Here is a 57,671-nt window from a genome sequence, read left to right as displayed (position 1 = left end):
GGAATTGCTGGAAGAAATTTCCACAAAACCTGATAACCAGTGGCAAATATAAATAAAAAACATCAGTAAACTACCAGTAATAAATCCTGAGATCGTTGTTAAAACATTATTATCTTTAGTAAATCCCAAGGAAGTAAAATCCCTTTTTTGAAAATAGATTAAAAATAGTAAAATACTTGCCAAAATAGGAATAAATAGTAAAAGCGCAATGTATAAATTGAATTTATAATCATCAGGTAGCAATTTTACTACAAGGCGTCTACTTACAATGATGCCGATAACTTGAATTAGAACTGCACCAATAACTGGCACAAACCAGTTAGCAAAAAAGAGTTTATTGGTAATGTATAATGTTTTTTTCATCTCAAATATCCTAAAAATTAATTCCATATTAGTTTATCCTAATATTAAAAAAAAGAACATGACACTAATGTCATGTTCCTCTTTACAACTTAATCTGATTTCATAATACTTCCCCAACTAGACAAATCATCAATAAATTTTTTACTTTTAAGATGAATCCCTACATATTCATCGTAAATCATGTCCAAAAATTGACGAATTTTAAGTTTCATCTCAGGTTTCACAGAAATTGTTTGTAAATCATCAAATTGAATTGACTGAAAACGATTGATTAAGTACAGCATATTAGGATCTAGGTGGTTTCTTCTCTCGTCTTTATAATAATGGTTTGGACATAATAATCCAGAATATTTGTGTGAAAAATCAAAAGGTAATCCTGCCCTATGACAAAAAACACAATCATAAAAATTTAAAGCAACACCGAACCTCTCTAGTAGTTGTACTTCAAAAATATTCGTTAGAATCTCATAATCTAAACCGTCCTCAATCAATTCTAACGTTTTCTTTAGGAAAATAAATAATTGAGCATCCGCTACATTATCACTAATAGCCACATCAGCCAAAGAAGTAATATAACTCGCATATGACAACTTAAACAAGTCTGAATTGGTTTCTTGAAATGCTAAAACTTCTTTATAATCATCAATATAAGAAAGACCATTATCATTAATTTTTAAAATAAAATGAGCAATAGTCAAAGGTTGGAGCACAGCATTGAATTTTGACTTTGAAGCATGCTTTACAAAAAACATTCTTTTCCCCTCAGTCTCCGTAAAGATTTTAACTAATTTATCGTCTTCACGATAATTACGATTATACAAAACGAGACCGTATGTTTGACTAACCCTCATATGATTCCATAAAAACTTTCAATCTAGCCATTGCTGTTTCAATAACTTCCATACTAGCAGCATAAGAAAGACGTATATACCCTTCACCATATTTACCAAAAGCCACCCCTGGAATAATAGCTACAGCTTGTTGATAAGCAAAATCCTGACAAAACTTGAAAGAATCCTGTGGATAACTATCAGGTATTTTAGCAAAGATATAAAAAGCGCCGCTCGGTTTAATTATTTTGAAACCAAGTTTAGACATTTTATCAATGATATAATCTCTACGTTTAATATATCCTTGACGCATAGGTAACGTATCATTTTTACCCACAGATAAGGCTTCTACCCCAGCAAATTGCGAAATAGTACTAGCAGCTGTCACCATGTATTGATGACTTTTAATGATTTGAGCAGTAGATGCTTCAGGAGCATACACCAATCCAACTCTCCAACCAGTCATAGCATGTGATTTTGATAAGCCATTAATTAAGATAGTTTGGTTAGGTAAATATTCTGCAATTGAAACATGTTGCTGACCAGTGTAAGTTAACTCAGAGTAAACTTCATCACTAATAACAAAAATATCATATTTTTTAAGGACTTCAGCTAATGCAGCAATTTCTTGCCTTGAATAGGTAATACCTGTAGGATTAGTAGGATAATTAAGTAAAACAGCCTTTAATTTTTCACCTTGTTGGATAATAGCCGTTTCTAACATTTCAGGGGTTAGTCTAAAGTCATTTTCTCTAGTATCAATTTCTACGATATCAGCTCCTACAAGGTTAACTATTGGCTCATAGCCTGGATAAGCGGGGGCAGGTAATAGAACAACATCACCAGCTTCTAAAATAGCTATAAGAGATGCAGACAGAGCTTCTGTGGCACCTATCGTAACCAAGATCTCACTATCAGGGTTATAAGTAAGATTATATTTATCCTTTGCAAAATCTGCAGCAGCTTGCCTTAGAGCTAATAAACCGCTCATACCAGTATAATACGATTGATTCGCATCAATAGCTGATTTAGCTGCTTCTTTAACATGATCAGGAGTGGTAAAATCTGGTTCTCCAAGAGTTAATTTTACCATTCCAGGTATATCTGAAATAGATTGATCAAACTGACGAATTAAGGAGACCTCTATTCTATCTAAGTACTTATTAAATCGTTTCTCTAATGTCATCATAACCTCCTGATAAGAAATAATATATTTAATTATACAAGAAAAATAATTTGTGTCCAGTTTTCCGTCATTAAATGATAAAAAACCTGTTAATAACAGGTTTTTTATCATTTTAGTTTATTCATTTCAAATAATGGTGATAAAGGACGTTTCTCGTGAATACGGATAATAGCTTCACCAATCAATTCCGCAATTGAAATTTGTTCAATCTTATCAATCAAACGTTCTTCAGGGAGGTAAATCGTATCTAACACAATTAATTTTTCAATAGCTGAATTTTGAATATTATCCAAAGCCGGCCCTGATAAAACAGGGTGAGTACATGAAGCATAAACAGCTGTTGCCCCTGCTTCAGCTAAAGCGTCTGCAGCATGGCAAATAGTACCTGCAGTATCAATCATATCATCAATTAAAATACATTTTTTACCTTTGATATTACCAATAATATTCATTACTTCAGATGTATTCATTTTAGTAACACTACGGCGCTTATCAATGATAGCAATCGGTGTCTTTAAACACTGTGCCAGCTTACGTGCACGTGTTACGCCACCATGATCAGGACTAACGACAACAACATCATCACCAACTAATCCCTGACGATCAAAGTAATCTGCAATAAGGGGAGCCCCCATAAGGTGATCAACGGGAATATCAAAGAATCCCTGAATTTGAGCTGCATGTAAATCAACTGTTAAAAGACGATCAACACCAGCAACTTCTAGCATGTTCGCAACGAGTTTCGAAGTAATAGGTTCACGAGAACGTGCCTTGCGATCTTGACGAGCATACCCATAGTAAGGCATTACCACACTAACAGACTCCGCACTAGCACGCTTTAAAGCATCAACCATAATTAAAATTTCCATCAAATTATCATTAACTGGTGAGCTTGTTGATTGTAAAATAAAAACATGATGGCCACGAATAGACTCTTCAATATTAACTTGAATCTCACCATCAGAAAATTGGCGAACTGTCGATTGACCTAGCGGAATTCCAATCGTCTGAGACACTTTTTTCGCTAGTTCTTTGTTTGATGACAGTGCAAACAATTTTAAATTAGAATAAGACATGATTTCCTCCAAAACTTTAGTCCTATACCATTTTAACGCTTTTTACACAATTTTTCAATCCAAAATAAACCATACCTAATTAATAAACAAAAAGGAGACCACGAAAGATCTCCTTAGTATTCATTAATTTGGGTAAATATAGTAAACAGAGCCAGAAGCACTAGGGTTAAATGAACCACGGTAATTGCCAATGCTCATATTTCCAGCATAGTTTGATTCCATAACTTGGATAGATGAATTGTTAGCCACTGACGTTACTACTGCAACGTGCCCGTAACCACCACCATCATATGGCCAAACAGCTACTGCACCAACACGAGGGGTAGTTCCTACAGAATAACCAGCTGCACGTGCACTAGCACCCCACTGATTAGCATTTCCCCAATAGTTACCAACCCAAGAAGCCATTGACTTAGCTCCCCAAGTACATTGTCCCATTGGGTATGTGTTACTTGAATCATAACTTCTGACAACAGGTTTTGATACCGCTCTAGGTGTTGAAGAAACAACTGCTTTAGGTGCTTCAACTGCTTTAGTTACTACAGAAGGTTGAGTAACTTTTGGCTCATTAGTAGCTGTAGCTGTAGTTTTAGCAACAGTAGTTGCCGAAGAAGTAGCCGTAAGATTAGAAGGCTTTATTTCAGTTCTCGGTTGTGTTTGAACTGTTTCAGTAGGAGCTGTGGCAGACTCAACTTGTGCTGCTGCCTGTGCTTTTGCTACAGACTCAGCTTGTGCTTTCGCTTCAGCTACTGCTTGTGCTTCAGCTGCCTTACGCGCAGCTTCCTCAGCTTGTGCTTTTGCCTGAATTAAAGATGCTTTTTCATTTTGGACTGTAGTCAATTGAGCAGATAACTCTAATTGAGCTGCTTCTAATTGTGCTCTTTGTGTTGCTAAGGCTGCTTTATTATTTTCGATAGCTTGCTTGTTAGCTGCTACAGTATTTATAGCATTTTGATTTTCAATTTGTTTAGCTTCTAAGGCTGCTTTGTCAGCCTCTTGTTGTGCTAACATCTTTTCATTAGCTGAAACAACCTCACGAATAGCAACAACACGATTAACAGCATCAGATACTGATTTCGAATTTAAAATAGTATTAATATAGTTAGTCAAGTTACCCTTTTGAGCACTACGAACTTGCTTTTTCAAAGATTCGTTACGTGCAACAATTTTATTAGAAAGAGTTTGAATCTCTTGACCTAACTGCTGAGATACTGCCTCAAGTTGAGCATTTTGCGCTTCTAATTCTGATTGTTGAGACTCTAAAGCACCAACTTGTCCTTTAATAGCAGTCACCTGGTTTTGTGCTGCTGCTTGTTGCCCTGATAAAGTATTGATTACTGAATCAGTAGCAGCAATTTTCGAGTCAAAGTCATCAGCGTTTACTGTTACGGCAGCAGTTCCAAGAGTTACTCCACTCACAAGGACTGCTGATAATATTCTTTTTTTCATTTTTATTAAACTACTCCTTTACGATAAGACATTAAATATTTTACCAAAAAATTCACGAAATTATATTACGTCATTGTTACATTTATATTTGAAATCAACTATTTCTAAATGAACCATAATCAAATCTAGAAAACGATAACCTTCTTCTATTCACTCTATCAATATAATTACTCCATAGTGAAACTAAAAGAGAAATAAAAAAAGAGTATAATTACTCTTAAAATTATAATATTTACGGAGAATAAGGGATTCGAACCCTTGCGCCAGTTACCCGACCTAACGATTTAGCAAACCGTCCTCTTCAGCCTCTTGAGTAATTCTCCAAATTAATATTAATGGGCACGAGTGGACTCGAACCACCGACCTCACGCTTATCAGGCGTGCGCTCTAACCACCTGAGCTACGCGCCCAAGCAAATGCTTGGTTTTACTTTTATGTAAAGTAAGCGGGTGACGAGAATCGAACTCGCGACAACAGCTTGGAAGGCTGTAGTTTTACCACTAAACTACACCCGCTAAAAACTTATATAATAAATGGCGCGAGACGGAATCGAACCGCCGACACATGGAGCTTCAATCCATTGCTCTACCAACTGAGCTACCGAGCCTATTGCGGGAGCAGGATTTGAACCTACGACCTTCGGGTTATGAGCCCGACGAGCTACCTAGCTGCTCCATCCCGCGATATCTTTAAAGGAGGATGTGGGATTCGAACCCACGCACGCTTTTACACGCCTGACGGTTTTCAAGACCGTTCCCTTCAGCCGGACTTGGGTAATCCTCCATATAACAAAAAATATGGACCTTGTAGGACTCGAACCTACGACCGCTCGGTTATGAGCCGAGTGCTCTAACCAGTTGAGCTAAAGGTCCAAAGTCTCAATAAAATAAATAGCGGCGGAGGGGATCGAACCCCCGACCTCCCGGGTATGAACCGGACGCTCTAGCCAGCTGAGCTACACCGCCATAAAAATATATCCATCGGGAAGACAGGATTCGAACCTGCGACACCTTGGTCCCAAACCAAGTACTCTACCAAGCTGAGCTACTTCCCGAAAAATATGCACCCTAGAGGAGTCGAACCTCTAACCGCCTGATTCGTAGTCAGGTACTCTATCCAGTTGAGCTAAGGGTGCTAAATATTATATGCCGAGGACCGGAATCGAACCGGTACGATGTTTACCATCGCAGGATTTTAAGTCCTGTGCGTCTGCCAGTTCCGCCACCCCGGCCTCTAACAAGCGAACGACGGGGTTCGAACCCGCGACCCTCACCTTGGCAAGGTGATGTTCTACCACTGAACTACGTTCGCACTAAAGACACTATTTATCCTATAAAATTGTAATGCCGGCTACATGACTTGAACACGCGACCCTCTGATTACAAATCAGATGCTCTACCAACTGAGCTAAGCCGGCAATCTACTAATGCGGGTGAAGGGACTTGAACCCCCACGCCGTTAAGCGCCAGATCCTAAATCTGGTGCGTCTGCCAATTCCGCCACACCCGCATTTCTAAATGACCCGTACTGGGCTCGAACCAGTGACCCATTGATTAAAAGTCAATTGCTCTACCAACTGAGCTAACGAGTCTACGGTCCCGACGGGAATCGAACCCGCGATCTTCGCCGTGACAGGGCGACGTGATAACCGCTACACTACGGGACCTATGGGAGTTAACGGGATCGAACCGCTGACCCTCTGCTTGTAAGGCAGATGCTCTCCCAGCTGAGCTAAACTCCCTTTGCTAAGCGACTACCTTATCTCACAGGGGGCAACCCCCAACTACTTCCGGCGTTCTAGGGCTTAACTTCTGTGTTCGGCATGAGAACAGGTGTATCTCCTAGGCAATTATCACTTAACTATTGAGTCTTATTCACTCAAAATTGAATATCTATAGTCTAACAAGAAACCGTAACGTTGTCAATATCTCTTTTTGGATAAGTCCTCGAGCTATTAGTATTAGTCCGCTAAATGTGTCACCACAATTACACTCCTAACCTATCTACCTGATCATCTCTCAGGGCTCTTACTGATATAAAATCATGGGAAATCTCATCTTGAGGTGGGCTTCGCACTTAGATGCTTTCAGCGCTTATCCCTTCCCTACATAGCTACCCAGCGATGCCTTTGGCAAGACAACTGGTACACCAGCGGTAAGTCCACTCTGGTCCTCTCGTACTAGGAGCAGATCCTCTCAAATTTCCTACGCCCGCGACGGATAGGGACCGAACTGTCTCACGACGTTCTGAACCCAGCTCGCGTGCCGCTTTAATGGGCGAACAGCCCAACCCTTGGGACCGACTACAGCCCCAGGATGCGACGAGCCGACATCGAGGTGCCAAACCTCCCCGTCGATGTGAACTCTTGGGGGAGATAAGCCTGTTATCCCCAGGGTAGCTTTTATCCGTTGAGCGATGGCCCTTCCATACGGAACCACCGGATCACTAAGCCCGACTTTCGTCCCTGCTCGAGTTGTAGCTCTCGCAGTCAAGCTCCCTTATACCTTTACACTCTACGACTGATTTCCAACCAGTCTGAGGGAACCTTTGGGCGCCTCCGTTACCTTTTAGGAGGCGACCGCCCCAGTCAAACTGCCCGTCAGACACTGTCTCCGATAGGGATTGCCTATCTGGGTTAGAGTAGCCATAACACAAGGGTAGTATCCCAACAACGCCTCAAACGAAACTGGCGTCCCGTTATCATAGGCTCCTACCTATCCTGTACATGTGGTACAGATACTCAATATCAAACTGCAGTAAAGCTCCATGGGGTCTTTCCGTCCTGTCGCGGGTAACCTGCATCTTCACAGGTACTAAAATTTCACCGAGTCTCTCGTTGAGACAGTGCCCAAATCATTACGCCTTTCGTGCGGGTCGGAACTTACCCGACAAGGAATTTCGCTACCTTAGGACCGTTATAGTTACGGCCGCCGTTTACTGGGGCTTCAATTCATACCTTCGCTTACGCTAAGCACTCCTCTTAACCTTCCAGCACCGGGCAGGCGTCACCCCCTATACATCATCTTACGATTTAGCAGAGAGCTGTGTTTTTGATAAACAGTTGCTTGGGCCTATTCACTGCGGCTGATCTAAAATCAGCGCCCCTTCTCCCGAAGTTACGGGGCCATTTTGCCGAGTTCCTTAACGAGAGTTCTCTCGCTCACCTGAGGCTACTCGCCTCGACTACCTGTGTCGGTTTGCGGTACGGGTAGAGTATATGTATCGCTAGAAGCTTTTCTTGGCAGTGTGACATCACTAACTTCGCTACTAAACTTCGCTCCTCGTCACAGCTCAATGTTAAAGATATAAGCATTTGACTCATATCACACCTCACTGTTTGACCAGACACTTCCAATCGTCTGGTTTAGTTAGCCTACTGCGTCCCTCCATCACTATATACTCTAGTACAGGAATATCAACCTGTTGTCCATCGGATACACCTTTCGGTCTCTCCTTAGGTCCCGACTAACCCAGGGCGGACGAGCCTTCCCCTGGAAACCTTAGTCTTACGGTGGACAGGATTCTCACCTGTCTTGCGCTACTCATACCGGCATTCTCACTTCTATGCGTTCCAGCGCTCCTCACGGTACACCTTCTTCACACATAGAACGCTCTCCTACCATGACACTTTTGTGTCATCCACAGCTTCGGTAATATGTTTTAGCCCCGGTACATTTTCGGCGCAGGGTCACTCGACTAGTGAGCTATTACGCACTCTTTGAATGAATAGCTGCTTCTAAGCTAACATCCTAGTTGTCTGTGCAACCCCACATCCTTTTCCACTTAACATATATTTTGGGACCTTAGCTGGTGGTCTGGGCTGTTTCCCTTTCGACTACGGATCTTAGCACTCGCAGTCTGACTGCCGATTATATCTCGTTGGCATTCGGAGTTTATCTGAGATTGGTAATCCGGGATGGACCCCTCACCCAAACAGTGCTCTACCTCCAAGAGACTTAACATCGACGCTAGCCCTAAAGCTATTTCGGAGAGAACCAGCTATCTCCAAGTTCGTTTGGAATTTCTCCGCTACCCACAAGTCATCCAAGCACTTTTCAACGTGCCCTGGTTCGGTCCTCCAGTGAGTTTTACCTCACCTTCAACCTGCTCATGGGTAGGTCACATGGTTTCGGGTCTACAACATGATACTATGGCGCCCTATTAAGACTCGGTTTCCCTACGGCTCCGTCTCTTCAACTTAACCTCGCATCATATCGTAACTCGCCGGTTCATTCTACAAAAGGCACGCTCTCACCCATTAACGGGCTCGAACTTGTTGTAGGCACACGGTTTCAGGTTCTATTTCACTCCCCTCCCGGGGTGCTTTTCACCTTTCCCTCACGGTACTGGTTCACTATCGGTCACTAGAGAGTATTTAGGGTTGGGAGATGGTCCTCCCAGATTCCGACGAGATTTCGCGTGTCTCGCCGTACTCAGGATACTGCTAAGGTTAATCTATCATTTTAAATACGAGGCTGTTACTCTCTTTGGCTTACCTTCCCAGGTAATTCTTCTATAATGATTAATCCTATATCGCAGTCCTACAACCCCGAAGTGTAAACACTTCGGTTTGCCCTCCTGCCGTTTCGCTCGCCGCTACTAAGGCAATCGCTTTTGCTTTCTCTTCCTGCAGCTACTTAGATGTTTCAGTTCACTGCGTCTTCCTTCTCATATCCTTAACAGATATGGATACTAGTCATTAACTAGTGGGTTCCCCCATTCGGACATCTCTGGATCAGCGCTTACTTACAGCTCCCCAAAGCATTTCGTCGTTAGTCACGTCCTTCTTCGGCTTCTAGTGCCAAGGCATCCACCGTGCGCCCTTATTAACTTAACCTTATTAAACTAGTTTCTTTAAAACTAGAAAACTCATTAAATATTCACAGCGTTTTCGGTTTATTTTCTTGTTACTTTCTACAATCTATTTCTAGATCGTGGAATTTGATATAGATATTCAATTTTCAATGAACAATTTGAACCTTTCGATTCAATGGAGCCTAGCGGGATCGAACCGCTGACCTCCTGCGTGCAAAGCAGGCGCTCTCCCAGCTGAGCTAAGGCCCCACAAGACCTCTCAAAACTAAACAAGACGCAAATGGCAGGTTTCCTTATCCTTAGAAAGGAGGTGATCCAGCCGCACCTTCCGATACGGCTACCTTGTTACGACTTCACCCCAATCATCTATCCCACCTTAGGCGGCTGGCTCCTAAAAGGTTACCTCACCGACTTCGGGTGTTACAAACTCTCGTGGTGTGACGGGCGGTGTGTACAAGGCCCGGGAACGTATTCACCGCGGCGTGCTGATCCGCGATTACTAGCGATTCCGACTTCATGTAGGCGAGTTGCAGCCTACAATCCGAACTGAGATTGGCTTTAAGAGATTAGCTTGCCGTCACCGGCTTGCGACTCGTTGTACCAACCATTGTAGCACGTGTGTAGCCCAGGTCATAAGGGGCATGATGATTTGACGTCATCCCCACCTTCCTCCGGTTTATTACCGGCAGTCTCGCTAGAGTGCCCAACTTAATGATGGCAACTAACAATAGGGGTTGCGCTCGTTGCGGGACTTAACCCAACATCTCACGACACGAGCTGACGACAACCATGCACCACCTGTCACTTCTGCTCCGAAGAGAAAGCCTATCTCTAGGCCGGTCAGAAGGATGTCAAGACCTGGTAAGGTTCTTCGCGTTGCTTCGAATTAAACCACATGCTCCACCGCTTGTGCGGGCCCCCGTCAATTCCTTTGAGTTTCAACCTTGCGGTCGTACTCCCCAGGCGGAGTGCTTAATGCGTTAGCTGCGGCACTAAGCCCCGGAAAGGGCCTAACACCTAGCACTCATCGTTTACGGCGTGGACTACCAGGGTATCTAATCCTGTTTGCTCCCCACGCTTTCGAGCCTCAGCGTCAGTTACAGACCAGAGAGCCGCTTTCGCCACCGGTGTTCCTCCATATATCTACGCATTTCACCGCTACACATGGAATTCCACTCTCCCCTTCTGCACTCAAGTCCTCCAGTTTCCAAAGCGTACAATGGTTAAGCCACTGCCTTTAACTTCAGACTTAAAGAACCGCCTGCGCTCGCTTTACGCCCAATAAATCCGGACAACGCTCGGGACCTACGTATTACCGCGGCTGCTGGCACGTAGTTAGCCGTCCCTTTCTGGTTAGTTACCGTCACTTGGTAGATTTTCCACTCCTACCAACGTTCTTCTCTAACAACAGAGCTTTACGATCCGAAAACCTTCTTCACTCACGCGGCGTTGCTCGGTCAGACTTCCGTCCATTGCCGAAGATTCCCTACTGCTGCCTCCCGTAGGAGTCTGGGCCGTGTCTCAGTCCCAGTGTGGCCGATCACCCTCTCAGGTCGGCTATGTATCGTCGCCTTGGTGAGCCTTTACCTCACCAACTAGCTAATACAACGCAGGTCCATCTCACAGTGAAGCAATTGCTCCTTTTAAATAACTAACATGTGTTAATTACTCTTATGCGGTATTAGCTATCGTTTCCAATAGTTATCCCCCGCTATGAGGCAGGTTACCTACGCGTTACTCACCCGTTCGCAACTCATCAGTCTAGTGTAAACACCAAACCTCAGCGTTCTACTTGCATGTATTAGGCACGCCGCCAGCGTTCGTCCTGAGCCAGGATCAAACTCTCATTAAAAGTTTGAGCTTTGCTCTTTTCTGTCTCGCTGACAGATTTATTGTTTTTTGTCATTGACGGATTTACAATGTAAATCCACCCTGCACATTCGTTCGTCTTGTTCAGTTTTCAAAGGTCTAATGATATACCATAAAAATATATCCATCGGGAAGACAGGATTCGAACCTGCGACACCTTGGTCCCAAACCAAGTACTCTACCAAGCTGAGCTACTTCCCGAAAAATATGCACCCTAGAGGAGTCGAACCTCTAACCGCCTGATTCGTAGTCAGGTACTCTATCCAGTTGAGCTAAGGGTGCTAAATATTATATGCCGAGGACCGGAATCGAACCGGTACGATGTTTACCATCGCAGGATTTTAAGTCCTGTGCGTCTGCCAGTTCCGCCACCCCGGCCTCTAACAAGCGAACGACGGGGTTCGAACCCGCGACCCTCACCTTGGCAAGGTGATGTTCTACCACTGAACTACGTTCGCACTAAAGACACTATTTATCCTATAAAATTGTAATGCCGGCTACATGACTTGAACACGCGACCCTCTGATTACAAATCAGATGCTCTACCAACTGAGCTAAGCCGGCAATCTACTAATGCGGGTGAAGGGACTTGAACCCCCACGCCGTTAAGCGCCAGATCCTAAATCTGGTGCGTCTGCCAATTCCGCCACACCCGCATTTCTAAATGACCCGTACTGGGCTCGAACCAGTGACCCATTGATTAAAAGTCAATTGCTCTACCAACTGAGCTAACGAGTCTACGGTCCCGACGGGAATCGAACCCGCGATCTTCGCCGTGACAGGGCGACGTGATAACCGCTACACTACGGGACCTATGGGAGTTAACGGGATCGAACCGCTGACCCTCTGCTTGTAAGGCAGATGCTCTCCCAGCTGAGCTAAACTCCCTTTGCTAAGCGACTACCTTATCTCACAGGGGGCAACCCCCAACTACTTCCGGCGTTCTAGGGCTTAACTTCTGTGTTCGGCATGAGAACAGGTGTATCTCCTAGGCAATTATCACTTAACTATTGAGTCTTATTCACTCAAAATTGAATATCTATAGTCTAACAAGAAACCGTAACGTTGTCAATATCTCTTTTTGGATAAGTCCTCGAGCTATTAGTATTAGTCCGCTAAATGTGTCACCACAATTACACTCCTAACCTATCTACCTGATCATCTCTCAGGGCTCTTACTGATATAAAATCATGGGAAATCTCATCTTGAGGTGGGCTTCGCACTTAGATGCTTTCAGCGCTTATCCCTTCCCTACATAGCTACCCAGCGATGCCTTTGGCAAGACAACTGGTACACCAGCGGTAAGTCCACTCTGGTCCTCTCGTACTAGGAGCAGATCCTCTCAAATTTCCTACGCCCGCGACGGATAGGGACCGAACTGTCTCACGACGTTCTGAACCCAGCTCGCGTGCCGCTTTAATGGGCGAACAGCCCAACCCTTGGGACCGACTACAGCCCCAGGATGCGACGAGCCGACATCGAGGTGCCAAACCTCCCCGTCGATGTGAACTCTTGGGGGAGATAAGCCTGTTATCCCCAGGGTAGCTTTTATCCGTTGAGCGATGGCCCTTCCATACGGAACCACCGGATCACTAAGCCCGACTTTCGTCCCTGCTCGAGTTGTAGCTCTCGCAGTCAAGCTCCCTTATACCTTTACACTCTACGACTGATTTCCAACCAGTCTGAGGGAACCTTTGGGCGCCTCCGTTACCTTTTAGGAGGCGACCGCCCCAGTCAAACTGCCCGTCAGACACTGTCTCCGATAGGGATTGCCTATCTGGGTTAGAGTAGCCATAACACAAGGGTAGTATCCCAACAACGCCTCAAACGAAACTGGCGTCCCGTTATCATAGGCTCCTACCTATCCTGTACATGTGGTACAGATACTCAATATCAAACTGCAGTAAAGCTCCATGGGGTCTTTCCGTCCTGTCGCGGGTAACCTGCATCTTCACAGGTACTAAAATTTCACCGAGTCTCTCGTTGAGACAGTGCCCAAATCATTACGCCTTTCGTGCGGGTCGGAACTTACCCGACAAGGAATTTCGCTACCTTAGGACCGTTATAGTTACGGCCGCCGTTTACTGGGGCTTCAATTCATACCTTCGCTTACGCTAAGCACTCCTCTTAACCTTCCAGCACCGGGCAGGCGTCACCCCCTATACATCATCTTACGATTTAGCAGAGAGCTGTGTTTTTGATAAACAGTTGCTTGGGCCTATTCACTGCGGCTGATCTAAAATCAGCGCCCCTTCTCCCGAAGTTACGGGGCCATTTTGCCGAGTTCCTTAACGAGAGTTCTCTCGCTCACCTGAGGCTACTCGCCTCGACTACCTGTGTCGGTTTGCGGTACGGGTAGAGTATATGTATCGCTAGAAGCTTTTCTTGGCAGTGTGACATCACTAACTTCGCTACTAAACTTCGCTCCTCGTCACAGCTCAATGTTAAAGATATAAGCATTTGACTCATATCACACCTCACTGTTTGACCAGACACTTCCAATCGTCTGGTTTAGTTAGCCTACTGCGTCCCTCCATCACTATATACTCTAGTACAGGAATATCAACCTGTTGTCCATCGGATACACCTTTCGGTCTCTCCTTAGGTCCCGACTAACCCAGGGCGGACGAGCCTTCCCCTGGAAACCTTAGTCTTACGGTGGACAGGATTCTCACCTGTCTTGCGCTACTCATACCGGCATTCTCACTTCTATGCGTTCCAGCGCTCCTCACGGTACACCTTCTTCACACATAGAACGCTCTCCTACCATGACACTTTTGTGTCATCCACAGCTTCGGTAATATGTTTTAGCCCCGGTACATTTTCGGCGCAGGGTCACTCGACTAGTGAGCTATTACGCACTCTTTGAATGAATAGCTGCTTCTAAGCTAACATCCTAGTTGTCTGTGCAACCCCACATCCTTTTCCACTTAACATATATTTTGGGACCTTAGCTGGTGGTCTGGGCTGTTTCCCTTTCGACTACGGATCTTAGCACTCGCAGTCTGACTGCCGATTATATCTCGTTGGCATTCGGAGTTTATCTGAGATTGGTAATCCGGGATGGACCCCTCACCCAAACAGTGCTCTACCTCCAAGAGACTTAACATCGACGCTAGCCCTAAAGCTATTTCGGAGAGAACCAGCTATCTCCAAGTTCGTTTGGAATTTCTCCGCTACCCACAAGTCATCCAAGCACTTTTCAACGTGCCCTGGTTCGGTCCTCCAGTGAGTTTTACCTCACCTTCAACCTGCTCATGGGTAGGTCACATGGTTTCGGGTCTACAACATGATACTATGGCGCCCTATTAAGACTCGGTTTCCCTACGGCTCCGTCTCTTCAACTTAACCTCGCATCATATCGTAACTCGCCGGTTCATTCTACAAAAGGCACGCTCTCACCCATTAACGGGCTCGAACTTGTTGTAGGCACACGGTTTCAGGTTCTATTTCACTCCCCTCCCGGGGTGCTTTTCACCTTTCCCTCACGGTACTGGTTCACTATCGGTCACTAGAGAGTATTTAGGGTTGGGAGATGGTCCTCCCAGATTCCGACGAGATTTCGCGTGTCTCGCCGTACTCAGGATACTGCTAAGGTTAATCTATCATTTTAAATACGAGGCTGTTACTCTCTTTGGCTTACCTTCCCAGGTAATTCTTCTATAATGATTAATCCTATATCGCAGTCCTACAACCCCGAAGTGTAAACACTTCGGTTTGCCCTCCTGCCGTTTCGCTCGCCGCTACTAAGGCAATCGCTTTTGCTTTCTCTTCCTGCAGCTACTTAGATGTTTCAGTTCACTGCGTCTTCCTTCTCATATCCTTAACAGATATGGATACTAGTCATTAACTAGTGGGTTCCCCCATTCGGACATCTCTGGATCAGCGCTTACTTACAGCTCCCCAAAGCATTTCGTCGTTAGTCACGTCCTTCTTCGGCTTCTAGTGCCAAGGCATCCACCGTGCGCCCTTATTAACTTAACCTTATTAAACTAGTTTCTTTAAAACTAGAAAACTCATTAAATATTCACAGCGTTTTCGGTTTATTTTCTTGTTACTTTCTACAATCTATTTCTAGATCGTGGAATTTGATATAGATATTCAATTTTCAATGAACAATTTGAACCTTTCGATTCAATGGAGCCTAGCGGGATCGAACCGCTGACCTCCTGCGTGCAAAGCAGGCGCTCTCCCAGCTGAGCTAAGGCCCCACAAGACCTCTCAAAACTAAACAAGACGCAAATGGCAGGTTTCCTTATCCTTAGAAAGGAGGTGATCCAGCCGCACCTTCCGATACGGCTACCTTGTTACGACTTCACCCCAATCATCTATCCCACCTTAGGCGGCTGGCTCCTAAAAGGTTACCTCACCGACTTCGGGTGTTACAAACTCTCGTGGTGTGACGGGCGGTGTGTACAAGGCCCGGGAACGTATTCACCGCGGCGTGCTGATCCGCGATTACTAGCGATTCCGACTTCATGTAGGCGAGTTGCAGCCTACAATCCGAACTGAGATTGGCTTTAAGAGATTAGCTTGCCGTCACCGGCTTGCGACTCGTTGTACCAACCATTGTAGCACGTGTGTAGCCCAGGTCATAAGGGGCATGATGATTTGACGTCATCCCCACCTTCCTCCGGTTTATTACCGGCAGTCTCGCTAGAGTGCCCAACTTAATGATGGCAACTAACAATAGGGGTTGCGCTCGTTGCGGGACTTAACCCAACATCTCACGACACGAGCTGACGACAACCATGCACCACCTGTCACTTCTGCTCCGAAGAGAAAGCCTATCTCTAGGCCGGTCAGAAGGATGTCAAGACCTGGTAAGGTTCTTCGCGTTGCTTCGAATTAAACCACATGCTCCACCGCTTGTGCGGGCCCCCGTCAATTCCTTTGAGTTTCAACCTTGCGGTCGTACTCCCCAGGCGGAGTGCTTAATGCGTTAGCTGCGGCACTAAGCCCCGGAAAGGGCCTAACACCTAGCACTCATCGTTTACGGCGTGGACTACCAGGGTATCTAATCCTGTTTGCTCCCCACGCTTTCGAGCCTCAGCGTCAGTTACAGACCAGAGAGCCGCTTTCGCCACCGGTGTTCCTCCATATATCTACGCATTTCACCGCTACACATGGAATTCCACTCTCCCCTTCTGCACTCAAGTCCTCCAGTTTCCAAAGCGTACAATGGTTAAGCCACTGCCTTTAACTTCAGACTTAAAGAACCGCCTGCGCTCGCTTTACGCCCAATAAATCCGGACAACGCTCGGGACCTACGTATTACCGCGGCTGCTGGCACGTAGTTAGCCGTCCCTTTCTGGTTAGTTACCGTCACTTGGTAGATTTTCCACTCCTACCAACGTTCTTCTCTAACAACAGAGCTTTACGATCCGAAAACCTTCTTCACTCACGCGGCGTTGCTCGGTCAGACTTCCGTCCATTGCCGAAGATTCCCTACTGCTGCCTCCCGTAGGAGTCTGGGCCGTGTCTCAGTCCCAGTGTGGCCGATCACCCTCTCAGGTCGGCTATGTATCGTCGCCTTGGTGAGCCTTTACCTCACCAACTAGCTAATACAACGCAGGTCCATCTCACAGTGAAGCAATTGCTCCTTTTAAATAACTAACATGTGTTAATTACTCTTATGCGGTATTAGCTATCGTTTCCAATAGTTATCCCCCGCTATGAGGCAGGTTACCTACGCGTTACTCACCCGTTCGCAACTCATCAGTCTAGTGTAAACACCAAACCTCAGCGTTCTACTTGCATGTATTAGGCACGCCGCCAGCGTTCGTCCTGAGCCAGGATCAAACTCTCATTAAAAGTTTGAGCTTTGCTCTTTTCTGTCTCGCTGACAGATTTATTGTTTTTTGTCATTGACGGATTTACAATGTAAATCCACCCTGCACATTCGTTCGTCTTGTTCAGTTTTCAAAGGTCTTTGCCTCTCTTGAGACAACTTCTATATTTTAGCAAACTTATTCTGCTTTGTCAACCACTTTTTTTAAGTTGTTAACTACGCGCTACTAGAAACTGCTCTCTCGAGACAACTTATTCATTATACTAAATATTTCTACTTCCTGTCAATACTATTTTTGCATTTTTTCTTTTATTTTTAAAAAGTTAATATTATTTATAGTAACTAACCTTCTATACTTGTTTAATGGATAGCATTTTTACCGTTGTCATGTTCATATTTCATCTTCTTAATTCACAAATTTAAACTTCATCTTCATAAAAAACACCCCTCAAATTTTATCTAAATTTGAAGGGTGTTTGAAATTTATAAAGTTCTTTAAAAATATATGATGACTTATTTTTTATCTTCTTCTTGCATTTTTTCTTTGATTTCATCGTATGATAACGCTCTCGCTTTATCTTCATCATTTTCTGTCTCAGGCATTTTACCTGTCTCGAAAATCGATTTAATCTGAGCAGCATCAAGAGTCTCATATTTTAAGAGGGCTTCTGCAATTAATTTATGAGTATCACGGTTTTCGTTGATAATATCAGCTGCCTTATTACGTGCTTCATTAAGAAGGTGACGAACTTCATCATCAATAAGTTGTGCAGTTTGAGCAGAATATGATTTTTCAGGTGACATTTGGCCAGCCATCATTGCATGGTTACCTTCGTATTGAACTGGGCCAAGTTTCTCACTCATACCATATTCAGTTACCATAGCGCGGGCCATGGCAGTGGCTTGTTCAAAGTCATTTGAGGCACCTGTTGTCTGAGCGTTGAAAATAATTTCTTCCGCTACACGTCCTCCCATAAGACCTGCTAATTGCTCTTTCATATCATCTTTTGAAAGAAGCATTTGATCTTCTTTAGGTAAAGCAATCATATATCCACCTGCACGACCACGTGGTACGATAGTAACTTTATGAACAACTCGCGCATTTGAAAGAATCAAACCGACAATTGTGTGCCCAGCTTCATGGTAAGCAACCATAGCTCTTTCTCTTTCAGAAATAGTACGATCTTTTTTAGAAGGACCAGCAATTACACGGTCTTCTGCTTCATCAATATCTGAAGCATCAATAACTTTTTTATTTCGTCGCGCAGCAACTAAAGCAGCTTCATTGAGAACATTCTCCAAATCAGCACCAACAAATCCTGGGGTTTGTTGAGCTACTACTTTTAAGTCAACATTATCTGCTAATGGTTTATTTTTAGCATGTACTCTCAGAATTGCTTCACGACCTTTTACATCAGGTTGTCCAACTAGAACTTTTCTATCAAAACGTCCTGGACGCAGTAATGCGGGATCTAACACGTCACTACGGTTGGTAGCAGCGATAACGATAATACTTTCGTTTCCTTCAAAACCATCCATTTCAATTAAAAGTTGGTTGAGCGTTTGTTCACGTTCATCGTTTCCGCCACCCATACCAGCTCCACGTCGACGTCCAACAGCATCAATTTCATCAATGAAAATAATAGCACGTTCAGCTTTTTTAGCATCTTCAAACAAAGAGCGTACTCGACTAGCTCCAACACCGACAAACATTTCAACAAAATCTGAACCGGAAATACTAAAGAATGGAACCCCTGCTTCACCGGCAACAGCTTTTGCTAATAGGGTTTTACCTGTCCCTGGAGGTCCTTCTAATAGAACCCCTGCTGGAATTCGGGCACCTAGAGATTTATATCGTTTAGGATCTTTAAGGAAGTCAACGACTTCTATTAATTCTTGCTTTTCTTCCTCTGCTCCAGCAACATCCGAAAATCGAACTTTAACCTCATCTTTACTAGATGATCTTGCTTTATTTTTACCAAAGCTCATGGCACCACGAGCGCCACCGCCACCGCCTTGGTTCATCATCATCATAAAGAAACCAATCATGATAACTAAAGGTAAAAAACTGGCAATATAAGAAATCCATGTCCCACTTGAACTTTCATGTTTGACCTGAATATTAGTGTTATTTTCTTCAGCAGCGCTAACAAGAGATTTTATTGAAGAGTCATTTGGTAGTATAACAGAATTAAATCCTGTAACTTTAGTAGCAACACTACCACCTAAAAAAGTAAAACTATTAGCTGATTTAATTGTTTTGGCTTTCTTATATGTCCCACTAACTTCAACAACACCACCACTTGGCTGGTATGAAATAGACTTAATTTCTCCAGCTTTTAATTGTTTAACAAGTTTTGTATAAGAAATTTGCTGGTTTTGAGAGCTAGTTCCTTTTAAATAGTATTGAAAGGTTGTAATAACCGCAATAATCAATAATATGTAAATAAAGGAATTTTTCAGAAAACCATTATTTTTATTATTTTTCATAGTTTAAGAGAGTACCTTTTTTCTATTTTGAGTAAATTTCTTCTTTTAACACACCGACATAAGGTAGGTTACGATAGTTTTCAGCATAGTCTAAACCGAATCCCACAATAAATTCATTTGGGATATCGTAACAAACGTAATCAGCATCAATATCTACCAATCGCCCTTCTGGCTTATCAAAAAGGGTTGCAACTTTGACAGAGTTAGCTTGACGATACTTAAACATATCTCGAAGGTATTTTAATGTACGTCCAGTATCAATGATGTCTTCAATAAAGATTACATCTCTTCCTTCAATGTTAGTATCAACATCTTTTAAAATTTTAACTTCTCCACTACTAGTTGTACCACCATGATAGCTTGAAACAACCATAAAATCAATTTCAACATGTGTATCAATATGCTTTAATAGTTCAGCCATAAAAGGCACTGACCCCTTTAATACACCTACTAATAATGGATTCTTACCTGCATAATCTGCAGTTAATTTAGCTCCTAATTCTTTCGTTTTCAGAATAATATCTTCTTCTGAATATAAAACTTTTTTTATATCATTTTCAAGCATGATGTCACCTTTTTTCTAAATTTTCAATATAAAGTTTGCCCTTCATTATATCATGTTCAGAAGGTTTTCTCAAATATGTTCTACCTGCAACAATCACAAATATCAACTCTTTATTTTGCTCCCCAATAACAGCTTCTTCTCTGTCTTTTAGAGTTATTTTCTCATCAATAAATAGACGGCGAATTTTTTTAGTGTGATTTCCTAAAAATATCCTATCCCCTTCTTTTCTTCTTCTTAAAATAATCGGAGAAGTATCATAAATAGGAATAGTAATGTCTGCTTGAGAAATGAATTTTCCATAGGAAAATAAATATTGTGAGAATATTTGTATATTATGCAATTCTAATCTTTTTTCAACCTTAAAACTATCCGTCTTAGGATGGATTTTTGTAATATGAAAACTCTCGTAATCCTTATGAAGAAAATAGCCCGATTTAATAGTATAGTCAATATTGGCTTTAGTTCTAATCAATTTTAATATTACTCTGAACTGTTCTTTACTCACTTGTAAATCTGGAAATTTGCTAATGTAATCTTGCAATAAAAATTCTTGGACGGAATGAGTTTGCCTTAAAAAATCATAGCAGTTTGTTACTTCGATGCTCCTTGTTAGGTCTGTTAAAGCCGTGAATAAACACTCTGTTTCCTCAGAGAGAGTTATGAGAGAATCTTTCAATTGATTATTTTCTCTTTCCAAAGTAGGAAAGTAGATGTTTCTTATTCGATTTCTCAAATAATCAGACGAAGCATTGCTAGCATCTTCAAAATGAAAAATATTTGGTAATAACTCCTTTTTATATGGAAGAAATGGTCTAATCAATTGACCATTTGCAAAAGCACTCACTTGCTTAATCCCTGATAAATAGCGTAGCCTGCTTCCTCTTAAAATTCTCATAAATACAGTTTCAGCTTGATCATCAGCATGGTGAGCTGTTACTAAAGCCGTGTAACCTTCTTCACGCATAACTTTTGAAAAAAAATTGTAGCGATGGTTACGTGCTCTATCTTCTGAAAATATTCCTTGAAAATAAGAGATAAAGACAGGGACATCATGTATCTGTCCCCACTGTCTGATATATTCTTCTTCTTTTTCTGATTCTTTTCGCTGTCCATGATTTATGTGTGCAATACCAATACTAATTGATAACTCTTTTTGATACTGGTATAAAAATTGCAACAAATTTATTGAATCAATGCCACCAGAAACAGCAATTAAAACTTTCTGATGAGCGGTAAATAACCCTTTGGATAAGGTATCTTTCAAAATAGTGTTATACATATTACTTTAAAACCTGGTAAACGTCGTCAGCAATCTTAGTGATATCATCGTAAGATGATTTATCTGTAAAAATAATCATAATAAAAGGTTGTTCTGCATAAACAATAGCCGCATCATGTTTGTAGTCATAAGCATCTCCAATTTTATGTGCTACTTTAACTGGTATATTTTTAGGGATTCTTGTATTATCAAAATCAGTCTTTGATAGGTAATTAACAATATCTCCATTTTGATAATAAATTGCTTCCATCATTTTACCCGCAGCTTGTGGAGAAATCTGGCGTTTCTTCATATCCCAGTGCATACCAGAAATTGTGTCTACTTGTGTTTGAAACATTGAATCGTATTGATTATTGACATAATAACCTAGCATATTTGTTGCAACATTATCTGATTCCTTGGCAGTTGCTTCAAGTAACTCCTTAACTGTATATAATTTATGATCAGCTTTTTTCTCTAATTTCCCACTACCACTTGGATCATAGCTATTAGGAAATTGATTAACATTATCTTTGTATTCAAATTTGCTGTCCAATGACAGTTTTCCTAATTTTACTTGCTCTTGGCTAACATAAAGTGTTGCTAATTTTGCAATACTTGCAGAGTACATTGACCTATCAATATTAATACCAGCTACTGTCTGTGTATTTAATTGTTTGATGTATATACCATATTTATCTTTATTATATTTTTCCAATAATACTTCTTGAACCTTAGCCATACGATTATCAGCAACCGATAGATCTTCTACTGATATCCAAAAACCACTGTCCGTTTTATAATAAATACCATGTTCTGTTTCTGCTTGTTCTACTAAATGCACTCTGGAATAAGGTTTTAAATTATTTTTAACTTCACTAACACCATTTGTGTAAGGTGCTTCATAAGTCACAAAAGAAGGTTTTAACCAATAATCCAATGAGACAGATTGCTGCTTAGAAACTAAATCATTAAAAATAGCTTCACGACTAGCCTTTATGAACTGTCCATTGGACAAAGTAAATACTGGAATTCCATTTGAATTAATTGTAAGGGAAATAATCGACAATAAAGTATTTGGAACTAAAGTCTCTCCTGTTATGGTTAAAGCTTCATCTTGAAAACTGCTTATTTCAATTTTTGTAGTTGGTCTCTCTGGAATAGCATCAAAATACATTTCCTTATCCACAACTGTCTGAGTTAAGGCGTATCGTCTATTTTGAGAAAGCGTTAATGGCTCCTCGGTACTTATAGCTGGGATTGATACAAAATATAAGCTACATAATAAGAAGGTTAAAACTTTCTTCATTACTTTTCTCTGCTCTCAATCTTTTCTTTTTCTACAATTGTTTGCCTAAGTTGATAGTTCTTATCAGCTAACTCTTCTAGTTTGTCATCCGAGTAGGCTAGAAAATGTTCTATTGTTTCAATTAAATTATTCATAATTATTTTGGTAAAAGGTCTGGTAATGGGTAAATCATTTCGCCGGTCTTAGAGAAATAATACTTCGCTCGAGCATATTTTTGAACGTAATCTGGATTTTTTAGTTGTTTTGCTAGTAACTTCTGGTTCTCAGTTCTATTAGTTAATGTCTGATAGTCTTTCGTTAATTTTACAACTTCTTGACGACGTTCTTGTAAAGTTCTGTAACTCTTAACTAAATTATAAGTGGGTAAAATAAATAAAAGCATGACAAAAATAAGAACCCAACCCATTAAACGATTTTTTCGGCGTAACTCCTCAGCTTCGTAACGTTTTTTTAGATTCTCATCGTTAATATATTGATTATTTAACTGAACAACATTAGGCTTGCTCATCTGTTTCTATCCTTGTTTCATTAATAATTTCATACATTTTGATAGCATCTTCTTTCTTAGTGCTATCTTTCATTTCTAATACTTTAACGGTCAACAATTTATTACCAAAACGAATTTCAACTTGGTCATTAAGCTTTAGGTCAGTTGATGACTTTGCTAATACGCCATTCACCTTGACACGTCCTTTGTCTGCAACTTCTTTAGCAACGGGACGACGCTTAATGATACGCGACACTTTTAGATACTTGTCTAATCTCACTGATGATCACATCCTTCTATCTAAATTAACTCTACTATTTTAGCATTTTTTTTGAAAAATATCTGAACTGATAATATTTGTCAATATAATGTAACAAAAAGAGAGCTATTAGCTCTCTTAATTCTCTCAAATATCAAGTAAAAAACTTCTATTTTAATAACCTCTAAAAATATTTATGTCTTTCAAAAGTTGAGATGTTTGACGTGAAACATAATGTTTCTCGTACTATTCTTCTTGAACCAAACATTTTCTAAAAGAGTATCCAAATTTCCTTGCAACTTTTCACTTAGTTATTCTTCTACTGGTTTACGTGACTTAATCTCGATAAAACATTCGGCAAATTTTAGAAGTTCTTCAATAATTTCATAATTTTTCTTATGTTTGATATTAAAAACAACTTCCATCTTACCATTTGTTTCGCTAATTCTAGCCTTAAGTTGAGTTTTTGATAGTGCTTCAAAATAATCTTGAGTTAAAAAATATTTCAAAGATGCTTTTTCAAATATGATGCTTATTTCATTACCTTTTCTTTCTACTAATTCAGTAAAGGCAAGATCCAGATAAGCTTTTAAAAGTCCTATTTCTAAAAGGTATGCAACTTGATCAGGATATTCTCCAAAACGATCTATTAACTCATCTTGTAAGGCTTCATAATCAGCCCTAGTTTCTAATTCACGAATACGCTTATATATTTCTATTTTTTGGCGCTCATCTGATATATATTCTGCTGGTAAATAGGCGTCAATTTGTAAGGCTAATTCAACATTACCTTTTTGACGAATTAATGATTTTCCTTGTTTGGTGGCAATCGCTTGCTCTAGAAGCTGTGAATACATCTCGAATCCAACCGAATCAATAAAACCACTTTGTGAAGCTCCTAAAATATTTCCTGCACCACGTATAGATAAATCACGCATCGCTATTTTAAAACCAGATCCCAATTCTGTAAACCCTTTGATTGCATCTAGTCTTTTCTCAGAAATTTCTGTTAAAACTTTATCAGGTCTGTACATAAGGTAAGCATAAGCAATGCGATTACTTCTACCCACACGGCCTCTTAATTGATAAAGGGTTGACAAGCCCATATGATCTGCATTTTCAACAAAGAGGGTATTAACATTTGAAATATCGACTCCTGTCTCAATTATTGTCGTTGCAACTAAAACATCGTAATCTCCATTGATAAAGTCTATTAATGTATTTTCTAATTGAATTTCAGACATTTGACCATGAACAAAACCAATACTAGCTTCTGGTACTAACTCCTGAAGTTCTGAAACTTTCTGTTCAATAGTGTCAACTTTATTGTAAACATAAAAAACCTGTCCTCCTCTGTCTATCTCACGAATAATAGCTTCTCTAACTAAACCAGGATTTGTCTCCAAAACGTAAGTCTGCACAGGATAACGATTAGTTGGAGGTGTTTCAATGACTGATAAGTCTCTAATGCCAAGCATTGACATATGTAATGTTCTAGGTATTGGGGTCGCTGTCAAAGTTAAGACATCAACTTTTGTTTTTAATTCTTTTAACTTTTCTTTATGCTTTACACCAAATCGCTGTTCCTCATCAATAACTATTAACCCTAAATCCGAAAATACAACATCTTGAGAGAGAAGCCGATGTGTTCCAATAATAATATCAACTTGGCCCTTAGATAATCTTTTTAGTGTATCTGTTTGTTCTTTTTTGCTACGAAAACGACTAAGTACATCAACTGTAACAGGATAATTACTAAAACGTTCTTTAAAATTTTCAAAATGCTGCTGAGCTAGAACTGTTGTTGGGACTAAAACAGCAACTTGTTTATGGTCATTGACAGCTTTGAAAGCCGCACGCATAGCAACCTCTGTCTTACCAAAACCAACGTCTCCAACCAATAATCGATCCATCGGACGATTACCTTCCATATCCTGTTTAATTTCTTTTATCGACCGCAATTGATCCTCTGTCTCTACATATGCAAAATCATTATCAAAGTCATTTTGCATATTATCGTCAGGAGAAAATGCAAATCCTTGTAATTGACTACGCTCTGCATAAAGTTTCAACAAATCATCAGCAATATCTTCTACTTGCTTTGCAACTCTCTGTTTTGCTTTTTTGAAGCGACCATCATTTAACGTATTAATTTTAGGCTCTTTGCCATCTGCAGAGACATATTTTGTTAGAAGTTCAATTTGTTCTACGGGGATAGAGATCCGATCAGCATTTTGATATTGAATAGTCAGATAATCACGATGAATACCTTGTATCTCAATTGTTTCAATACCTAAAAATTTTCCTACGCCATGAACATTATGAACAACATAATCGCCAACTGAAAGTTCATTATAATCTTTTAGACGTTCTGCATTACTAATATTACTGCGTCTAATTTTCCTTTTAACACGCCTATGATAAATCTCACGTTCAGTAATCAGAACAATTTTCTCATCTGCAAAATAAAAACCATTTGAAAGATGCCCAACAATAAGTTGTGACTCCTTTGGAACGATATCGTTTTTATCTGAAATGATTAAATCTAACCCATATTCTTTTAAGTTTTCTTGAAGGAGATTTAAACCTTTTTGAGAATCTACTTGCAACAGTACTGTCGCTCCAGATTTCTTATAACGATTGATTTCATCGACCAACAATGGAAATTGATTAAAAAATTCTTGCATTCCATATTGAGTAAAATGATGAAGTTTATCAAATTTCAGATTTCCTAATCCTTTGTGGAAATTTGAAAAGAAGGTTGCTGGTTGGTATTGTCTTAATTGCTTATAAGGATCTGAAAAATAGTTCAAACTAGAATGAGACTTGCCTTGTTGTAAATCTTCCGTCAGAAGGCTAGCTATTTCTAAATCTAACTTAGCATTTCGATCTACAATTTTTTGAAAATCATCAACAAAAAGTGGAGTTCCCTCAGGAATATAGTCTAATATTCCCCATTCTTTTTCATAAAAGATACTTAGAAAACGACGAATATTTGAGTGCTTAAAATGATTCTCGGTTGTAGATAAAACCTCGCTCAAATAGGCGCGTTGTTCCTCACTAGCTGTTACTAGATAGCCCTCAAGTTTTTTCTTTGCACGCTCGAAATCTGCATCTTGTAAAATAATATCATCTGCTGGCGAAATCTGTACTGACTCTAATTGTTTAAGAGACTTTTGAGTGTCAATATCAAACTGCCTGATGCCATCTATTTCATCTCCGAAGAATTCCAAGCGATAAGGATATTCTTGTGTCATCTCAAAAATATCTAAAATATCTCCTCTTTGGCTAAATTCACCAGGACTAAATACTTGAGAAACTTTCTGATAACCTAAATTGACTAAGTTCTTACTCAATTTATCTAAATAACATTCTTGACCGATTTCAAACTTATATTGACTTTTCGAGAAAACTTCCGGATTTGGTAATAGTAACCTTAAACCACTGATACTAGTAATCAAAACACCGTTTTTTTCTGGATCTTTTAGAAACCTCAAGGCACTGAGTCGTGAAATTGATTTGTCTAATGAAGAGAAAATAAACTCTGCTGCAGGAACGTCATCAGCAAAAAATTGATAAACGTTATCTTCTCCAATTAAACTTGATATATCACTTGATAATTTATCAGAATCGTTTTGAGTGGCAGTGACTACCATAATTTTTTTAGATAACTTCTCGTAGGCTGATGCTATAGCAATAGCTTTACTTGCTCCTGAAAACCCCATAACTAATTGGCGACTATTAGTTACTAATCCAGAGTGCCATGTCCGCACCACTTTATTTTGGCTAAATAATTCTATAATATTCATTTTAAACCGTTGTATTTCTGCATTGTTTTTTGAAAATCATTCGTCTGTAAATAATAATTGACAGCATTGTCAACCTTATCAAGAGTATTTGATATCATAATTTCATCATTTTTATCAAACTTCCCTAGAACATGATTAATAACTGTCATACGTCCATTCGGACGTCCTATACCTACTTTAATACGATCAAATTCTTGAGTACCTAAATGAGCAATAATAGACTTGATACCATTATGTCCCCCAGCAGATCCTTTTTGACGAAAACGTATTTTACCGACTTCCATGTCTAAATCATCATATATGATAATCATATCCTTAATAGAAATGTTGTAGTAAGTAAGCAGGGCTTTTACCGCAATACCACTGTTATTCATAAAAGTAGTTGGTTTGATAAAATAAATTTTTTCACCGTTGATAAAATCACTACCTATCTCTGCTTTAAAATTTTTATCTTCTGTAAAGTTGACGTCAAGTTTTTTTACAATTCTGTCAACAGCCATAAATCCAATATTATGTTTTGTATCATTATATTTACTTCCTGGATTTCCTAATCCAACAATCATTTTTACCATTATCTTCTCCATTAAAACGCAAAAATGGTTAAGGATAATAACAATATCCTTAACCTAAAAGTTAACAAATTGATTATTTATTACTAGACATTGAAACGGAATTCCATGATATCGCCATCTTGAACAATATACTCTTTTCCTTCTTCACGTAACCGGCCAGCTTCTTTTACTGCTTTTTCAGATCCATATTGAATAAGGTCATCATATGACATCGTTACTGCACGAATAAAACCTCTTTCAAAATCTGAATGGATAATACCCGCAGCTTGTGGAGCTTTTATACCACGCTTAAATGTCCAAGCGCGAACCTCTTTTTCACCAGCAGTAAAGTAAGTTCCAAGGCCTAAAAGATGATAAGCAGCTCGTGTTAATTTATCAACACCAGATTCTGTTAATCCAATAGCTTCTAAAAATTCTAACTTATCTTCATCATCAAGTTCAGATATTTCTTCTTCAGCTCGAGCAGAAATCACAACTACTTCTGCACTCTCTGTTTCTGCAAATGCACGAATTTGATTAACATAGTCGATATCATCAGGATCAGCTACTTTGTCCTCATCAACATTAGCAACATATAAAACAGGTTTAGTTGTTAATAAAAAGAGACCTTTAACAACTTTTGCTTCCTCTTCTGTAAACTCAATGGTACGAGCTGATTTCCCATCTTCCAAAACAGGTTTAATCTTTTGTAAAACATTGAACTCTGCTACTGATTCTTTATCTTTTTGAGTTCGTGCCATTTTTTCAACACGCGCATAACGTTTATTGATTGACTCTAAATCAGCTAAGATTAATTCAAGATTAATAGTATCAATATCTGCTATAGGATCAACGAAGGCATCCTCACGACCTTGTTCACGCATAACATTTTCATCATCAAAAGCACGTACCACATGAACAATAGCATCCACTTCACGAATATTAGCTAAAAATTTATTTCCTAGACCTTCCCCCTTCGAAGCACCTTTAACAATACCTGCAATATCAGTAAATTCAAAGGTTGTCGGAACTGTTTTTTTAGGCGTAATCAATTCTGTCAATTTTTGCAGACGCTCATCTGGTACCTCTACCATACCAACATTGGGATCAATAGTCGCAAAAGGATAGTTAGCAGCTTCTGCTCCTGCTTTTGTAATTGCGTTAAATAAAGTTGATTTACCAACATTTGGTAAGCCTACAATACCTGCTGTTAAAGCCATTTAGTGAGTCTCCATTCAAATTTCAATCAAGACCATTATATCAAAAAATAGAAGAAAAAGCGGTATGATAAGAAGAAAATTTCAGATTTGCTTATCATTATGCCACTCTTTCACCTTCATTTAAATTATCCACTCCGAAACAAAGGGAAGACCTAGAGCTTATAAGAAAGTTAATATAGCTAAGATAATTAGTAGAGATCGAATAATATTTCGAAAAATAAACCAATAAATTTTATTATATTTTTACAGATCAAGATTTTTTTCATAAATACGTTCAACTTTAACTTCATTTGTTTTAGCTAAAACATGTTCATCTAAGCTCACGTCAAAAATCTCAGCTAACCTGATTAAATTATCCAAATCTGGTGTGGTATCCCCATTTTCCCATTTTGATATGACTTACCGAAAAATAAACAACTGTTCTGCAACTTTCGTCATTGTCAATGGCCACCTTTCTTCTTTCGATAACATTAGAATAGCTAATTTTCCAACGGCATACTAGCAATTATTTAGGAAAGTATTGGTTGCAAATATAGCTATAATTATTTGTTTAAAAGGACTTTCATGGTTGCAGTACTTTTTTTTAATTTTCGCTCAAAATCATAACGACTCATCATAATCACATGCTGACAGTTAGTACACTGAATTTTAATATCAGCTCCTACTCTCAGTACCTTCCATTGATTAGCCTTTTTACCAGTTTCTTTAATTACACAAGCATGAGGTTTTTTCATTTCAATAAGTGATCCAACTTGATACATCTTTTCTCCTTACATATATAAATACCTTTTTTGACATTTTAAACTAATCTGATCTAACTCAACTATTTCGCCATCTATTTCAATCAAACTATTTTTAGGAAAATATACGGTCATAGCTTTGAAAGTCTGGTGTTTTATACTTTTAGAGGTAGTATGCCTTTTAAAAACCAAAGATAATAAAATACTTAATCGTTTTAGAAAAGTATGCCCTTTAGCGTAAACCATATCTAACTCTGCAGTTAAAGCACTTGCTTTAGGCCAAATAGTAATGCCACCTCCAAAATAAGTGTTATTTGCTAATGCGAAAAAATAAAGGTCATTTAGTTTTATCCGCTGTCCTGTCTCTCCTTCCACTAATACTTGTACTTTAGAAGAATGTAATAATGATTTGATAGCTATAACAATGTAAGTTATTTTTCCTAGACGATATCTATTCAAAATATTTTTTATTTTAGAGTTAGATGCTTTCCAAACGACATAGGCTGCAAAACCTAAATCTAAACTATTCAAAATCAGCCCTTTATCATAAATAAAGCAATTAATTTCCTTTAATCTTTCTGTCTGAATAGCGGTAAGGGTTTCTTTGAGGTTAGGAATTTTCAAAGCCCTGGCAAAATCATTTCCTGAACCAACAGGATAATAAGCGCACGGAATATGTTGGGGGAGATAAGTCATTACTTTTGATAAGGTACCATCTCCTCCTATAATCATTAGATGATCACTTTCTTTAAAAGACCTTAGTATATTAATGACTTGTTTTTTTTCATCATCTTTCTGTTCTGTATAGAACACAGAAATATCTTCAGTATGATAAAGCTCCTGAATTTTACCAACAATAGTGGAGGCATTTTTATTACCAGCATGGGGGTTAGCTATTATATATAGAGTCATATTACTCATCATTATAGCATATCTTAGAATAAGAAAACTACCCAAGAATAACTTGGGTAGTTTTCTTATTTAGTTAGTACGAACAGGAGTTATTAATTGGATGAAATCTTCAGTATCTTCACCAGGGGTCAAAGTAAATGGACGTACTGGAGAAATAAATCGAATCGTAACTGTTTCGCTTTTTACTGCTTTTAAAGATTCAATTAGGTAAGTTGGATTAAAACTAATATTTAAACTATCACCTTTAAGGCTAACAGTATCCAATTCCTCATTAACTTTACCAACTTCTGGAGAGTTTACATGAGCTGAGACTGTTTCATTTTGAATTTCTAAACGAACAGTACCGTTCTGAGTTGCATTCGAAATTAAATAAGCACGTTCCATAGCATGGCGTAAAGCATTTGTATTAAAGATAATTTCGGTTTCAAACTGATTAGTTAGGAGGCGATCAGTATCAGGGTAGTTTCCTTCAAGCAAACGTGTATAGAAGCTGATATTTTCACTTCTAAATAACATTTGACTATCTGAGAAGAAAACCTCTACAGTTTCAATATCATCTGTAAAAACAGCCGAAAATTCTCGAAGGGATTTACTTGGAACAACCAAATCAAAATTATTAGCCGATTTCTCTAATTGGAAAGTGCGTTGACTCATACGGTGTGAATCTGTCGCAACAGCCTTAAAGTATTTATTTTGACTGATAACCAAATGAACACCTGTTAAGATTGGACGGCTTTCTTGTTGGCTAGCAGCAAAAGCAGTTTCATTAATAATTGATTTTAACAGTTTAGTTTCTAATGTTAATGGAGTATCTGTTGTCATTTCCTGCAGACGAGGGTATTGATCGACATCCTTACCTTTCAAAGTAATCTCTGATTTTCCACTAGTAAGAACAATTTGATGTTGTTCAATCTCTGTAAATTCTAAAGTTACATCTGGTAAACTTGAAATAATATTAATAAAGAAACCAGCTTCTAACAAAATAGAGCCTGGATTCGTTACTAGTAAACCTGCATTTTCATTTGAAGCAGGAATAGTATTTTCAATTGAAATTTGTCCATTTGACCCCGTTAAAATGATAGCATCTCTAGTCACTTCTATTTTAACAGTTGAAAGGATTGGAATCGCATTTTTATGACTAATAGCTCGTTTGGTTACTGTTAGAGCATGCAAGAAGAAATTTTTATTTATTGAAAAATGAATCATAGTATATCCTTTATATATTAGTATAAATTTAGTAGTAATAGTAGGTCCTGTTAAAGTTGTGAATAAGTATTATAACTTTAGTATTCATAAGGAAAATAACTTGTTCACAACCTGTGGAAAAGTCTCGTGTTTTTCTGATACTTATCCACAAAGCCTACCTGATTTTATTTTTGATAGTTTCTATCTCAATTCGTAAGTTGTCATCTTGAGCAACCATATTTTTTATTTTATTATAAGCGTGGAGAACAGTTGAGTGATCTCGTCCCCCAAATTCTTTACCTATTTTGGGGAGACTGTTATCTGTCATCTCACGAGCTAAGTACATGGCTACCTGTCTTGCAAGGACAATATCTTGTGTTCTTTTAGTTGCTTTTATCTCTTTTACAGTTACGCCATAGAATTTACCAACTTGTATTTGAATTTCTTCTATAGGAATAACAGTAACAATAGGACCGTCATTTTTACGTGCTCTGATAGCTTCTGCAGCTATATCTACTGTAATAGTTTTAGCATGCTTAAAGTCAGCAACTAGACTAATATTTTTCAAGGCTCCTTCTAATTCACGTACGTTGGAATCAAATTCTCCTGCTAAGTATTCAATGGTATCTTGAGGAAAATCATAAGGATATTCTTGAATTTTATTGGTTAAAATAGCAACTCGTGTTTCAAAATCAGGTGGTGTGATATTTACTGGGAGTCCCCAACTAAAGCGCGTGACTAGACGTTCTTCTAGATCATTTAATTGATTTGGATTTCGGTCACTGGTCAATACGATTTGTTTATCGTTTGTATGTAAAGCATTGAAAGTATTGAAGAACTCCTCTTGGGTCCCCCCTAAGGTTTTCTTAGCAAGCGACTGAATATCATCAATCAGGAGTAAGTCCAAGTTGCGAAACTTTTCTTTTAATTCTTCCATCGAATCTAAACGAATATGACTGACAAATTCATTAATAAAATTCTCAGCAGTGATGTATAAAACCCTCGCGTTTGGATTATCTCTTAAAACTTGATTTCCAATAGCATTTAGTAGATGCGTCTTTCCTAGACCAGGTCCCCCCCAGATAAATAGAGGATTATAAGTCGTGCCAGGACTATCAGCTACAGCAATTGATGCTGAAACAGCCCATCTATTTTCATCTCCTTGAACAAAATTAGCAAAAGTATATTTCTCTTTAAGGTTAGAGTCGATTTTTCTAATTGGTAAAGTATTTACTTCGTTGCTAGATTGCTGGTAGTTAGAAAAACTAGTTTCTTGTAAATGTAAATCGTTTGAGACATAGTTAGCTGTAATTTCAGCATTGAAAATTTCAAAACCAGCTGTTAGGATAACAGGCCCCAAATTTTGTTCCCAGAATAGCTTTTTCATTTCAATGTTATCTAAAGTAATAACTGCAGTTTGATGTTCAATTTTGAGGAGTCTAGCCTCTAGAACAAAAAATTCATAAGCTGCTGGTGCTATTTGAGAACGAGATAGCTCTAGTACTCTATTCCAAAATAGTTGTTCGTTTTCCGTCATAGCTTCTTCCTTATTGTCTTGTGGATAATTATTGTTATATTGTACCATAAAAAAATAAAGTTTTCCACAGATGTTGAAGAATAAAATCAACAATGTTAATTAAAGTTTTCCACAGACTGTGGAAATTAGAAAAGCTTAGAGAATCAACAGAAAAATAGCAAAATACCTTGTGGATAAGTTTGATTAAATAAAAAAATAATCAACACCCTTATTTTAGAGTGTTGATAATTCTGTTTAATTCTTCTTGGTTATTGAAAGCAATCTTTATATTGCCAGCACCATCTTTATTAATAGTAAGTTTCACTTTGCTACCTAGAAATTGAGCTAACTCATTTTCTTGATGTTTTAGAAAGACATCTTTATTTTGAAGTGACTTATGATTTGTTTTCTTTTCTTGTTTTAATAACTTCTCTAGTCGTCTTACACTAATATCTTCAGTGAGGATTCTCTGATACCAATCTTTTTGTTGACTAGCATCTGGTAGACTGAGTAGTGCACGCGCATGACCAGAGGAAAGTTTTCCTTCTTCAATAGCTGAAGTAATTAGTGGCGGTAAATTTAGTAGTCGTATCGTATTTGATATATAGGGACGAGATTTTCCCATATATTTTGCTAACTCTTCATGTGTCATACTTTTCTTTTGTAGAAGTTGAGAGTAGGCTTTAGCCTCTTCAATGGGTGACAAATTAGATCGTTGTAAATTTTCGACAATAGCTAATTGCATACTATCATCATTATTATAGGATTTTATAATTGCAGGTATACTTTCCAATTTAGCTAACTTTGCGGCTCTTAACCGTCGTTCTCCGGCTACCAGTTCGTAACCAAAGACTGCTGACGGTCTTACAATAATGGGTTGAATAAGGCCATTAATTTTAATAGAGTCGGCTAATTCTTCTAGTTCTTTTGTATTAAATTCTAGGCGAGGTTGATACGGATTTGGAGCAATATGATTGATGTTGATCGTTTCTAAATATTCCATTTTAGACCTCAGATTCTATAGACTTACTAAAGGGATTGGTCTATCTGACCAACCCCTTTAATTTTACTATATCTTAGTTAAAATAACTAGAATTGATTTAGTTATTTGCTCGTTGTTTAGCTAAATCTTTACTAGTTTTAGTAAGTTTTATAGTGACTGTTTGTTTATTTTCACCACGATAAAAGGTTACTGTTATGGAATCCCCTACCTGGTGGCCATAGAGTAAACTTTGTAAATCACTTGGAGATGCTACTTCTTTATCGTCAACTTTAGTAATGACATCGTATTTCTTTAGTTTGCCTTGAGCTGGCATGCCAGATTGGATAGATGCTACTACAATACCATTAGTAACATTACTTGGGATTTTCAGTTTACTAATAACATCGGATGGTAAATTACTTAATCCAGCCATAGAAATACCTAGAGCAGGTCTCTCTACTTGTCCGTTACTCTCAAGTTGATTGATAATCTTAACAACATCATTTGAAGGAATGGCAAATCCCATACCTTCAACGCTATTTCCTGACGATTGTCCTGAGGTTTGATTTGATGTAGAAGAAATTTTACTAGAATTAATTCCAATAACCTGTCCTTCAATATTGATAAGTGCTCCACCTGAATTACCAGGATTGATAGCAGCATCCGTCTGGATAGCATTTGTAGAAACTGTTTGTCCTTCTTCATTAGTCATTGTTACAGTTCTTTTTAAACTAGATACAATACCTTGAGTTACAGAATTTGCATACTCAGTTCCAAGAGGGCTTCCGATCGCTATAGCAGTTTCACCAATGTTGAGTTTTGATGAATCAGCAAATTCTGCAATATTTGAAACTTTATCTGATGGAATTTTGACGACGGCTAAATCAGAGTAGGTATCTGACCCAACAAGTTTCCCAACTGCTTTTGAGCCATCAGCTAGTTGAATTTCAATTTGTTTAGCCCCATCAATGACGTGGTTATTAGTGACAACATAGGCATTTTTACCATCTTTTTTATAGATGACTCCAGAGCCTTCACCGTAAACTTGTAAGCCCTTATCAGTGTTGCCCCCCTGATTACCAAAAAAATGACTATAGAAGTCTGATAGGTCAGAACGACTCTCTTGTTGTTTATAATTGATAACAGAAACAACACTATTTTGTACCTTTTTAACAGCTTTTGTTGTAGGCGTTATGTTATTATAATTTACTTTACTAGTTTTAGTGACACCACCATTTGGAATATTGTCATTATGATTCATGACAAAACTAGCAAATGCTCCACCAGCAAAGCTAACAATAATGATTAGAGAACACTTTAGAAGTGATGAGACTAATTTTTTTTTCACAAATAGCTACCTCCGTAAATTTTTATACTAATCTTATGACAAGCTTCTTAATTATACCTTAAAAGCTAAAAAAAGGAAATATCCACAAGTTGTGGATAACCTTGATTATAGTTATAGATTGCCTATAAAATAAGGGGATATGTAAGGATAAACATGTGGATAAATTGTGAAAATATTGTGGATTATGTTATAATGTAGCTATGAAATTAAAAATAATTACAGTTGGAAAATTGAAAGAGAAATACCTTAAAGAAGGTGTTGCAGAGTATCAGAAACGTCTGAATCGCTTTTCTAAAATTGAGACAATTGAGCTAGCTGATGAAAAGACACCTGATAAAGCTAGTATATCTGAAAATCAAAGAATTTTAGATATAGAAGGGGAACGTATTTTGAGTAAAATAGGTGAGAGGGATTATGTCATTGGTTTGGCTATAGAAGGGAAACAATTGCCATCTGAATCATTTAGCCATCTAATCGATCAAAAAATGATATCCGGCTACTCTACTATTACTTTTGTTATTGGTGGTAGTTTGGGTTTATCTCAAAAAGTGAAAAAACGTGCTGATTATTTAATGAGTTTTGGACTGTTAACCTTACCTCATCAACTTATGAAATTAGTCTTGATGGAACAAATTTATCGTGCTTTTATGATTCGTCAAGGCACTCCTTACCACAAATAATCGTTCCATTTATGAAACAACCGCTAAAAACAAATAAAAAAGCCTAGATAATCTATCTAGACTTTCATTATCTGATTCCAGCAGGATTCGAACCTGCGACCGTTCGCTTAGAAGGCGAATGCTCTATCCAGCTGAGCTATGGAACCATCAACTCTGTTATTCTACCAAAATATTAGGCAGGCTGTCAAGTTTTCATATGTACTATTTATGAGTTGGAAATATATTTTTTTGCTCATAAGTAGGTTCAATTTTTTTGTAAAAATTATTGAACAAAAGTATAGACAAACCTTTTTTTTCTGATATAATATTAAGAGTACTAAGGAAACACCTAACCTATGGTCCGTTGGTCAAGGGGTTAAGACACCGCCTTTTCACGGCGGTAACACGGGTTCGAATCCCGTACGGACTATTGATAACTGCTTTGCAGTTTTTTATTTATCCGGCATAGCTCAGTTGGTAGTAGCGCATGACTGTTAATCATGATGTCGCAGGTTCGAGTCCTGCTGCCGGAGTGATAAGACACATCTAAACGTTGATTTGTCGGCGTTTTTTTGTTAATAAAATAGGATGAGAGTACTCTCATCCTATTTTATTTTTTCCAAATTTTAAATAATAGACAGTAAATAATACTATTCCAGTAATAGATAGGCCTACCCCAAATTTAAAGCCGTAAGGGATAAAAATTAATGTTACTTTGCCTTTTCCTTTAGGAATATTTATTTTCATAAAACCTTTCTGAGCTTTGAAAATTTTTATTCCTTTATTATTTTGATAAGCTTTCCAACCTCTATCATAGGGAATAGTGAAGAAAAGAGAACTTCTATTAGGACTTGTATAATTAGCAATAACTTTATTGTGATCAGTTCTTACTTTTACTTTTCGTTTATTAATAACAGTCATAGCTTTTTGATAAGCTTCTAACTTGAGCCCATAAAAGTGGGGAATTGGGAAAGAAACTTGATCATTGTGTGGAAATTGAAATTTTACTTTGATACGACTGTTTTCAGCAAAGGAACCAATATTAAAAAATGAATAAGCATTATCAAGAGTATTAGGTACAAATGGTCCATTATTAACGGATATTTGAACAATTTTATTTTCCTCATTATTAAAATTTATAAACGGCATACTAACATATAACTGACTGTTTTTAGGGATAGTTATGTTATAGGTAATTTCAGTATTCCCTTGTTTATTCTTTCTAACAAATACTTGTTTATTAAGAGTAGTTTGCCCAGAAACGCTATTTGGAATAAGATGCTCAAAATACGTCTCTTTCAAACCACTTAATTGATTTAAAAGAGTTGTCTGATTATCCAAAGTATTCACAGTAAATGGTTTATCTTGATATACTTGATTCGTTAGTATAGCTAATTGACTGGCAAACTGATTTTCGTAAAGAATGGTTTGTTTATCTTGAGCTTTTCTGATAAAACCAAATTTATCAAAAGGATATTCTGTAAGGTTGTACTTTACACCAAATAGACTATCTGCGATCAAAGTATTATTTTGATAACGTAAATTTAAATTTGTACCATCTGATTTAAAGCCAAGTCTATCAAGCACTTGACTTGAAGAACGATTTCTAATAGATGAAAATTGTGAAATACCATTATAATTATATTTCATAGAGTCGTTGCCGGTTTGTCCTAACCAGCGCTCTGTACGGAAGAATGTAGAGTTATTTCTCTCAGTCTTTCTGACAAGTTTGCTAATGCTGTGATTATATTTAGCATATCCTTGCCTAGATGGAAATACCCACTCATCGTTAAGACTATTTAGTTGGTAAAAGGTGTTTAATGTCATCTCTAACACAACAAAACCAATAAGAAAGGGATAAAAAACTAATTTAGGGATTTGCTTACTGACAAAACTAATAGTTAGAATAATATAAGCTGAGAGGAATGTTAAGGTTAAAAGAAGTAATTCAAGATTAAGGTAATGATAGTGCTTTTTAAATAAAAACGTGATTATGAAACCACTTATTAAAATTAAATTGACCCCTAAAATCTTTTTCCAAGAAATGTTGTCTAAATACTCAAGGCATTCAGCAGCTAGTAGACAGATAAGTACTGAAAGTACCCAAGAGTAGCGATGAAGAAACATATTTGGAGCATGCATCCCTTGCCAAAATAAATCTAGAGGTGTTATATAAAAACTAGCAATAACAAATATTAGTGAAAATCCATATGCTAATCTAGTCCTTCGAGGAATTTCCTTTATTGTAAAGTAAAGTAAAGAAAGGAGTAAAGGAAGTAAACCTACATAAATCATAGGAATAGAGCCAAATTTTGTTGTATCATAGGCTCCAATCATATTTTTAGCAAACAAATCCATGTACCAAGAATTTTCTGTAAACATCTTCGATACCTTTGTCAACTTTTCACCATGAGTAGTTAAATCAAAATAAGTTGGCAAAATCATAATGCTACTAGTCATACCAGCTAAAAGAGATAAAAAGGTAAAATGAAGAAATTGTTTAAATGCAACCTTACTATCAGTATTACGGGTTATTTGTACGATGAAGTAAAGGCTAGTAAAGATGGTAGTCATAAAACCAAAATAATAGTTTTGGATGAATAAGGCTGTCAGAGAGAGAAAATGAAGTATAGGTTTTCTTTCCCATAGTAGCTGATCAACTCCTAAAACAACAAGGGGAATTAGAATAAATACATCTAGCCACATATTAATTTCAATTTGGCTAATTGAGAAACTCATTAAGCTATAGCAAGTAGAAATTACTAAAAGTAAGACACGATTAACTTTACAATGACGTTTACAAAGAGTGACAAACATTGACAAACCTATCAACCCTACTTTACATATTGTTAAAAGGTAGATAGCATCAGGCATATTTTTTAGGTTAAAGAAATAAACTATTGGGGATAAAAAACTTCCCAAATAGTAACTACTCAGAGCATAAAAATTTAAACCTAAACCGCTTGTAAAGGTATAGAATAAGCTGTTTGAACCATGAAGAATATTTCTTAATGCTTGATTAAAGATAACATATTGATGAAAGCTATCGCTTGCTAATATGGTTGTTGGACTTCCCCAATAAATATTCTTAGTAAAGAGGATACAGACTATGATTATGAAGGGAAGTAGAAAGCTTATTGTATAGTAAGGTATACGAAGCTTATAGTGGTTAATTGTCATATATATCTCCTAAGATAAAAAGGCTGGACGCTATTTGTTCCAACCTTTTTATTTAAATGATTAATATAGTTTTAAGATTTTCAATCTTGACACGTTTATTAGGTTAGAGATATGCCAAAGGATTATTTCCAGAGTTGAGCGACCTTAGCTTGTACTTCGGTATTTTCAAGAAATTCATCGTAAGTTTCATCGATACGATCGATAACTCCGTTTTTAGAAAGAATAATAATATGGTTCGCTAAAGTTTGAATAAACTCGTGGTCATGACTTGCAAAAATAATAGATTCTTTGAAATCTTTTAGTCCATCATTGAGACTTGAAATAGATTCCAAATCTAAGTGGTTTGTTGGATCATCAAGAACAAGAACATTAGATTTTAATAGCATTAATTTCGAAAGCATAACGCGTACTTTTTCACCCCCAGATAAGACATTAACAGATTTGTTAACCTCATCTCCAGAGAAAAGCATACGACCTAGGAAGCCACGTAAGAAGGTATTATCGTCTTCTTCTTTACTAGCAAATTGACGAAGCCATTCTAAGATTGACTCGCCAGAAGCAAAGTCTCGTGAATTGTCTTTTGGAAGGTAAGAACGACTAGTTGTTACTCCCCATTTGATTGTTCCTTCATATTCGATATCCCCCATCAATGCTCGAATAAGTGCAGTAGTTTGGATATCATTTTGTCCAATAAGTGCAGTTTTATCACCAGGACGAAGAATGAAACTGATATTATCAAGGATTTTTTCCCCATCAATAGTGACAGAGAGATTTTCAACGGTCAATAAATCATTTCCCATTTCGCGTTCGGCTTTAAAGTTAACGAATGGGTATTTACGGCTTGATGGTACAATCTCTTCAAGTTCAATTTTATCAAGCATTTTTTTACGAGAAGTTGCTTGTTTTGATTTTGAAGCATTCGCTGAAAATCGTGCAACGAATTCTTGAAGTTGTTTAATTTTTTCTTCTGCTTTAGCATTACGATCAGCTTGTAAACGAGCTGCTAATTCTGATGATTCTTTCCAGAAATCATAGTTGCCGACGAACAGTTTAATTTTTCCAAAATCAAGGTCAGCCATATGTGTACATACTTTATTCAAGAAATGACGGTCGTGGGAAACTACAATAACTGTATTTTCAAAGTCAATCAAGAAATCTTCTAACCAAGTAATAGACTGGATATCAAGTCCATTGGTAGGCTCGTCAAGGAGAAGTACATCTGGTTTACCAAAGAGAGCTTTTGCAAGGAGAACTTTAACTTTGTCTCCATTAGCTAATTCACTCATATTTTGATAATGAAGCTCTTCTGAAATATTTAGATTTTGGAGTAATTGAGAAGCCTCACTTTCAGCCTCCCATCCACCGAGTTCAGCAAATTCTCCTTCTAATTCCGCAGCGCGAACACCATCTTCATCAGAAAAATCTTCTTTCATGTAGATAGCATCCTTTTCTTTCATGATACTATAAAGTGTTTCATTACCCATGATAACGACATCAATGACGCGCTCATCTTCATAATCAAAATGATTTTGGCGAAGTACAGAAAGGCGTTCATCTGGGCCAAGTGCAATATGTCCCGTTGTTGGTTCAATATCACCAGCTAAAATTTTAAGGAAAGTTGATTTACCAGCGCCATTTGCTCCGATAAGACCATAGGTATTTCCTGCTGTAAAGTTAATGTTAACTTCATCAAATAATTTGCGATCACTAAAACGTAGTGAAACATCTGAAACTGTAAGCAATTTTGTTACCTCTTGTGTATATTCTATCTGCTATTCTACTAGAAAAAGCTTTAATTATCAATCGATTACATTGGCATAAGAATGTCTTCATCAAGACGTCCATGATTTTTTTGAAGACTAAATCCACGTCCAGAAGCTTGTGATGTTGGAGTTACTGTTATGAAGGCTGTTTCGTCAATTTCTGCTATTGCCTCTTGTAATTTAGCAAACTCATAACCAGCAATAGTTGTCATAAGCATGATTTGATTAGTTCCAGAATATCCCCCTTTAACGGGAATTTCTGTTACTCCTCTATCTGCGACAGTATTGATATATGTCTTAATTTTTTGGTGCTCTTGAGAAACGATTAAGACAGTGCTTAAGGTTGTAAATCCAGTTTGGATAGCATTAATAATATAACTAATAGTTATCAACCCAATAATAGAAAACATAACCGTATCACTGTCAAAAGCTAGGAAACCAACAATTGTAACAAGTCCATCAATCAATATAACCCCTTGTCCAAGGCTTATAGGAGTATATTTTCCTAAGAATTGAATGATAATCCCCGTTCCACCAGTTGAAGAGTCGCTCCAAAAAACAATCCCCAAACCACATCCTACAATAACACCTCCAAAAAGTGCTGCGAGGAGTGGGTTGTGGGTCAAAGTTGGTACACTTTGTGTTAACTTAATAAAAACAGGAAAAATCCAAGAACCATAGACAGTTTTTAAAAAGGTTTGTTTACCTAAGCCAAAGTAGCAAAGAAGGAGCAATGGAATATTGATAATCATAATAAAAAAAGCAGAATCCCAACCAAATACTTCATGAAAACTAACTGCCAAACCACTAATCCCCCCCGTGACAATATGATTATGAAGAAAGAAAGCGTTGAAACCAAATGCAACAATTAGAGATCCAATATTTAATAGTATAAAATTCTTAATTTTTTTAGACATGATAAGCTCCTTAACTTTAGTAATAATAACATGATAAAAAGAGAAAGTTGTCAATAAATAATATTGACAACTCAGTCATAACATTTTTATTTTATCAAAACTTATTATTACCTATTATCTAACAGCGAGACTTGGTAGTCAAGTAAATTTAGAAAAGAAATTTCTCGATATTTTTGAGTTGAATGCCTATTTTATTGGTATATAATAGAAAACATGATAATACAAGAAGGAGAATTTGCTATAATGCGCAGAGATGATATTATAATGCCACAAGATGGAAGAAAAATGGCTGTATTATTGGGTTTTATTGGTGGTTTTATTGACGTTTATAGTCACATGCAGTTTCACTCCCTTGTTGCAACACAGACAGGTAATATTATCTTGATGGTGGCAAATCTCGGACAAAATGATTTTCACTTTTTTATCACTAAATTATTTTCTATTTTCTTTTTTTCAATTGGTTTTTTGGTTGGTATTGTGATTAAAGAACGTGCAGTAACAGCTTTTTGGCGTCTATATGCATTATGTCCCCTTTTACTTTCTACGATGTTTATTCCTTTTGTTGAAAATGTAAACCACAATATCTGGGTAGCTTTATTAGCCTTTAGCACAGGTATTTTAATGTTGACATTTTCAGGAAGTCGCATTGAATCTGAACCATACACTATCTTAATGACTTCTGGTAATTATCGGAAAATGCTACAATTTTGGTATGAGTATATTGTTAATCGTCAGAGAACGGCTATGCAAAAAAGACGAGCTATCAATTATTCACTGGTAGTTCTAGCATTTATTATTGGAGCATTGGTAGCTGCAATAGTTTACGATATCTTTGCATATAGAGCTATTTTAGGTGTGACGATAACGCTTTTAATTATTATGATTCATTATACGATTGAAATTATTAAGAACGATTTAACGTTACATAATGTTTAATCATCTTAATAAGGTGAATGTTTCTTGTAGGGATGAATTGCAATAGGGCTTGTGACATGATAAGATAACTATATGAAATGATATCTTTGGTATATTAAGGAGTAAACATGACAAAACCAATTATCTTAACAGGTGATAGACCGACAGGAAAGTTGCATATTGGACATTATGTAGGTAGCTTAAAAAATAGAGTTCTACTTCAAAATGAGGGTAGCTATACTTTATTTGTCTTTTTAGCAGACCAACAAGCACTGACAGACCATGCTAAAGATCCGCAAACTATTGTTGAATCAATTGGTAATGTTGCACTTGATTATTTAGCTGTTGGGCTGGATCCAAACAAGTCGACTTTATTCATTCAAAGTCAAATTCCTGAGTTAGCAGAATTAAGTATGTATTATATGAACTTGGTTTCACTTGCACGTTTGGAACGTAATCCAACTGTAAAAACAGAAATTGCTCAAAAAGGTTTTGGTGAGTCTATTCCAGCAGGATTCTTAGTTTATCCTGTTGCACAAGCAGCTGATATAACCGCTTTTAAAGCTAACCTTGTTCCTGTAGGGACTGACCAAAAACCAATGATTGAACAAACACGTGAAATAGTTAGATCTTTCAATCATGCTTATAATTGTCAGGTTTTAGTTGAACCAGAGGGAATCTATCCAGAAAATGATGCAGCAGGTCGTCTGCCAGGGTTAGATGGTAATGCAAAAATGTCTAAGTCATTAAATAATGGAATCTTTTTAGCAGATGATATGGATACAGTTAAGAAAAAAGTTATGAGCATGTATACTGATCCAAACCATATTAAAGTAGAAGAACCAGGACAAATCGAAGGTAATATGGTATTCCATTACCTTGATGTTTTTGGAAGAGATGAAGACCAAAAAGAGATTACTGCTATGAAAGAACACTATCAAAAAGGTGGACTTGGAGATGTTAAAACAAAACGTTATCTACTTGATATCTTAGAGCGTGAATTATCACCTATTAGAGAACGTCGCCTTGAATATGCTAAAGATATGGGACAAGTTTATCAAATGTTACAAAAAGGTAGTGAGAAAGCTCAAGCTGTTGCAGCCTCTACTTTGGATGAGGTTAAATCAGCCATGGGTTTGAACTATTTTAAATAATATATTCCTATAATAAAAGAGAGCTAGATATATCTAGCTCTCTTTTATTATAGGAATGCCTAAGGAGTGACATTACTTTGTTATTAATAAGGAGTGTATGTAATGGTAATCTACATTGTTTAATTTACAACAATTTGTGTCCCTGCATTTTCTGCTAAGACATTATCAATATTTTCAAGTGAAGTAATGATAGCACGCGCTTCTGGTTTATTTTCAACAAAAGCAATCGCAGCTTCTACCTTTGGTAGCATACTGCCAGGGGCAAATTGATTTTCAGTGATATATTGTTTCATTTGTGAAACAGTAACTTCCTCTAATTTTTCTTGATTAGGTTTATTAAAATTAACAAAAACGTTGTCAACGCCAGTTAAGACGATGAATAAGTCGGCATCAACAAGTTCTGATAAAGTTTGACTGGCAAAGTCTTTGTCAATAACAGCTTCAACCCCTTTTAATGCTTTTGTATTAGCATCTTCAATAACTGGTACACCTCCGCCACCTGCGCTAATAACAACCACACCAGAGTCCACTAACCGTCTAATAACAGAAGCTTCTTTGATACCAACCGGTTTTGGTGAAGGAACGACTTTACGCCATCCACGACCAGCATCTTCTTTAAATTTTGAACCTGTTTCTTGGGCTTGTTTCTTGGCATCTTCTTCAGATAAGAATGGGCCAATAGGTTTTGTTGGATTAGTGAAAGCTTGATCTTTTTCATCTACAATAACTTGAGTTACCACTGTTGCAACCTCTTTGTCAATGCCTTGTTCTTGTAATTCATTGTTAAGAGCATTTTGTAACCAAAAACCAATACTTCCTTCTGTCATGGCAACACAAGTATCCAAAGGCATTGCTGGATTCTTTTCAGAATCTGAATCTGCTTGCTGTAGCAATAAGTTACCAACTTGGGGACCATTTCCATGAGTAACAATGACATCATGGCCTTCTTTAATCAGTTTGACCAGTGATTTTGATGTGTTGATTAATGCTTCTTGTTGTGCTTTTGCTGAAGCATCTGTTGATAGAATAGCGTTACCACCTAAGGCAACTACGATTTTTTGATGTTCTTTTACCAATTTATCCCTCTTTCTAATGACTAACCTGCTAGGATTGCAGCAATGTCAATTTGTCCAGTCATAATTTCAATAATACATAGTAAGCAAAGCGCTAGAATGACAATGGCACTAATTTTTTCATATCTCACAAAGATAGGAAGCTTGTCATCTTTTCTCATTTTAATATAGAGAATCATACCTAGAGTATAAGCAATCATTGTCAAAAGTAAGTAATCAAAACCACCAGCGTAGATAAGGTAAACAGCATAGATTGTAGCGAGGATACCGATAATTAAATTCTTTTGATGTCCTGGAGTTGACTTATCCTCACGGAGTGTGAATTGTAATTGATATAGTGCTGTAAAAGCATAAGGAATTAAGATAGCAGATGATGCTAATGCGAAACCAAAACGATAAGCACTTTGTGTGAATAAGAACGTGATTAAGAATGCTTGTACACAAAGATTAGTGACTAAGAGTGAGTTGATTGGAGCTTTGTTTTTATTTTCTTTTGCAAAAAATTTAGGAAAAGCACCTTCTTTAGCAGCTTGATATGGTAATTCTGCTGCAAATAAAGTCCAAGCAAGAATAGCGCCAAATACTGAAATGATAACACCAAGGTTAACTAAGATAGCACCCCAGTGACCAACAGCTTTTTCTAGAACGTAAGCCATAGCTGGTGTTTTTAAGTTTGCAAGTTCTGGACGTGACATGATACCAAGTGATAAAACAGAAATCAATACATAAAGTGAAATCATAGTGAATAATGCTAGGATACTTGCTTTACCAATATCAGAGTGTTTTTTAGCACGACCTGAGAAGACAACGGCGCCCTCAATACCAATAAATACCCAAACAGCGGTTTTCATAGTTGAATTGACTTGGTTGAAAATTGATTGATGTAATCCATTTCCCCAGATATCAAGACTAAAAATGTTAAATTTGAAAGCTAATAACGCTGAAATTAAGAAAATAATAACAGGTACTAATTTTGCAAAGGTAACTACGGTATTAATAAATGCAGCTGTATTAACACCTCTTAAAATTAAGAAATGGACAACCCAAATAACTATACTTGCTCCAATAATTGAGATGATATTATTTCCATTACCAAAGAATTTAAAGAAATAACCGAGTGAACTGAATAAGAGTGCAGCGTAGGCAACATTTCCAAGCCAAGCTGATAACCAATAACCCCATGCAGAGTTAAATCCCATAAAGTTTCCAAACCCCTCTTTAGCGTAACTAAAGATTCCAGCTGTTAGGTCCGGCCTTTTTTCAGATAAATTTTGAAAACTTAAAACGAAAGTTCCCATCCCGATAGCAGTAATTACCCAAGCAATAAGCATTGGTACCAAACCGGCTCTGGAACTCATATTTTGCATTAAATCAAAGATTCCGCCACCGATAAGAGAGCCAATGACAAGCATTGTTAGTGGTAAAAGACCTAATTTTTTTTCTTTTTCCATTTTATACCTCATTTCCTAAAATAGGGAATTGACTATATGTCAACTCCCTATAGTCGTTTAATTTAAACTTTTGGAATGAAAAGATTTCCAAGGGTTGCAGCCATTACAGCTTTAATAGTGTGCATACGATTTTCAGCTTGGTCGAAATGACGAGCATATTTGCTACGGAAGACTTCATCAGTAACTTCCATTTCCTTGACCCCAAATTTTTCAGCGACGTCTTTGCCATAAACGGTATTTGTATCATGGAATGCAGGTAAGCAGTGTAAGAAGATAAGATTATCATTATTAGCTTTTTTAATCAGTTCCATGTTTACTTGATATGGTTGAAGAAGTTCAACGCGTTCTTTGAACTTATCTTCTTCTCCCATCGATACCCAGACATCAGTGTAAAAGACGTCTGCTCCCTTTACAGCTTCGTCTACATTATCAGTAACGAGAACGTGAGCCCCAGATTCTTTGGCATATCCTTCAGCCAATTTAACAATCTCTTCAGCAGGGAAAAGTTCTTTTGGAGAAAAGATGTGTACATTGACCCCCATCAAAGTCCCAGCCACTAAAAGCGAGTTGGCAACATTGTTACGTCCGTCACCACAGTAAACAAGAGTAATACCTTCAAGTTTACCGAAGTTTTCTTTGATAGTAAGGTAGTCAGCTAGCATTTGTGTTGGATGCCATTCATCTGTTAAACCATTCCAGACAGGTACTCCAGAAAATTCAGCAAGCTCTTCAACCATTCTTTGGCTAAAACCACGGAATTCAATACCATCAAACATACGTCCTAAAACCTTAGCAGTATCTTCTGTTGATTCTTTTTTACCAAGTTGAATATCATTTGCACCAAGGTATTCCGGATGAGCGCCTAGGTCAATTGCTGCAGTTGTAAAGGCTGCGCGAGTACGAGTAGATGTTTTTTCAAATAAGAGAGCAATATTTTTACCTTCAAGATAATGATGAGGAACACCACGTTTTTTAAGGTCTTTTAAATGAGCTGAAAAATCAATAAGATATTCAAATTCCTCACGAGAAAAATCTTTTTCTGCTAAGAAACTACGTCCTTGAAATACTTGTGTCATATGTTAATGTCTCCTTTAAATTAAATATTTTTCGAGTGTTTGACAGGCTTCCCCGTCTTCCATATAAATATTCCCAGTAGCTTGATACCCAAGTGTCTGGTAGAAATCTTTTGCTGTCAATTCAGCATGTATAGTTAGATAGTGATAACCATTTTCTTTTGCATAATTTTCTAGTGCTATAATAATTTTGGTACCATAGCCGTTACCACGATAACCTTTTAAAGTCGCAATTCGAGTCAAACGAGCTTCTGTTTGAGTTTCAGGAAGAAAGCGTCCTGTTGAAACTGGCTGTTTCCATCATAAAGAACAGCATAAATAGTATCTTGCTCGTCATTATCATCGAATTCTTCTTTCATTTTTATATTTCTTTCGATAACGAAAACAGAAAAGCGAATATATAGGCTTGCAGCTCTTTGGTAAGGCAAGTGATTGACTAATAGCTTCATAAATTTTAAAGGTCTTCACGTTCAAATGGCATTGACATGCAGCGTGGTCCACCACGCCCACGAACTAATTCACTTCCATTAATCTTAATTAATTTCAATCCTTTGGACTCTAAGATTGCATTTGTGATTGTATTTCTGTTGTAAACGACAACGACACCTGGTGCTATAGTTAATGTATTTGAACCATCATTCCATTGTTCACGTCCAGCAGCGACTAAGTTGTCACCCCCGCAACGAATCAATTCCACTTTCTCAACTCCTAGGTTTTTCGCTAGAAGATCTGCCAAATCACCTTTTTCTTCTTCAATATGAAGATCTTGGTTTTCGTAAGTTACAGAGTAAACGCGAAGATCGCCTTCAATTTCTGGGTGAATTGTAAACTTGTCATAGTCAACCATTGTAAAGACTGTGTCAAGGTGCATAAATTTACGATTATTTGCAAATTCAAATGCTAAAACCTTTTTAAAACCTAAATTTTGTTTAAAAATATTGACTAAGAGTTTTTCAATAGAGGCAGCATCAGTACGTTGAGAGATACCCACGGCAAGGACATCTTTAGAAAGGACGAGCTCATCTCCACCTTCAATACGAGTTGTTTCTTCACGATCATAGACCATAGGGACTTTTCCACCGTACTCTGGGTGATGTGTAAAGATATATTTACCGTATAAAGTTTCGCGATTACGTGTTTCAGAGAACATATGGTTTAATGAAACTCCATTCCCAATAGTTGCAAATGGATCACGTGTAAAGTAAAGATTTGGCATCGGATCTATGGCAAATGGATAATTAGATTCGACAAGATCAGTTAGACCTTTTTCAGAAGATGGGATTTCAGGTAGCTCAGACTTTTGGATACCTGCCATAGTTTTTTCGATAAGTTCTTTATTATCTTTGATATTGAGTAATAATTCTCGAATAGCTTTTTTAGTAGCACGACCGCGAACATTTGCTTCGCCAATGTACTCATCGATAAACTGTTCACGAATTTCTTGGTTTGTTAGCGACTCGGCAGCAAGATTTTCAAGGTAAAGTACTTCGACTCCTTCGTTGCGAAGTGCTTGTGCAAACGCATCGTGTTCTTTTTGTGCATCTTCCAAAAATGGGATATCATCAAACAAGAGTCTCTCTAAATAATCAGGCATCAGATTTTCTATTTCTTTACCTGGACGGTGTAGCATAACTTTTTTAAGTTTTCCAATTTCTGAGAAAACATGAATTGGATGTGTTTGAGTCATATTTTACTCCTTTCTTAGTTAGAGATTTGCATTGAAACAGGATTTATCTCTATATCTACACTTACATTCTACTTTCTTTTGAATATAAAATAGGGAAGTTATTCGCATTAAAAGTGTTAAGAATGTCACGATTATATCCAAAAAAATTTAAATTTATAAAAATGAAAGCGATTTCTACACAATTTCTTTCTTTTATCGTTGGAAAGTGAGAAATTATTAACCTAAAAAATAACGAAAAGTAAAATTTTTACTTTTCGTTTTAATGTTATAGCGTTATTTCACTGTGTTCTTTATCTAATATGATGGTCTGTGTTTTAGCTTTTAGAAAGCGATTTGTATTGGTGGCGATAAAGTCCAACGCTTCTTTAAAAATAATTTCTCTTCTATTATCAATTAATTCGATAACTAAAAAAGCGTTCTGAGTATTATCGGTAATCATAGTACGTTTTCCATCACGCCAATTAAAACAGCGGCAAACTGCTCCAACATCATCAACATAGGCAAGCTCACCTGAAAGAGTTGGTATGTTAAAATCTTCGCCAATCAAGTAAAATTCATCACCACCATTGGTAATAGTTAGTTTTAAATCACCTCTAAATGTATCACTATCCTCAGCACCAATAGGTAATCCAAACCTAAGGCTAGCGGCATTATAGATATCAACTAGAGGATTTATACTAGTAATTTCGTTTCCTGAATTAATTCGCTTCAATAATGCTTCGATACTTGAACGTGCACCTTTTTTAGTTTTAAAGGTTTGATATGCTTTGCGATAAGTTTGGATAACTTTGTTTTGACTGAATTCTTTCTCTTGCAAATATTTTTTTGCTAAAGAATGACTATCAGACAGTAACTGTTTAAGTTCTGTTTCAAGGTTCCTGTCCATGTGATAATCTTTGATTAAGATTACTCCAATTTTAGAAGTTGGAAACAAATTCCAGTACGATGAATCAACAATAAATTTAGTCATGAAGGCCTCTTAATTTTTTTAAAAGATATCAGAACAATTACATTTTCTCAAAAGCGTTTTCAAAATTCAACGAAAAACGTTCTTTCTACGAATTTTTTTGCTATAATGAAGGAGGATTTATCGTGACAAGAAAATTTTATACATTAAAAAATTTTCATTATACAAAAAATGTTCGCATCTAATGATTAGAAAGGTCTAGAAAATCAGGTGATTACAAAAGAACAATATTTTTATTTCAGACAACTAGATGATTTTAAACACTTTACTATTGAACAATTTGACCATATTGTGAGCCACATTAAACATCGTACAGCTCTAAAAAATCATACCTTATTTTTTGAAGGTGATTACCGTGAAAAACTGTTTTTAATCCAGTCAGGACATGTAAAAATTGAACAATCAGACGCTTCTGGTTCTTTTATTTATACAGATTATGTTAGACAAGATACAGTTTTTCCTTATGGAGGTCTCTTTTTGGATGATGATTACCATTTTTCAGCAGTAGCTATTACGGATATTGAGTATTTTTCTCTGCCAATGGCTTTATACGAAGAATACTCTCTTCAAAATATCAATCAAATGAAGCATCTTTGTCGGAAATATTCTAAGCTATTACGAGTTCATGAAATACGACTTCGTAATATGGTGACTTCAAGTGCCAGTATGAGAGTTATCCAATCGCTTGCAACTCTACTTTTGCAAGTTCCTACAGAAAGGGGACATTTACCTTTTCCTATTACAACGATTGAAATTGCCAATATGAGCGGAACTACTCGCGAGACAGTTAGTCATGTTTTAAAGGAATTACGCCAAAAAGATATCGTTGAAATGAAAGGAAAGAAGCTTCTCTATAATAATAAAAATTATTTCAAGAAATTCATTGAATAAGGAGTTTATATGAATAAAAAAGAAACAAGACACCAATTAATTCGTTCCTTAGTCTCTGAGACTAAGGTGCGTACACAACATGAGTTAAGGGAATTACTAGAAAAAAATGGCGTTTCAGTGACGCAAGCAACATTATCTCGAGATATGAAGGAACTTAATTTAATTAAGGTTAACGAAAGCAGTGATAATGCTACAGAAACTTATTATGAGATTCATAGTATATCTCAGAAGCGTTGGGAAGAACGGTTACGTTTTTACATGGAAGATGCCCTAGTCATGCTGTTTCCAGTTCAAAACCAAATCGTTTTGAAGACACTACCTGGCTTAGCTCAATCTTTTGGCTCCATATTAGATTCGATTTTATTACCTGAGATCTTAGCAACTGTCTGTGGTGATGATACTTGTTTGATTATTTGTAATAATAGTGAAGAAGCTCAAAAGTGTTTTGAGAAATTAAGTCAGTATACGCCGCCTTTCTTCTTCTCAAAAAAATAGAAAATTAAGAAGATTTTTTCATTACTTTAAAGAGCTAGAAGCTATTAATTCTATGCTCTTTTTATATTGACAAATGATTTTAGCGTGATATGATAGTAACAATATAATTTTAATGGGATTTTTTATATCTACTATCTAAGAAAAGAGGATTTTTTGATGTCAAATTGGGATACTAAGTTTTTGAAAAAAGGTTTTACTTTTGATGATGTTCTGCTTATTCCTGCTGAAAGCCATGTTTTACCAAATGAAGTTGATATGAATACAAAGTTGGCTGATAATTTGACATTAAACATTCCAATCATTACAGCTGCAATGGATACAGTTACAGATAGTAAGATGGCTATTGCTATTGCACGTGCTGGTGGGCTTGGTATCATTCATAAAAATATGTCAATAGTTGATCAAGCAGAAGAAGTTCGTAAAGTTAAACGCTCAGAAAATGGTGTTATTATTGACCCATTCTTCTTGACACCAGATAATACTGTCTCTGAAGCTGAGGAATTGATGCAAAACTATCGCATTAGTGGAGTTCCTATTGTAGAGACACTCGAGAATCGTAAATTAGTTGGAATTATTACTAACCGTGATATGCGTTTCATTTCTGATTATAAACAACTAATCTCAGAGCACATGACAAGTCAAAATCTTGTAACAGCTCCTATTGGTACAGATCTTGAAACTGCGGAGCGTATTCTTCATGAGCATCGTATTGAAAAGCTACCTTTAGTAGATGATGAGGGACGTCTTTCAGGACTTATTACTATTAAGGATATCGAAAAAGTTATTGAATTTCCTAAGGCAGCAAAAGATGAATTTGGACGTCTCTTAGTTGCAGGTGCAGTAGGTGTAACCTCTGATACTTTTGAACGTGCAGAAGCTTTGTTTGAAGCAGGTGCAGATGCTATTGTCATTGATACAGCACATGGACATTCAGCTGGTGTGCTCCGTAAAATTGCTGAAATTCGTGCTCACTTCCCTAATCGCACATTGATTGCGGGAAATATTGCTACAGCAGAAGGAGCGCGTGCACTTTATGATGCAGGTGTGGATGTCGTTAAAGTTGGTATTGGTCCAGGTTCAATTTGTACGACTCGTGTCGTTGCTGGGGTAGGTGTTCCTCAGATTACAGCTATTTACGATGCAGCGGCTGTTGCGCGTGAGTACGGTAAGACTATCATTGCTGATGGTGGTATTAAATATTCAGGTGATATTGTAAAAGCACTTGCAGCAGGTGGAAATGCAGTTATGCTAGGTTCAATGTTTGCAGGAACAGATGAAGCGCCAGGAGAAACAGAAATTTTCCAAGGGCGTAAGTTCAAGACATACCGTGGTATGGGCTCAATTGCAGCAATGAAAAAAGGTTCAAGCGATCGTTATTTCCAAGGTTCTGTAAACGAGGCTAACAAATTGGTTCCAGAAGGTATTGAAGGTCGTGTAGCATACAAAGGTTCAGTAGCCGATATTGTTTTCCAAATGCTTGGTGGCATTCGTTCTGGTATGGGATATGTAGGTGCAGCGAACATAAAAGAACTTCATGATAATGCTCAATTTGTTGAAATGTCAGGAGCTGGTTTGAAAGAAAGCCATCCCCATGATGTTCAAATTACAAATGAGGCACCAAATTATTCAGTACACTAAAATAAGGACAAAAAAGCATCCCCTATGAGGATGCTTTTTGTTGCATAAAAGAAACAAATATAGTAAAGTTTTTGTATGAAAAATTATGGAAAAATTTTAAAAGAGTTGAGAGAAGACAAAGGTATATCCCTAAGTTCTCTAGCCAAAAGTGCTCAATTATCAAAATCAACTCTATCACGTTTTGAAAATGGTGAGACACAAATAGGTATTGATAAATTTATTAAAGCTTTACAAACGTTGGAGGTTGGGGTAACTATCAATGAAGTATCCATTCTAGATTCAAAAGTTAAGGCTGGAACTTCTAATACTGATTTAGAGCAATTAACTTTACTGGAATCTTATCGAGATAATGAAGATATCATGAGAATTTTCAGTTTCCAAGAACAACAATCCTGTGATAGAATAGAAAGCAATGTTCTCAAAATATTGGCTAAACTTTTTATTTCAAATTTAGGGTTAAATATGAGGCTGCCTCAAGATGAGATTAACCTGGTAGTTACTTATCTGAATGGTGTGACACAGTACAATGATTTTTATTTCAAAGTCATCTGCTATTTTCAAGATATTTTACCTGAAGATGTTATTTTAAATAAGATTAGTAATATGACTAAAGAACAGTTACCTTATTCTAAATCACTGGTCAATTTATTGATAAAACAAGTCATTATAGCTTTGGAAAAAGATAGTGTTGATAAAGCTATAGTATTTGCTGATCTTGCTAATAAAGTTAGTCAATAGATTCTCTAGGATTGAAAATAGGTAATACTTAATATTCCATTGTAAGGAGAAAGAATTGGAAGGTTTACTTATTGCATTGATTCCCATGTTTGCGTGGGGAAGTATTGGATTTGTTAGTAATAAAATTGGAGGGCGTCCAAATCAACAAACATTTGGAATGACTTTAGGAGCATTGCTATTTGCGATTATCGTATGGTTATTTAAACAGCCAGAGATGACTGCCTCATTGTGGATTTTTGGTATCTTAGGTGGTATCCTATGGTCAGTCGGCCAAAATGGTCAATTTCAAGCAATGAAATATATGGGAGTCTCTGTTGCTAATCCACTGTCAAGTGGTGCACAATTAGTAGGTGGAAGCCTAGTTGGTGCTTTAGTCTTTCATGAATGGACTAAGCCAATCCAATTTATTTTAGGATTGACAGCGTTGACATTATTAGTTATCGGCTTCTATTTCTCAAGTAAACGTGATGTTTCAGAACAAGCTTTGGCAACACATCAAGAGTTTTCAAAAGGATTTGCTACAATTGCTTATTCAACTGTAGGTTACATCTCGTACGCAGTTTTATTTAACAACATTATGAAGTTCGACGCTATGGCCGTCATTTTACCCATGGCTGTTGGAATGTGTCTAGGTGCAATTTGTTTCATGAAGTTTCGTGTTAACTTTGAGGCTGTTGTTGTTAAAAATATGATTACAGGTCTCATGTGGGGCGTTGGTAATGTCTTCATGTTATTGGCAGCAGCTAAAGCAGGGCTAGCAATTGCTTTTAGTTTTTCTCAACTTGGAGTAATTATCTCTATTATTGGTGGTATTTTATTTTTAGGTGAGACAAAAACGAAGAAAGAGCAGAAATGGGTTGTCATGGGTATCCTTTGTTTTGTTATGGGTGCTATATTACTTGGTATTGTTAAATCTTATTAAAAAGCAACAGATTAATCTGTTGCTTTTTTTTCATTAATACTAATAGTACCATCACTAACGTTAAAGATTTTGAGTTGATCAGGTAAAGCACTTAAATGTTCTAAACTTGTTGTAGTAATAAATGTTTGAACATTCTCTTTGATTCCCTCTAAGAGTTTTAGTTGACGATGGTTGTCAAGTTCACTCATGACGTCGTCAAGTAAGAGAATCGGATAATCGTTGGTAACGGTTTTTATTAGCTCAATTTCTGCTAATTTCAATGATAAAATAAGGCTTCTTTGTTGCCCTTGGCTACCAAAAGTAGCATTGATATCATTAATAAAGAAAGTAATATCATCACGATGAGGTCCGATGCTTGTGTTTTTCTTAAAGATGTCTCTTGAGTGGCTTTTAGATAATTGGTTTAAAAAATGTTCCCTAATACTTGACTTATCTGTAAACTCTATTGACGATTTGTAGTGAATAGATAAATGTTCTAACTCAGTACTGATAATGTAGTGATGTTTGTCCGCTTCATCATTTAGGGCTTGGATAAAATCAAAACGGTGTTCAATGACACGACTTCCATAATCAGCTAATTGTTCATCAAGGACTGTTAAAAAAGTTTTGTCGACGTTATTAGTAGTTTTTAGATAAGTGTTTCTTTGTTTTAATACATGATTGTAATTTGAAAGTTCAGCTAAGTACGTTGACTTAATTTGTCCAATATCTATATCTAAAAATTTTCGTCTTAGACTAGGTGCACCTTTAACTAATTGAAGATCTTCAGGGGCAAAAAGTACGACAGTCATAGCCCCAATATAATCAGATAATTTTGCCTGTTTAAGATGGTTAACTTTAGTGATTCTTCCTTTTTCAGATAATTGAATATCTAAGTTAAGATGGCCACTTTTGCGGATTACCTCACCTGTAATTTGTACATCATGGTGTTTAAAATGTACAAGTTCTTTATCAGAACGGGTACGGTGACTTCGAGTCAAAGCCAAGAAGTAGATTGCTTCTAAAAAATTTGTCTTTCCTTGAGCATTGCGGCCAATGAAAATATTGAGGTTGGGTGAAAAATCTACTTGTGCTTCTTCATAATTACGATAATGTTTTAAAGAAATATTTTTTATCCACATTTTTATGTCCCTGGAAAGCGAACTGGTTTTTTGCTAGTTTTTGATTTATCTTTGTTGGTGTTTTTATTCATTTCTTTAACGATTGCTGAAACACGCTGTTTTTCAGCTATTTCTACATTACGTTCTTCAATTTCTTGATCTGATGGCTTCCTTATAATGATCTCGATATTTTGATCAGGAATAGTAATAATATCCCCCAGGCGGAGTTTCTTTCCACGCCTATTTTCAAGGTCACCGTTAAACAATACTTGATTATCCGCTAAAAATTTTTTAATGGCTCCGCCACTTTGAATGATACCAATCTCTTTTAGAAGTGATTGTAAAGTAATATATTCATCAAATAATTTATAATCCATGACTTTTTAATCTCCAATTTTAGATATCACATCATTATAGCATAAAATTATTTTTTGAGTTGAACTTATGATATGGAGACAAGGTATAAAAAATGGGAGTAAATATTGGTTGACGACTTTGTCAATTTTGAAGAAGATTGAAATTTAGAATTAATCATATCTTGGATGTTTAATCTTTTTTAACGCCTTTAAAAATGATATAATCTTAGCTAACAATACAGAACACAAAGGATATTGAATGAAAATAGTTGAAGGCGTTTCTCTACATTTAATTAAAAACCAACAATTTAAGACTAATCATCTTACTTTTCGATTTTCAGGTGATTTTAATAATAAAACAGTAGCACGTAGATCGCTCGTTGCTCAAATGTTAGTTACTGCAAATGCTAAGTACCCTAAGGTACAAGAATTTCGAGAAAAGTTAGCTTCCTTATATGGTGCTAGTTTATCAACTAAGATTTCTACTAAGGGTCTTGTTCACATTGTTGATATTGATATTGTATTTGTTAAAAATACCTTTACTTTAGAACAAGAAAATATCGTTGAACAAATTATTACATTCTTGGAGGATATGCTGTTTTCTCCTTTAATTTCTTTAGAACAGTATCAAACATCTATTTTTGATACTGAGAAGAAAAACCTTATTCAATATTTAGAGGCC

General features: G+C 37.2%; 41 protein-coding genes, 31 tRNA genes, 6 rRNA genes and 1 pseudogene (2 of these 79 only partly in view). 11 read left to right on the top strand and 68 right to left on the bottom strand.

Annotation, left to right across the window (positions count from 1 at the left end):
- The 56 genes from A6J68_RS01310 to A6J68_RS01030 form a co-directional block, all read right to left on the bottom strand.
- Window positions 1-390, bottom strand: partial view of a CPBP family intramembrane glutamic endopeptidase gene (locus A6J68_RS01310; RefSeq protein WP_000420123.1) — the 5' portion only. It extends 489 nt beyond the left edge of the window; 390 of the gene's 879 nt are visible here — the first part of the coding sequence; the start codon lies at window positions 388-390; the stop codon falls past the left edge of the window.
- A 62-nt stretch (window positions 391-452) separates the two neighbouring features.
- The gene (recO, locus tag A6J68_RS01305; RefSeq protein WP_001266276.1) at window positions 453-1,214 is read right to left on the bottom strand and encodes a DNA repair protein RecO; all 762 of its coding nucleotides are present in this window, start codon (window positions 1,212-1,214) and stop codon (window positions 453-455) included.
- Window positions 1,204-2,379 carry a pyridoxal phosphate-dependent aminotransferase gene (locus tag A6J68_RS01300; protein ID WP_000171461.1) on the bottom strand — a complete coding sequence of 392 codons (1,176 nt, stop codon included), beginning with the start codon at window positions 2,377-2,379 and terminating at the stop codon, window positions 1,204-1,206. Before A6J68_RS01300 ends, recO begins: the two co-directional genes overlap by 11 nt.
- Window positions 2,380-2,486: 107 nt before the next feature.
- Complete coding sequence (locus A6J68_RS01295; protein WP_000122450.1) at window positions 2,487-3,455, bottom strand: ribose-phosphate diphosphokinase; 969 nt, start codon at window positions 3,453-3,455, stop codon at window positions 2,487-2,489.
- Between the two features lie 123 nt (window positions 3,456-3,578).
- Window positions 3,579-4,904 (bottom strand): CHAP domain-containing protein, encoded by a 1,326-nt coding sequence (locus A6J68_RS01290; protein ID WP_000746088.1) that lies wholly within the window; start codon window positions 4,902-4,904, stop codon window positions 3,579-3,581.
- A 235-nt stretch (window positions 4,905-5,139) separates the two neighbouring features.
- Window positions 5,140-5,227 (bottom strand) — tRNA-Ser (locus A6J68_RS01285).
- A gap of 13 nt (window positions 5,228-5,240) precedes the next feature.
- Window positions 5,241-5,314, bottom strand: a tRNA-Ile gene (locus tag A6J68_RS01280).
- A gap of 34 nt (window positions 5,315-5,348) precedes the next feature.
- Window positions 5,349-5,419: transfer RNA gene (locus A6J68_RS01275), tRNA-Gly, on the bottom strand.
- Between the two features lie 19 nt (window positions 5,420-5,438).
- Window positions 5,439-5,511 (bottom strand) — tRNA-Phe (locus tag A6J68_RS01270).
- 2 nt (window positions 5,512-5,513) lie between these two features.
- Window positions 5,514-5,587: transfer RNA gene (locus A6J68_RS01265), tRNA-Met, on the bottom strand.
- A gap of 10 nt (window positions 5,588-5,597) precedes the next feature.
- Window positions 5,598-5,687, bottom strand: a tRNA-Ser gene (locus A6J68_RS01260).
- A gap of 15 nt (window positions 5,688-5,702) precedes the next feature.
- Window positions 5,703-5,776 (bottom strand) — tRNA-Ile (locus tag A6J68_RS01255).
- A 19-nt stretch (window positions 5,777-5,795) separates the two neighbouring features.
- Window positions 5,796-5,869, bottom strand: a tRNA-Met gene (locus A6J68_RS01250).
- Between the two features lie 15 nt (window positions 5,870-5,884).
- Window positions 5,885-5,958, bottom strand: a tRNA-Pro gene (locus A6J68_RS01245).
- Window positions 5,959-5,965: 7 nt separating this feature from the next.
- A tRNA-Arg gene (locus tag A6J68_RS01240) sits at window positions 5,966-6,039 on the bottom strand.
- A gap of 11 nt (window positions 6,040-6,050) precedes the next feature.
- Window positions 6,051-6,135, bottom strand: a tRNA-Leu gene (locus A6J68_RS01235).
- An 8-nt stretch (window positions 6,136-6,143) separates the two neighbouring features.
- A tRNA-Gly gene (locus A6J68_RS01230) sits at window positions 6,144-6,215 on the bottom strand.
- 33 nt (window positions 6,216-6,248) lie between these two features.
- Window positions 6,249-6,321: transfer RNA gene (locus A6J68_RS01225), tRNA-Thr, on the bottom strand.
- A gap of 10 nt (window positions 6,322-6,331) precedes the next feature.
- Window positions 6,332-6,413: transfer RNA gene (locus tag A6J68_RS01220), tRNA-Leu, on the bottom strand.
- A 9-nt stretch (window positions 6,414-6,422) separates the two neighbouring features.
- Window positions 6,423-6,495 (bottom strand) — tRNA-Lys (locus A6J68_RS01215).
- Window positions 6,496-6,497: 2 nt separating this feature from the next.
- Window positions 6,498-6,570: transfer RNA gene (locus A6J68_RS01210), tRNA-Asp, on the bottom strand.
- A gap of 2 nt (window positions 6,571-6,572) precedes the next feature.
- Window positions 6,573-6,645 (bottom strand) — tRNA-Val (locus tag A6J68_RS01205).
- Between the two features lie 3 nt (window positions 6,646-6,648).
- Window positions 6,649-6,764: ribosomal RNA gene (gene rrf, locus A6J68_RS01200) — 5S ribosomal RNA — on the bottom strand.
- Window positions 6,765-6,838: 74 nt separating this feature from the next.
- Window positions 6,839-9,741: ribosomal RNA gene (locus tag A6J68_RS01195) — 23S ribosomal RNA — on the bottom strand.
- 154 nt (window positions 9,742-9,895) lie between these two features.
- Window positions 9,896-9,968 (bottom strand) — tRNA-Ala (locus A6J68_RS01190).
- 54 nt (window positions 9,969-10,022) lie between these two features.
- Window positions 10,023-11,571, bottom strand: a 16S ribosomal RNA gene (locus tag A6J68_RS01185).
- Window positions 11,572-11,715: 144 nt separating this feature from the next.
- A tRNA-Pro gene (locus A6J68_RS01180) sits at window positions 11,716-11,789 on the bottom strand.
- 7 nt (window positions 11,790-11,796) lie between these two features.
- A tRNA-Arg gene (locus tag A6J68_RS01175) sits at window positions 11,797-11,870 on the bottom strand.
- 11 nt (window positions 11,871-11,881) lie between these two features.
- Window positions 11,882-11,966: transfer RNA gene (locus A6J68_RS01170), tRNA-Leu, on the bottom strand.
- Window positions 11,967-11,974: 8 nt separating this feature from the next.
- Window positions 11,975-12,046, bottom strand: a tRNA-Gly gene (locus tag A6J68_RS01165).
- A gap of 33 nt (window positions 12,047-12,079) precedes the next feature.
- Window positions 12,080-12,152: transfer RNA gene (locus tag A6J68_RS01160), tRNA-Thr, on the bottom strand.
- 10 nt (window positions 12,153-12,162) lie between these two features.
- Window positions 12,163-12,244, bottom strand: a tRNA-Leu gene (locus A6J68_RS01155).
- Window positions 12,245-12,253: 9 nt separating this feature from the next.
- Window positions 12,254-12,326 (bottom strand) — tRNA-Lys (locus A6J68_RS01150).
- Between the two features lie 2 nt (window positions 12,327-12,328).
- Window positions 12,329-12,401, bottom strand: a tRNA-Asp gene (locus A6J68_RS01145).
- A 2-nt stretch (window positions 12,402-12,403) separates the two neighbouring features.
- Window positions 12,404-12,476 (bottom strand) — tRNA-Val (locus tag A6J68_RS01140).
- 3 nt (window positions 12,477-12,479) lie between these two features.
- A 5S ribosomal RNA gene (gene rrf / locus A6J68_RS01135) occupies window positions 12,480-12,595 on the bottom strand.
- A 74-nt stretch (window positions 12,596-12,669) separates the two neighbouring features.
- Window positions 12,670-15,572, bottom strand: a 23S ribosomal RNA gene (locus A6J68_RS01130).
- Window positions 15,573-15,726: 154 nt separating this feature from the next.
- Window positions 15,727-15,799, bottom strand: a tRNA-Ala gene (locus A6J68_RS01125).
- A gap of 54 nt (window positions 15,800-15,853) precedes the next feature.
- Window positions 15,854-17,402 (bottom strand): 16S ribosomal RNA (locus A6J68_RS01120).
- Together the 16S, 23S and 5S rRNA genes with 28 tRNA genes alongside form the textbook arrangement of a ribosomal RNA operon.
- A gap of 490 nt (window positions 17,403-17,892) precedes the next feature.
- Window positions 17,893-19,869 carry an ATP-dependent zinc metalloprotease FtsH gene (gene ftsH, locus A6J68_RS01115; protein ID WP_000794527.1) on the bottom strand — a complete coding sequence of 659 codons (1,977 nt, stop codon included), beginning with the start codon at window positions 19,867-19,869 and terminating at the stop codon, window positions 17,893-17,895.
- Between the two features lie 22 nt (window positions 19,870-19,891).
- Window positions 19,892-20,434 (bottom strand): hypoxanthine phosphoribosyltransferase, encoded by a 543-nt coding sequence (gene hpt, locus A6J68_RS01110; RefSeq protein WP_000892188.1) that lies wholly within the window; start codon window positions 20,432-20,434, stop codon window positions 19,892-19,894.
- 4 nt (window positions 20,435-20,438) lie between these two features.
- Window positions 20,439-21,713: a tRNA lysidine(34) synthetase TilS gene (gene tilS / locus A6J68_RS01105; RefSeq protein ID WP_000282853.1), complete on the bottom strand. Its 1,275-nt coding sequence runs from the start codon at window positions 21,711-21,713 to the stop codon at window positions 20,439-20,441.
- A gap of 1 nt (window position 21,714) precedes the next feature.
- Entirely contained in the window at window positions 21,715-23,001 is a 1,287-nt protein-coding gene (locus A6J68_RS01100; RefSeq protein ID WP_070469403.1) for a serine hydrolase, read from the bottom strand.
- Window positions 23,001-23,135, bottom strand: coding sequence for an SP_0009 family protein (locus A6J68_RS01095; RefSeq protein ID WP_001061058.1), 135 nt, complete (start codon window positions 23,133-23,135; stop codon window positions 23,001-23,003). The genes A6J68_RS01100 and A6J68_RS01095 overlap by 1 nt, the downstream gene beginning before the upstream one ends.
- A 2-nt stretch (window positions 23,136-23,137) precedes the next feature.
- The gene (locus A6J68_RS01090; protein ID WP_000042845.1) at window positions 23,138-23,509 is read right to left on the bottom strand and encodes a septum formation initiator family protein; all 372 of its coding nucleotides are present in this window, start codon (window positions 23,507-23,509) and stop codon (window positions 23,138-23,140) included.
- A complete protein-coding gene (locus A6J68_RS01085) occupies window positions 23,496-23,768 on the bottom strand; it encodes an RNA-binding S4 domain-containing protein (RefSeq protein ID WP_001234967.1) in 273 nt (90 codons plus the stop codon). The genes A6J68_RS01090 and A6J68_RS01085 overlap by 14 nt, the downstream gene beginning before the upstream one ends.
- A gap of 290 nt (window positions 23,769-24,058) precedes the next feature.
- Entirely contained in the window at window positions 24,059-27,556 is a 3,498-nt protein-coding gene (gene mfd, locus A6J68_RS01075; RefSeq protein ID WP_001021188.1) for a transcription-repair coupling factor, read from the bottom strand.
- Window positions 27,553-28,128 carry an aminoacyl-tRNA hydrolase gene (gene pth / locus A6J68_RS01070; protein WP_000240199.1) on the bottom strand — a complete coding sequence of 192 codons (576 nt, stop codon included), beginning with the start codon at window positions 28,126-28,128 and terminating at the stop codon, window positions 27,553-27,555. The genes mfd and pth overlap by 4 nt, the downstream gene beginning before the upstream one ends.
- 83 nt (window positions 28,129-28,211) lie before the next feature.
- On the bottom strand, window positions 28,212-29,327 hold the full coding sequence (gene ychF / locus A6J68_RS01065; RefSeq protein ID WP_001218689.1) for a redox-regulated ATPase YchF: 1,116 nt from the start codon (window positions 29,325-29,327) through the stop codon (window positions 28,212-28,214).
- A 243-nt stretch (window positions 29,328-29,570) separates the two neighbouring features.
- On the bottom strand, window positions 29,571-29,687 hold the full coding sequence (locus tag A6J68_RS01060) for a hypothetical protein (protein WP_000369331.1): 117 nt from the start codon (window positions 29,685-29,687) through the stop codon (window positions 29,571-29,573).
- Between the two features lie 182 nt (window positions 29,688-29,869).
- Window positions 29,870-30,088, bottom strand: coding sequence for a DUF951 domain-containing protein (locus A6J68_RS01055; RefSeq protein WP_105253154.1), 219 nt, complete (start codon window positions 30,086-30,088; stop codon window positions 29,870-29,872).
- 9 nt (window positions 30,089-30,097) lie between these two features.
- Window positions 30,098-30,991, bottom strand: coding sequence for a diacylglycerol/lipid kinase family protein (locus A6J68_RS01050; protein WP_000987442.1), 894 nt, complete (start codon window positions 30,989-30,991; stop codon window positions 30,098-30,100).
- Window positions 30,992-31,048: 57 nt separating this feature from the next.
- Window positions 31,049-32,185 (bottom strand): DNA polymerase III subunit beta, encoded by a 1,137-nt coding sequence (gene dnaN / locus A6J68_RS01045; protein ID WP_000581132.1) that lies wholly within the window; start codon window positions 32,183-32,185, stop codon window positions 31,049-31,051.
- A 154-nt stretch (window positions 32,186-32,339) separates the two neighbouring features.
- Window positions 32,340-33,701, bottom strand: a complete 1,362-nt coding sequence (gene dnaA, locus A6J68_RS01040; protein ID WP_000138202.1) for a chromosomal replication initiator protein DnaA — start codon at window positions 33,699-33,701, stop codon at window positions 32,340-32,342.
- A gap of 208 nt (window positions 33,702-33,909) precedes the next feature.
- On the bottom strand, window positions 33,910-34,683 hold the full coding sequence (locus tag A6J68_RS01035) for a ParB/RepB/Spo0J family partition protein (protein ID WP_000456086.1): 774 nt from the start codon (window positions 34,681-34,683) through the stop codon (window positions 33,910-33,912).
- A 97-nt stretch (window positions 34,684-34,780) separates the two neighbouring features.
- Window positions 34,781-36,010 carry a S1C family serine protease gene (locus A6J68_RS01030; protein ID WP_000728357.1) on the bottom strand — a complete coding sequence of 410 codons (1,230 nt, stop codon included), beginning with the start codon at window positions 36,008-36,010 and terminating at the stop codon, window positions 34,781-34,783.
- 200 nt (window positions 36,011-36,210) lie between these two features.
- On the opposite strand from A6J68_RS01030, the gene rlmH reads away from it, so the two are divergent.
- Window positions 36,211-36,690: a 23S rRNA (pseudouridine(1915)-N(3))-methyltransferase RlmH gene (gene rlmH, locus A6J68_RS01025; RefSeq protein WP_000768335.1), complete on the top strand. Its 480-nt coding sequence runs from the start codon at window positions 36,211-36,213 to the stop codon at window positions 36,688-36,690.
- 72 nt (window positions 36,691-36,762) lie between these two features.
- Here rlmH and A6J68_RS01020 read toward each other — a convergent pair.
- Window positions 36,763-36,836 (bottom strand) — tRNA-Arg (locus A6J68_RS01020).
- Between the two features lie 191 nt (window positions 36,837-37,027).
- Here A6J68_RS01020 and A6J68_RS01015 point away from each other — a divergent pair.
- Both A6J68_RS01015 and A6J68_RS01010 read left to right on the top strand, forming a co-directional pair.
- A tRNA-Glu gene (locus A6J68_RS01015) sits at window positions 37,028-37,099 on the top strand.
- Between the two features lie 29 nt (window positions 37,100-37,128).
- Window positions 37,129-37,202 (top strand) — tRNA-Asn (locus A6J68_RS01010).
- A gap of 67 nt (window positions 37,203-37,269) precedes the next feature.
- On the opposite strand, the gene A6J68_RS01005 is transcribed toward A6J68_RS01010, so the two are convergent.
- From A6J68_RS01005 to A6J68_RS00995, 3 genes are all read right to left on the bottom strand, one after another.
- Window positions 37,270-39,849, bottom strand: a complete 2,580-nt coding sequence (locus tag A6J68_RS01005) for a YfhO family protein (RefSeq protein WP_000154442.1) — start codon at window positions 39,847-39,849, stop codon at window positions 37,270-37,272.
- Between the two features lie 122 nt (window positions 39,850-39,971).
- On the bottom strand, window positions 39,972-41,591 hold the full coding sequence (locus A6J68_RS01000; RefSeq protein WP_000958802.1) for an ABC-F family ATP-binding cassette domain-containing protein: 1,620 nt from the start codon (window positions 41,589-41,591) through the stop codon (window positions 39,972-39,974).
- Between the two features lie 65 nt (window positions 41,592-41,656).
- Window positions 41,657-42,529, bottom strand: a complete 873-nt coding sequence (locus A6J68_RS00995; RefSeq protein WP_000037681.1) for a YitT family protein — start codon at window positions 42,527-42,529, stop codon at window positions 41,657-41,659.
- Window positions 42,530-42,772: 243 nt separating this feature from the next.
- Between A6J68_RS00995 and A6J68_RS00990 the strand changes: the two genes are divergently transcribed.
- Window positions 42,773-43,465 (top strand): YoaK family protein, encoded by a 693-nt coding sequence (locus A6J68_RS00990; protein ID WP_001250491.1) that lies wholly within the window; start codon window positions 42,773-42,775, stop codon window positions 43,463-43,465.
- Window positions 43,466-43,572: 107 nt separating this feature from the next.
- Window positions 43,573-44,598 carry a tryptophan--tRNA ligase gene (trpS, locus tag A6J68_RS00985; protein ID WP_000165475.1) on the top strand — a complete coding sequence of 342 codons (1,026 nt, stop codon included), beginning with the start codon at window positions 43,573-43,575 and terminating at the stop codon, window positions 44,596-44,598.
- A gap of 119 nt (window positions 44,599-44,717) precedes the next feature.
- Here the strand turns inward: trpS and arcC are convergent, their stop codons facing one another.
- The 6 genes and pseudogenes from arcC to A6J68_RS00955 form a co-directional block, all read right to left on the bottom strand.
- Window positions 44,718-45,674 (bottom strand): carbamate kinase, encoded by a 957-nt coding sequence (gene arcC / locus A6J68_RS00980; protein ID WP_000237850.1) that lies wholly within the window; start codon window positions 45,672-45,674, stop codon window positions 44,718-44,720.
- Between the two features lie 20 nt (window positions 45,675-45,694).
- Entirely contained in the window at window positions 45,695-47,122 is a 1,428-nt protein-coding gene (gene arcD, locus A6J68_RS00975) for an arginine-ornithine antiporter (protein WP_000410018.1), read from the bottom strand.
- Between the two features lie 62 nt (window positions 47,123-47,184).
- A complete protein-coding gene (gene argF, locus A6J68_RS00970) occupies window positions 47,185-48,198 on the bottom strand; it encodes an ornithine carbamoyltransferase (protein ID WP_000195400.1) in 1,014 nt (337 codons plus the stop codon).
- 15 nt (window positions 48,199-48,213) lie between these two features.
- Window positions 48,214-48,644: pseudogene (locus A6J68_RS00965) on the bottom strand (GNAT family N-acetyltransferase).
- 5 nt (window positions 48,645-48,649) lie between these two features.
- Window positions 48,650-49,882: an arginine deiminase gene (arcA, locus tag A6J68_RS00960; RefSeq protein ID WP_000194839.1), complete on the bottom strand. Its 1,233-nt coding sequence runs from the start codon at window positions 49,880-49,882 to the stop codon at window positions 48,650-48,652.
- 265 nt (window positions 49,883-50,147) lie between these two features.
- Window positions 50,148-50,852, bottom strand: a complete 705-nt coding sequence (locus tag A6J68_RS00955; RefSeq protein WP_000159978.1) for a B3/4 domain-containing protein — start codon at window positions 50,850-50,852, stop codon at window positions 50,148-50,150.
- Window positions 50,853-51,059: 207 nt separating this feature from the next.
- Here A6J68_RS00955 and A6J68_RS00950 point away from each other — a divergent pair, with 207 nt between their 5' ends.
- From A6J68_RS00950 to A6J68_RS00930, 5 genes are all read left to right on the top strand, one after another.
- Window positions 51,060-51,740, top strand: coding sequence for a Crp/Fnr family transcriptional regulator (locus A6J68_RS00950; RefSeq protein WP_000628848.1), 681 nt, complete (start codon window positions 51,060-51,062; stop codon window positions 51,738-51,740).
- 9 nt (window positions 51,741-51,749) lie between these two features.
- Window positions 51,750-52,235 (top strand): arginine repressor, encoded by a 486-nt coding sequence (locus tag A6J68_RS00945; protein WP_001034427.1) that lies wholly within the window; start codon window positions 51,750-51,752, stop codon window positions 52,233-52,235.
- A 156-nt stretch (window positions 52,236-52,391) separates the two neighbouring features.
- Window positions 52,392-53,873: an IMP dehydrogenase gene (gene guaB / locus A6J68_RS00940; RefSeq protein ID WP_000073444.1), complete on the top strand. Its 1,482-nt coding sequence runs from the start codon at window positions 52,392-52,394 to the stop codon at window positions 53,871-53,873.
- Between the two features lie 75 nt (window positions 53,874-53,948).
- Window positions 53,949-54,611, top strand: coding sequence for a helix-turn-helix domain-containing protein (locus A6J68_RS00935; RefSeq protein WP_001869051.1), 663 nt, complete (start codon window positions 53,949-53,951; stop codon window positions 54,609-54,611).
- A 55-nt stretch (window positions 54,612-54,666) separates the two neighbouring features.
- Window positions 54,667-55,533 (top strand): GRP family sugar transporter, encoded by an 867-nt coding sequence (locus tag A6J68_RS00930; RefSeq protein ID WP_000398683.1) that lies wholly within the window; start codon window positions 54,667-54,669, stop codon window positions 55,531-55,533.
- An 11-nt stretch (window positions 55,534-55,544) separates the two neighbouring features.
- On the opposite strand, the gene recF is transcribed toward A6J68_RS00930, so the two are convergent.
- Together recF and yaaA are read right to left on the bottom strand one after the other, a co-directional pair.
- The gene (gene recF / locus A6J68_RS00925; protein ID WP_000264866.1) at window positions 55,545-56,654 is read right to left on the bottom strand and encodes a DNA replication/repair protein RecF; all 1,110 of its coding nucleotides are present in this window, start codon (window positions 56,652-56,654) and stop codon (window positions 55,545-55,547) included.
- Between the two features lie 2 nt (window positions 56,655-56,656).
- A complete protein-coding gene (yaaA, locus tag A6J68_RS00920; RefSeq protein WP_000384867.1) occupies window positions 56,657-57,010 on the bottom strand; it encodes a S4 domain-containing protein YaaA in 354 nt (117 codons plus the stop codon).
- 238 nt (window positions 57,011-57,248) lie between these two features.
- Here yaaA and yfmF point away from each other — a divergent pair, with 238 nt between their 5' ends.
- Window positions 57,249-57,671 carry the 5' portion of an EF-P 5-aminopentanol modification-associated protein YfmF gene (gene yfmF / locus A6J68_RS00915; protein WP_000706188.1) on the top strand. 822 nt of this gene lie beyond the right edge of the window, so the window shows 423 of its 1,245 coding nt (coding positions 1-423); its start codon is at window positions 57,249-57,251; the stop codon falls past the right edge of the window.

This window comes from Streptococcus sp. 'group B' (genome assembly GCF_002073795.1).
Lineage (GTDB): Bacteria > Bacillota > Bacilli > Lactobacillales > Streptococcaceae > Streptococcus > Streptococcus agalactiae.
Note: the sequence above shows the minus strand (reverse complement) of the source record. Positions and strands in the feature narration are given on the sequence as shown.

Coding starts and splice junctions, on each gene's coding strand:
- recO (WP_001266276.1), bottom strand. CDS start 1,214: ATGAGGGTTAGTCAAACATACGGTCTCGTTTTGTATAATCGTAATTAT.
- A6J68_RS01300 (WP_000171461.1), bottom strand. CDS start 2,379: ATGACATTAGAGAAACGATTTAATAAGTACTTAGATAGAATAGAGGTC.
- A6J68_RS01295 (WP_000122450.1), bottom strand. CDS start 3,455: ATGTCTTATTCTAATTTAAAATTGTTTGCACTGTCATCAAACAAAGAA.
- A6J68_RS01290 (WP_000746088.1), bottom strand. CDS start 4,904: ATGAAAAAAAGAATATTATCAGCAGTCCTTGTGAGTGGAGTAACTCTT.
- ftsH (WP_000794527.1), bottom strand. CDS start 19,869: ATGAAAAATAATAAAAATAATGGTTTTCTGAAAAATTCCTTTATTTAC.
- hpt (WP_000892188.1), bottom strand. CDS start 20,434: ATGCTTGAAAATGATATAAAAAAAGTTTTATATTCAGAAGAAGATATT.
- tilS (WP_000282853.1), bottom strand. CDS start 21,713: ATGTATAACACTATTTTGAAAGATACCTTATCCAAAGGGTTATTTACC.
- A6J68_RS01100 (WP_070469403.1), bottom strand. CDS start 23,001: ATGAAGAAAGTTTTAACCTTCTTATTATGTAGCTTATATTTTGTATCA.
- A6J68_RS01095 (WP_001061058.1), bottom strand. CDS start 23,135: ATGAATAATTTAATTGAAACAATAGAACATTTTCTAGCCTACTCGGAT.
- A6J68_RS01090 (WP_000042845.1), bottom strand. CDS start 23,509: ATGAGCAAGCCTAATGTTGTTCAGTTAAATAATCAATATATTAACGAT.
- mfd (WP_001021188.1), bottom strand. CDS start 27,556: ATGAATATTATAGAATTATTTAGCCAAAATAAAGTGGTGCGGACATGG.
- pth (WP_000240199.1), bottom strand. CDS start 28,128: ATGGTAAAAATGATTGTTGGATTAGGAAATCCAGGAAGTAAATATAAT.
- ychF (WP_001218689.1), bottom strand. CDS start 29,327: ATGGCTTTAACAGCAGGTATTGTAGGCTTACCAAATGTTGGTAAATCA.
- A6J68_RS01055 (WP_105253154.1), bottom strand. CDS start 30,088: ATGTATCAAGTTGGATCACTTATTGAAATGAAAAAACCTCATGCTTGT.
- A6J68_RS01050 (WP_000987442.1), bottom strand. CDS start 30,991: ATGATGAGTAATATGACTCTATATATAATAGCTAACCCCCATGCTGGT.
- dnaN (WP_000581132.1), bottom strand. CDS start 32,185: ATGATTCATTTTTCAATAAATAAAAATTTCTTCTTGCATGCTCTAACA.
- dnaA (WP_000138202.1), bottom strand. CDS start 33,701: ATGACGGAAAACGAACAACTATTTTGGAATAGAGTACTAGAGCTATCT.
- A6J68_RS01035 (WP_000456086.1), bottom strand. CDS start 34,683: ATGGAATATTTAGAAACGATCAACATCAATCATATTGCTCCAAATCCG.
- rlmH (WP_000768335.1), top strand. CDS start 36,211: ATGAAATTAAAAATAATTACAGTTGGAAAATTGAAAGAGAAATACCTT.
- A6J68_RS01005 (WP_000154442.1), bottom strand. CDS start 39,849: ATGACAATTAACCACTATAAGCTTCGTATACCTTACTATACAATAAGC.
- A6J68_RS00995 (WP_000037681.1), bottom strand. CDS start 42,529: ATGTCTAAAAAAATTAAGAATTTTATACTATTAAATATTGGATCTCTA.
- A6J68_RS00990 (WP_001250491.1), top strand. CDS start 42,773: ATGCGCAGAGATGATATTATAATGCCACAAGATGGAAGAAAAATGGCT.
- trpS (WP_000165475.1), top strand. CDS start 43,573: ATGACAAAACCAATTATCTTAACAGGTGATAGACCGACAGGAAAGTTG.
- arcD (WP_000410018.1), bottom strand. CDS start 47,122: ATGGAAAAAGAAAAAAAATTAGGTCTTTTACCACTAACAATGCTTGTC.
- argF (WP_000195400.1), bottom strand. CDS start 48,198: ATGACACAAGTATTTCAAGGACGTAGTTTCTTAGCAGAAAAAGATTTT.
- arcA (WP_000194839.1), bottom strand. CDS start 49,882: ATGACTCAAACACATCCAATTCATGTTTTCTCAGAAATTGGAAAACTT.
- A6J68_RS00955 (WP_000159978.1), bottom strand. CDS start 50,852: ATGACTAAATTTATTGTTGATTCATCGTACTGGAATTTGTTTCCAACT.
- A6J68_RS00945 (WP_001034427.1), top strand. CDS start 51,750: ATGAATAAAAAAGAAACAAGACACCAATTAATTCGTTCCTTAGTCTCT.
- guaB (WP_000073444.1), top strand. CDS start 52,392: ATGTCAAATTGGGATACTAAGTTTTTGAAAAAAGGTTTTACTTTTGAT.
- A6J68_RS00935 (WP_001869051.1), top strand. CDS start 53,949: ATGAAAAATTATGGAAAAATTTTAAAAGAGTTGAGAGAAGACAAAGGT.
- recF (WP_000264866.1), bottom strand. CDS start 56,654: ATGTGGATAAAAAATATTTCTTTAAAACATTATCGTAATTATGAAGAA.
- yaaA (WP_000384867.1), bottom strand. CDS start 57,010: ATGGATTATAAATTATTTGATGAATATATTACTTTACAATCACTTCTA.